Source organism: Nocardioides sp. (genome assembly GCF_029937575.1).
In the GTDB taxonomy this organism is placed as follows: Bacteria; Actinomycetota; Actinomycetes; order Propionibacteriales; family Nocardioidaceae; genus Nocardioides.
In genome coordinates this window covers 55,699-112,339 of sequence record NZ_JAPYPS010000007.1, presented here as the reverse complement: position 1 = coordinate 112,339, position 56,641 = coordinate 55,699, and the positions used below count along the sequence as shown (strand labels likewise).

Annotated in this window: 52 protein-coding genes (2 of these 52 running past the window's edge); 14 read left to right on the top strand and 38 right to left on the bottom strand. The window is 71.8% G+C overall.

What is annotated here, in order from left to right; all coding sequences use genetic code 11:
- The 4 genes in view from bioB to bioD are tightly spaced (at most 40 nt apart) and all read left to right on the top strand, a layout consistent with a single transcriptional unit that may run on beyond the window.
- On the top strand, positions 1-611 hold the 3' portion of the coding sequence (bioB, locus tag Q1K33_RS04640; protein ID WP_300401149.1) for a biotin synthase BioB. 454 nt of this gene lie to the left of the window's left edge; 611 of the gene's 1,065 nt are visible here — the last part of the coding sequence; its start codon lies beyond the left edge, outside the window; its stop codon occupies positions 609-611.
- Positions 612-651: 40 nt separating this feature from the next.
- Positions 652-1,932 (top strand): adenosylmethionine--8-amino-7-oxononanoate transaminase, encoded by a 1,281-nt coding sequence (locus Q1K33_RS04635; RefSeq protein WP_300401147.1) that lies wholly within the window; start codon positions 652-654, stop codon positions 1,930-1,932.
- Positions 1,932-3,068: an 8-amino-7-oxononanoate synthase gene (locus tag Q1K33_RS04630; protein WP_300401145.1), complete on the top strand. Its 1,137-nt coding sequence runs from the start codon at positions 1,932-1,934 to the stop codon at positions 3,066-3,068. The genes Q1K33_RS04635 and Q1K33_RS04630 overlap by 1 nt, the downstream gene beginning before the upstream one ends.
- On the top strand, positions 3,065-3,751 hold the full coding sequence (gene bioD, locus Q1K33_RS04625; protein WP_300401144.1) for a dethiobiotin synthase: 687 nt from the start codon (positions 3,065-3,067) through the stop codon (positions 3,749-3,751). The genes Q1K33_RS04630 and bioD overlap by 4 nt, the downstream gene beginning before the upstream one ends.
- A 116-nt stretch (positions 3,752-3,867) precedes the next feature.
- On the opposite strand, the gene Q1K33_RS04620 is transcribed toward bioD, so the two are convergent.
- The 11 genes from Q1K33_RS04620 to Q1K33_RS04570 all read right to left on the bottom strand — a co-directional run bounded on the left by Q1K33_RS04620 (position 3,868) and on the right by Q1K33_RS04570 (position 15,896).
- Positions 3,868-5,286, bottom strand: coding sequence for an amidase (locus Q1K33_RS04620; protein WP_300401143.1), 1,419 nt, complete (start codon positions 5,284-5,286; stop codon positions 3,868-3,870).
- Between the two features lie 13 nt (positions 5,287-5,299).
- Entirely contained in the window at positions 5,300-5,674 is a 375-nt protein-coding gene (locus Q1K33_RS04615; RefSeq protein ID WP_300401141.1) for a DUF6264 family protein, read from the bottom strand.
- 43 nt (positions 5,675-5,717) lie between these two features.
- Positions 5,718-7,310: a citramalate synthase gene (gene cimA / locus Q1K33_RS04610; RefSeq protein ID WP_300401139.1), complete on the bottom strand. Its 1,593-nt coding sequence runs from the start codon at positions 7,308-7,310 to the stop codon at positions 5,718-5,720.
- Between the two features lie 226 nt (positions 7,311-7,536).
- On the bottom strand, positions 7,537-9,270 hold the full coding sequence (locus Q1K33_RS04605; RefSeq protein ID WP_300401137.1) for a serine/threonine-protein kinase: 1,734 nt from the start codon (positions 9,268-9,270) through the stop codon (positions 7,537-7,539).
- Between the two features lie 25 nt (positions 9,271-9,295).
- Positions 9,296-10,357: an iron-siderophore ABC transporter substrate-binding protein gene (locus tag Q1K33_RS04600; protein ID WP_300401135.1), complete on the bottom strand. Its 1,062-nt coding sequence runs from the start codon at positions 10,355-10,357 to the stop codon at positions 9,296-9,298.
- Positions 10,358-10,403: 46 nt separating this feature from the next.
- Entirely contained in the window at positions 10,404-11,273 is an 870-nt protein-coding gene (locus Q1K33_RS04595; RefSeq protein WP_300401133.1) for an ABC transporter ATP-binding protein, read from the bottom strand.
- Positions 11,266-12,348, bottom strand: a complete 1,083-nt coding sequence (locus tag Q1K33_RS04590; RefSeq protein ID WP_300401131.1) for an iron chelate uptake ABC transporter family permease subunit — start codon at positions 12,346-12,348, stop codon at positions 11,266-11,268. Before Q1K33_RS04590 ends, Q1K33_RS04595 begins: the two co-directional genes overlap by 8 nt.
- The gene (locus Q1K33_RS04585) at positions 12,345-13,412 is read right to left on the bottom strand and encodes an iron ABC transporter permease (RefSeq protein WP_300401129.1); all 1,068 of its coding nucleotides are present in this window, start codon (positions 13,410-13,412) and stop codon (positions 12,345-12,347) included. The genes Q1K33_RS04590 and Q1K33_RS04585 overlap by 4 nt, the downstream gene beginning before the upstream one ends.
- 54 nt (positions 13,413-13,466) lie before the next feature.
- A complete protein-coding gene (locus tag Q1K33_RS04580; protein ID WP_300401127.1) occupies positions 13,467-14,543 on the bottom strand; it encodes a branched-chain amino acid aminotransferase in 1,077 nt (358 codons plus the stop codon).
- Positions 14,544-14,637: 94 nt separating this feature from the next.
- Complete coding sequence (locus Q1K33_RS04575) at positions 14,638-15,732, bottom strand: 3-isopropylmalate dehydrogenase (RefSeq protein ID WP_300401125.1); 1,095 nt, start codon at positions 15,730-15,732, stop codon at positions 14,638-14,640.
- A gap of 26 nt (positions 15,733-15,758) precedes the next feature.
- Positions 15,759-15,896, bottom strand: a complete 138-nt coding sequence (locus Q1K33_RS04570) for a hypothetical protein (RefSeq protein WP_300401123.1) — start codon at positions 15,894-15,896, stop codon at positions 15,759-15,761.
- A 485-nt stretch (positions 15,897-16,381) separates the two neighbouring features.
- On the opposite strand from Q1K33_RS04570, the gene Q1K33_RS04565 reads away from it, so the two are divergent.
- The gene (locus Q1K33_RS04565; RefSeq protein WP_300401121.1) at positions 16,382-16,951 is read left to right on the top strand and encodes a class I SAM-dependent methyltransferase; all 570 of its coding nucleotides are present in this window, start codon (positions 16,382-16,384) and stop codon (positions 16,949-16,951) included.
- A 264-nt stretch (positions 16,952-17,215) separates the two neighbouring features.
- Here the strand turns inward: Q1K33_RS04565 and Q1K33_RS04560 are convergent, their stop codons facing one another.
- The 11 genes from Q1K33_RS04560 to Q1K33_RS04510 all read right to left on the bottom strand — a co-directional run bounded on the left by Q1K33_RS04560 (position 17,216) and on the right by Q1K33_RS04510 (position 30,398).
- Entirely contained in the window at positions 17,216-18,007 is a 792-nt protein-coding gene (locus Q1K33_RS04560; protein WP_300401119.1) for an FHA domain-containing protein, read from the bottom strand.
- A 10-nt stretch (positions 18,008-18,017) separates the two neighbouring features.
- On the bottom strand, positions 18,018-19,295 hold the full coding sequence (locus Q1K33_RS04555; RefSeq protein WP_300401117.1) for a VWA domain-containing protein: 1,278 nt from the start codon (positions 19,293-19,295) through the stop codon (positions 18,018-18,020).
- An 11-nt stretch (positions 19,296-19,306) separates the two neighbouring features.
- Positions 19,307-20,482 carry a protein phosphatase 2C domain-containing protein gene (locus tag Q1K33_RS04550; protein ID WP_300401115.1) on the bottom strand — a complete coding sequence of 392 codons (1,176 nt, stop codon included), beginning with the start codon at positions 20,480-20,482 and terminating at the stop codon, positions 19,307-19,309.
- Positions 20,479-22,863 carry a serine/threonine-protein kinase gene (locus tag Q1K33_RS04545; protein WP_300401113.1) on the bottom strand — a complete coding sequence of 795 codons (2,385 nt, stop codon included), beginning with the start codon at positions 22,861-22,863 and terminating at the stop codon, positions 20,479-20,481. The genes Q1K33_RS04550 and Q1K33_RS04545 overlap by 4 nt, the downstream gene beginning before the upstream one ends.
- Positions 22,860-24,008, bottom strand: coding sequence for a hypothetical protein (locus Q1K33_RS04540; RefSeq protein WP_300401112.1), 1,149 nt, complete (start codon positions 24,006-24,008; stop codon positions 22,860-22,862). Before Q1K33_RS04540 ends, Q1K33_RS04545 begins: the two co-directional genes overlap by 4 nt.
- A gap of 6 nt (positions 24,009-24,014) precedes the next feature.
- The gene (locus Q1K33_RS04535) at positions 24,015-24,986 is read right to left on the bottom strand and encodes a glutamate ABC transporter substrate-binding protein (RefSeq protein WP_300401110.1); all 972 of its coding nucleotides are present in this window, start codon (positions 24,984-24,986) and stop codon (positions 24,015-24,017) included.
- Positions 24,983-26,206, bottom strand: a complete 1,224-nt coding sequence (locus tag Q1K33_RS04530; RefSeq protein ID WP_300401108.1) for a hypothetical protein — start codon at positions 26,204-26,206, stop codon at positions 24,983-24,985. Before Q1K33_RS04530 ends, Q1K33_RS04535 begins: the two co-directional genes overlap by 4 nt.
- Positions 26,203-27,786, bottom strand: coding sequence for an AAA family ATPase (locus Q1K33_RS04525; RefSeq protein WP_300401106.1), 1,584 nt, complete (start codon positions 27,784-27,786; stop codon positions 26,203-26,205). Before Q1K33_RS04525 ends, Q1K33_RS04530 begins: the two co-directional genes overlap by 4 nt.
- Before the next feature lie 28 nt (positions 27,787-27,814).
- Complete coding sequence (locus Q1K33_RS04520) at positions 27,815-28,273, bottom strand: hypothetical protein (RefSeq protein ID WP_300401104.1); 459 nt, start codon at positions 28,271-28,273, stop codon at positions 27,815-27,817.
- 100 nt (positions 28,274-28,373) lie between these two features.
- A complete protein-coding gene (locus Q1K33_RS04515) occupies positions 28,374-29,612 on the bottom strand; it encodes a toxic anion resistance protein (RefSeq protein ID WP_300401102.1) in 1,239 nt (412 codons plus the stop codon).
- Between the two features lie 114 nt (positions 29,613-29,726).
- Positions 29,727-30,398, bottom strand: a complete 672-nt coding sequence (locus tag Q1K33_RS04510) for a hypothetical protein (protein ID WP_300401100.1) — start codon at positions 30,396-30,398, stop codon at positions 29,727-29,729.
- Between the two features lie 61 nt (positions 30,399-30,459).
- On the opposite strand from Q1K33_RS04510, the gene Q1K33_RS04505 reads away from it, so the two are divergent.
- Positions 30,460-31,905: a PLP-dependent aminotransferase family protein gene (locus tag Q1K33_RS04505; RefSeq protein ID WP_300401098.1), complete on the top strand. Its 1,446-nt coding sequence runs from the start codon at positions 30,460-30,462 to the stop codon at positions 31,903-31,905.
- Between the two features lie 6 nt (positions 31,906-31,911).
- On the opposite strand, the gene Q1K33_RS04500 is transcribed toward Q1K33_RS04505, so the two are convergent.
- The 7 genes from Q1K33_RS04500 to Q1K33_RS04470 form a co-directional block, all read right to left on the bottom strand.
- Positions 31,912-33,138, bottom strand: a complete 1,227-nt coding sequence (locus tag Q1K33_RS04500; RefSeq protein WP_300401097.1) for a hypothetical protein — start codon at positions 33,136-33,138, stop codon at positions 31,912-31,914.
- Between the two features lie 180 nt (positions 33,139-33,318).
- Positions 33,319-34,275 carry a hypothetical protein gene (locus Q1K33_RS04495; RefSeq protein ID WP_300401096.1) on the bottom strand — a complete coding sequence of 319 codons (957 nt, stop codon included), beginning with the start codon at positions 34,273-34,275 and terminating at the stop codon, positions 33,319-33,321.
- A gap of 47 nt (positions 34,276-34,322) precedes the next feature.
- Entirely contained in the window at positions 34,323-35,969 is a 1,647-nt protein-coding gene (gene serA, locus Q1K33_RS04490; RefSeq protein WP_300401094.1) for a phosphoglycerate dehydrogenase, read from the bottom strand.
- A 172-nt stretch (positions 35,970-36,141) separates the two neighbouring features.
- Entirely contained in the window at positions 36,142-37,398 is a 1,257-nt protein-coding gene (gene efeB / locus Q1K33_RS04485; protein WP_300401092.1) for an iron uptake transporter deferrochelatase/peroxidase subunit, read from the bottom strand.
- 24 nt (positions 37,399-37,422) lie between these two features.
- Complete coding sequence (gene efeO / locus Q1K33_RS04480) at positions 37,423-38,592, bottom strand: iron uptake system protein EfeO (protein ID WP_300401090.1); 1,170 nt, start codon at positions 38,590-38,592, stop codon at positions 37,423-37,425.
- A gap of 32 nt (positions 38,593-38,624) precedes the next feature.
- Positions 38,625-39,497, bottom strand: a complete 873-nt coding sequence (efeU, locus tag Q1K33_RS04475; RefSeq protein WP_300401088.1) for an iron uptake transporter permease EfeU — start codon at positions 39,495-39,497, stop codon at positions 38,625-38,627.
- Between the two features lie 60 nt (positions 39,498-39,557).
- The gene (locus Q1K33_RS04470) at positions 39,558-40,259 is read right to left on the bottom strand and encodes a DsbA family oxidoreductase (RefSeq protein ID WP_300401086.1); all 702 of its coding nucleotides are present in this window, start codon (positions 40,257-40,259) and stop codon (positions 39,558-39,560) included.
- A 138-nt stretch (positions 40,260-40,397) separates the two neighbouring features.
- On the opposite strand from Q1K33_RS04470, the gene Q1K33_RS04465 reads away from it, so the two are divergent.
- Positions 40,398-41,321, top strand: a complete 924-nt coding sequence (locus tag Q1K33_RS04465) for an ATP-binding cassette domain-containing protein (RefSeq protein ID WP_300401084.1) — start codon at positions 40,398-40,400, stop codon at positions 41,319-41,321.
- Complete coding sequence (locus Q1K33_RS04460) at positions 41,318-42,127, top strand: ABC transporter permease subunit (protein WP_300401082.1); 810 nt, start codon at positions 41,318-41,320, stop codon at positions 42,125-42,127. The genes Q1K33_RS04465 and Q1K33_RS04460 overlap by 4 nt, the downstream gene beginning before the upstream one ends.
- A 68-nt stretch (positions 42,128-42,195) precedes the next feature.
- Here Q1K33_RS04460 and ilvC read toward each other — a convergent pair whose 3' ends face one another.
- From ilvC to Q1K33_RS04435, 5 genes are all read right to left on the bottom strand, one after another.
- A complete protein-coding gene (gene ilvC / locus Q1K33_RS04455; RefSeq protein ID WP_300401081.1) occupies positions 42,196-43,227 on the bottom strand; it encodes a ketol-acid reductoisomerase in 1,032 nt (343 codons plus the stop codon).
- Positions 43,228-43,318: 91 nt separating this feature from the next.
- Entirely contained in the window at positions 43,319-43,861 is a 543-nt protein-coding gene (gene ilvN, locus Q1K33_RS04450; RefSeq protein WP_300401079.1) for an acetolactate synthase small subunit, read from the bottom strand.
- On the bottom strand, positions 43,861-45,603 hold the full coding sequence (locus Q1K33_RS04445; RefSeq protein WP_300401077.1) for an acetolactate synthase large subunit: 1,743 nt from the start codon (positions 45,601-45,603) through the stop codon (positions 43,861-43,863). Before Q1K33_RS04445 ends, ilvN begins: the two co-directional genes overlap by 1 nt.
- A 214-nt stretch (positions 45,604-45,817) precedes the next feature.
- Positions 45,818-46,675: an SDR family NAD(P)-dependent oxidoreductase gene (locus Q1K33_RS04440; RefSeq protein WP_300401075.1), complete on the bottom strand. Its 858-nt coding sequence runs from the start codon at positions 46,673-46,675 to the stop codon at positions 45,818-45,820.
- Positions 46,676-46,694: 19 nt separating this feature from the next.
- Positions 46,695-47,375: a VOC family protein gene (locus Q1K33_RS04435; protein WP_300401073.1), complete on the bottom strand. Its 681-nt coding sequence runs from the start codon at positions 47,373-47,375 to the stop codon at positions 46,695-46,697.
- Between the two features lie 236 nt (positions 47,376-47,611).
- Here Q1K33_RS04435 and Q1K33_RS04430 point away from each other — a divergent pair, with 236 nt between their 5' ends.
- The 3 genes from Q1K33_RS04430 (at position 47,612) to Q1K33_RS04420 (ending at position 49,064) form a co-directional block, all read left to right on the top strand.
- Positions 47,612-47,818, top strand: a complete 207-nt coding sequence (locus Q1K33_RS04430; protein WP_300401071.1) for a hypothetical protein — start codon at positions 47,612-47,614, stop codon at positions 47,816-47,818.
- Positions 47,815-48,456, top strand: a complete 642-nt coding sequence (locus Q1K33_RS04425; protein ID WP_300401069.1) for a Pr6Pr family membrane protein — start codon at positions 47,815-47,817, stop codon at positions 48,454-48,456. Before Q1K33_RS04430 ends, Q1K33_RS04425 begins: the two co-directional genes overlap by 4 nt.
- 188 nt (positions 48,457-48,644) lie before the next feature.
- Complete coding sequence (locus Q1K33_RS04420) at positions 48,645-49,064, top strand: PPOX class F420-dependent oxidoreductase (RefSeq protein WP_300401067.1); 420 nt, start codon at positions 48,645-48,647, stop codon at positions 49,062-49,064.
- Here the strand turns inward: Q1K33_RS04420 and Q1K33_RS04415 are convergent.
- Both Q1K33_RS04415 and Q1K33_RS04410 read right to left on the bottom strand, forming a co-directional pair.
- Positions 49,030-50,283 (bottom strand): MFS transporter, encoded by a 1,254-nt coding sequence (locus Q1K33_RS04415; RefSeq protein WP_300401065.1) that lies wholly within the window; start codon positions 50,281-50,283, stop codon positions 49,030-49,032. The two genes, Q1K33_RS04420 and Q1K33_RS04415, sit on opposite strands and share 35 nt — an antisense overlap.
- The gene (locus Q1K33_RS04410; protein ID WP_300401063.1) at positions 50,276-51,484 is read right to left on the bottom strand and encodes an aminotransferase class V-fold PLP-dependent enzyme; all 1,209 of its coding nucleotides are present in this window, start codon (positions 51,482-51,484) and stop codon (positions 50,276-50,278) included. Before Q1K33_RS04410 ends, Q1K33_RS04415 begins: the two co-directional genes overlap by 8 nt.
- An 83-nt stretch (positions 51,485-51,567) precedes the next feature.
- Here Q1K33_RS04410 and Q1K33_RS04405 point away from each other — a divergent pair, with 83 nt between their 5' ends.
- The 3 genes from Q1K33_RS04405 (at position 51,568) to Q1K33_RS04395 (ending at position 54,902) form a co-directional block, all read left to right on the top strand.
- Complete coding sequence (locus tag Q1K33_RS04405) at positions 51,568-53,118, top strand: carboxyl transferase domain-containing protein (protein ID WP_300401061.1); 1,551 nt, start codon at positions 51,568-51,570, stop codon at positions 53,116-53,118.
- 32 nt (positions 53,119-53,150) lie between these two features.
- Positions 53,151-54,350: a GNAT family N-acetyltransferase gene (locus Q1K33_RS04400; RefSeq protein WP_300401059.1), complete on the top strand. Its 1,200-nt coding sequence runs from the start codon at positions 53,151-53,153 to the stop codon at positions 54,348-54,350.
- A 138-nt stretch (positions 54,351-54,488) separates the two neighbouring features.
- The gene (locus Q1K33_RS04395) at positions 54,489-54,902 is read left to right on the top strand and encodes a VOC family protein (RefSeq protein ID WP_300401057.1); all 414 of its coding nucleotides are present in this window, start codon (positions 54,489-54,491) and stop codon (positions 54,900-54,902) included.
- A gap of 152 nt (positions 54,903-55,054) precedes the next feature.
- Here the strand turns inward: Q1K33_RS04395 and Q1K33_RS04390 are convergent, their stop codons facing one another.
- Both Q1K33_RS04390 and ilvD read right to left on the bottom strand, forming a co-directional pair.
- Complete coding sequence (locus tag Q1K33_RS04390; protein WP_300401055.1) at positions 55,055-56,080, bottom strand: hypothetical protein; 1,026 nt, start codon at positions 56,078-56,080, stop codon at positions 55,055-55,057.
- Between the two features lie 36 nt (positions 56,081-56,116).
- Positions 56,117-56,641, bottom strand: the final stretch of a protein-coding gene (gene ilvD / locus Q1K33_RS04385) for a dihydroxy-acid dehydratase (protein WP_300401053.1). It continues 1,185 nt past the right edge of the window; the window shows 525 of its 1,710 coding nt (coding positions 1,186-1,710); the start codon falls outside the window, past its right edge; the stop codon is at positions 56,117-56,119.

Sequence of the window (56,641 nt, the reverse complement as noted above, 5' to 3'; positions counted from 1 at the left end):
AGGCCGAGCGCCTGCGCGACGCCGGCGTCGATGCCTACAACCACAACATCAACACCGCCGAGTCCCACCACGACAAGATCGTGCAGACCCACACCTACGCCGATCGCGTCGACACCGTCGGGAAGGCCAAGTCCGCCGGGCTGTCCCCGTGCAGCGGCCTGATCGCCGGCCTCGGGGAGAGCGACGAGCAGCTCGTCGAGGCCCTCTTCGCGCTGCGCGAGATGGAGTCCGACTCGATCCCGGTCAACTTCCTGATGCCCTTCGACGGCACGCCGTTCGAGAACACCTGGGAGCTCACCCCGGCCCGCTGCGTGAAGATCCTCGCGATGGCGCGCTTCGTCTGCCCCGACCGCGAGATCCGGATCGCCGGCGGCCGCGAGATGCACCTGCGCTCCCTGCAGGCGATGGCCCTGCACGTCGCCAACTCGATCTTCCTCGGCGACTACCTCACCTCCGAGGGGCAGGCCGCCGAGGCCGACCTCGAGCTGATCCGCGACAACGGGTTCGTGGTCCTCGGCGCCCAGCCGGACGCCGAGGAGACGGCTGCCGTCTCGCGTGACCCCGAGAAGCGCCGCCGCGGCGCCGGCACGACCGCCGTACCCAACGCCTGACCCGCGTCAGCCGCACCCCACCCGGACCGCCCCAGCCCCTGTGACAGCCACGCCCCCGACCGACGCACTGCTCGCCTTCGACCGCGAGCACGTCTGGCACCCCTACACGTCGATGACCGACCCGACGCCGGTGCGGATGGTCACCGGCGCCTCGGGAGTGCGCCTGCGCCTGGACGACGGGGCGGAGCTCGTCGACGGCATGTCGTCGTGGTGGGCTGCGATCCACGGCTACGGCCACCCCGCGATGGAGTCGGCGGTGCGCTCGGTCGACTTCGCGCACGTGATGTTCGGCGGGCTCACCAACGCCCCGGCGATCCGGCTGGCCCAACGGCTGGTGGAGATCACCCCGGCCCCGTTGGAGCGGGTCTTCCTCGCCGACTCGGGCTCGGTGTCGGTCGAGGTCGCGCTCAAGATGGCGCTGCAGTGGCAGCGCGGCGCCGGGCGGCCCGAGCGCACCCGCATGCTGACGGTGCGCGGCGGCTACCACGGCGACACCTTCGGCGCGATGAGCGTGTGCGACCCCGACGGTGGGATGCACACGATGTGGAGCGGCGTGCTGGCCCAGCAGGTCTTCGCGCCGCGCCCACCGGCACCCGACGGTGACGTGCAGGCCTGGGCGGACGACTTCGCAGCGGTCGCCGCCGAGCACGCTCACGAGATCGCGGCGATCATCGTCGAGCCCGTGCTCCAGGGCGCCGGCGGCATGTGGATCTACGACGACGACTGCCTCCGGGTGATGCGCGAGGTCGCCGACGAGCACGGCCTGCTGCTGATCTTCGACGAGATCGCGACCGGCTTCGGTCGCACCGGGACGCTCTTCGCCGGCGAGGCCGCCGACGTGGTGCCGGACATCATGTGTCTCGGCAAGGCGCTCACCGGCGGCTACCTCTCGCTGGCCGCGGTCGTGTGCACCGACCGGGTGGCGCGCGGCATCTCCGGCTCGGAGTCCGGCGTGCTGATGCACGGGCCGACCTTCATGGGCAACGCCCTGGCCTGCACCGTCGCACTGGCCAGCCTCGACCTGCTCGTCGCCAGCGACTGGCGCGCGCAGGTCGCCGGTCTGCACGCCGGCCTGGTCGGCGGGCTCGCGTCGCTTCACGAGGCTGCCGGTGTGAGCGACGTCCGCACCATCGGCGGCGTCGGTGTGGTCCAGCTCGACCACGACGTCGACGTGGTCGCCGCGACCGACGCGGCGGCGTCGCACGGCGTGTGGCTGCGACCGTTCCGCGACCTGATCTACACGATGCCGCCGTACGTCTCCACCGAGCGGGACGTGGCCCAGATCTGCGCCGCGATCGCCGCCGCGGTCGAGGTCGCCTGATGGCCGCGTCGCCCGGGTCCGACTGGTCCGCCTGGTTGGCCGAGCAGGCCGAGGCCCGCCGTACGGCCGGCTTGGAGCGCTCGCTGCGGCCACGCGCCGCCGACGACGCGACCCTCGACCTGGCCGGCAACGACTACCTCGGGCTGACCCGCGACCCGCGCGTCACGGCTGCGGCCGCCGCGGCAGCCCGGGTGTGGGGGGCCGGGTCCGGTGCCTCGCGCCTGGTCACCGGCACCCTCGACCTGCACGCGTCGTTGGAGGGAGCCCTCGCCGCCTACCTCGGCCAGCCAGCCGCACTGTGTTTCTCCACCGGCTACCACGCCAACCTCGGGCTGGTGGCAGCCCTCGCCGACCGCGACACCTTGGTGGTCTCCGACGCCCACATCCACGCCTCCCTGATCGACGCCGTCCGGCTGTCGCGGGCCTCCCTGACGGTGGTCGCGCACAACGACGTCGAGGCCGTACGTCGTGCCGTCACCGCGGGCGCCGGGCAGCGGATCCTGGTGCTCGCGGAGTCGGTCTACTCCGTGCTCGGCGACGCCGCACCCCTCCCCGAGCTCGCCGACATCTGCGAGGTGGCCAGCGCCCTACTCGTGGTCGACGAGGCGCACGGGGTGGGCGTCCACGGCCCCGGACTCGTGCACGCGGCCGGCCTGGCCTGGCAGCCGCACGTCATCGTGACCGCGACGCTGTCGAAGTCGCTCGGCAGCCAGGGCGGCGCGGTCCTGGGCGACCCGGCGATCATCGAGCACCTGGTCAACGCGGCGCGGCCGTTCATCTTCGACACCGGCCTCGCGCCGGCCGCGGCGGCCGGCGCGCTGGCCGCGCTGGAGGTCCTGGTCGCCGAGCCCGGTCTGCCCGGGATCGTGCAGGCACGCGTGGCCGACCTCGCCGCTGCCCTCGGCGTCCCGCCGAGCGTCGGCGCTGTGCTGTCGGTCCCGATGCCGTCTCCGCAGGCGGCCGTCGCCGCTCAGGCGGCCGCCGCCGAGCAGGGCGTCCGGGTCGGCTGCTTCCGCCCGCCGTCAGTGCCCGACGGGATCTCGCGGCTGCGGATCACGGTCAACGCCGGGCTCTCCGACGAGGAGTGGTCGCGCGCGGTCGAGGTGCTGGTGGCCGTGGCCAAGGAGCACCAGTGACCCGTCTCGTCGTCGTCACCGGCACCTCCACCGACGTCGGCAAGACGATCGCAACGGCTGCCCTCGCGTGCACCGCCGACGGGCGGGTGCTGGTCGTGAAGCCCGCGCAGACCGGGATCGTGGCCGACGAGTCGGGCGACAGCGGCGAGGAGGGCGACGCCGACGTGGTGGCACGGCTCACCGGGTGCGACACCCGGACCCTGGTCACCCTGCCCGAGCCCCTCGCGCCCGACACCGCCGCCCGCCGCGCCGGGCTGCCGCTGCCGACCGTGGCCGAGCACGCCGCCGCGATCCTGGACCTCGCCTCGGGCTACGACACCGTCATCGTGGAGGGCGCCGGCGGGCTGCTGGTGCGCCTGGACCACGAAGGCGGCACGATCGCCGACCTCGCCGCGCTCCTGGGCGCGATGACGCCGGTCGAGGTCGTCATCGTCTGCGCCGCCGGCCTCGGCACCCTCAACCACACCGAGCTCACCGTCGGCGCCCTGCGCTCGCGCGGCATCGAGCCGGTCTCGCTGGTCATCGGGTCCTGGCCCGACTCCCCCGGCCTCGCCGAGACCTGCAACCGGACCGACCTGCCGCGCGGGACCGGCGTACCGCTGCAGGCCGTGCTGCCCGAGGGCGCCGGCGACCTCGAGCCGAGCGCGTTCGTGGCGGCGGCTCCCGGCTGGTTCTCGGGATAGTCCCTGACGAAATGGCCCCTGATCGGACCGTCGAGGGGCCATTTCGTCAGGGACCGTCCCGACCTAGGCTGGACCACGCCCGAGGAGCTCCGCAGCACGTGGAGCGTGGACCGAGCTCACGTCCATCCCGGTGGCCTCCGGTCGTGCCACGGTGCGGCCGTCTCCACCTGGGCCGCCAGGGAGAGCAACAGCTCCTCCTCGGCGGGACGCGCGGCCAGCATCACCCCGACCGGCAGACCGCTCGGGGTCCGGTGCAGCGGCAGGTTGACCGCCGGCATGCCGGTGACGTTCCAGGCCGATGTCCACGGGGTGAAGGCCTTCTGGGCCTCGAAGTCGCGGGCCGGGTCGGCGTCGTCACGGAGCTCGCCGACGAGCAACGGCGGCGCCGCCAGGGTGGGCGTCAGCACGGCGTCGTACGGCTCCAGGGCCTCGAGAGCAGCCGCGGCGAACCGACGCATCGCGCCGATCGCGAGCCCGAACTCCGGTCCGGTCACCGCGCGTCCGCGCTCCGACAGCCAGCGGGTCAGCGGACGGAGGAGGTGCTCGCGGTCCGGTGGCGCCGCTGAGAGCGCTGTCAGCACGGCCCAGCAGGTCTCGAAGACCGGCACCGCCTCCTCCGACAGCGGCACGGGCACGTCGACGACGTCGTGGCCCAGCCTCTCCAGCAGCCGGGAGGCGTCCTCGTAGGCCTCGACGCACTCCGGGTCCACGGGCGCGTCGGAGATCACCGGCGTGATGAACCGGGCCACCCGCAACCGACCCGGAGCGCGGTCGCACGCGGCGAGGAACGGCCCCGTCGGCGGCTGGGCCCACGATGGGTCGCCCGCGCGACGACCGGCCAGTACGTCGAGCAACGCGGCCGCGTCGCGCACGGTGCGGGCCAGCGTCCCGGCCGTGGAGAGGCCGACGGGGTCGCCGTACATCGGGGCGCCGCTGATCCGCCCGCGTGAGGGCTTCAGCCCGACGAGGCCGCAGCACGACGCCGGGATCCGGATCGAACCGCCGCCGTCGGAGCCCTGCGCGACCGGCACGAGCCCGGCGGCAACCGCAGCGGCGGCGCCACCGGAGGAGCCCCCCGCCATCCGGGTGCGGTCCCAGGGTGTCACCGCGGGCGGTCGTCCCTCCGGCTCGGTGTAGCAGGGCGAGCCGAACTCCGGCGTGCTCGTCTTGCCCAGGCTCGGCATCCGCGACCACTCGATCGCCTCCGTCACGGCGTCGGAGACCTCGGGGACGAAGTCGTCGAAGGCGGCCGAGCCGAAGGTCGTGCGCACCCCGGCGGTGAGGTTGAGGTCCTTGATCGCCGTCGGTACGCCGTACAGCGGCTGCTTGGCGCCGGCCCAGTCCGATCCGCGGGGCGCGTCGGCGTCGCGAGCCTGGTCCCGGGCACGATCGGCCGTCACGGTGACGAAGGCACCGACGTCGTCGAGCCGCGCGGTGCGCTCCAGGTAGTGCTCCGTGAGCTCGAGCGACGTCAGCTCACCGGAGGCGATCAGCGCGCCCTGCTCGAGAGCGGTCAGGTCGTGGAGCGCGGCCATGGCACGAGGGTAGTCACATCACGGTGCCCAGGACCGCCACTCCGCCCGCGACGACGGCGACGTAGATGGGAAGGGCGAGGAGCGGCACCCAGAACGCGACCTTGCGGCGCGCCATCCGCACGACGGCCCATGCGGTCGTGGGCGCCCAGGCCACGACCGGGGCCAGCTCGATGAGCAGGACCGCCAGGCCGACCCGGTCGGTGCAGGCGCTGTCAGCGCAGTTGGCGCCCGCCATCAGGAAGAACAGCCCGAAGGTCAACGACAGCAGCCCGCCGAGCCCGAGCAGGACGATCAGCACGACCGTCACCGTCATGTCGGCAGGTCGGGCCGGACGCGCCGCCGTCGGCGGCGCCGGCGGCGCCGGCGGCGCCGGCGGCGGAGAGCTCATCCGCTCATCGTGGCACGAGGACGAGTCCGGGCTCGTCCGTCATTCACAGCTGCTGGCGCCGCAACCCGTAGGTCAGGCCGTCGACCAGCGCTCCCCACGAGGCCTCGATGACGTTGTGGCCGACGCCCACGGTGATCCACGACGAGGCTCCGTCGGTGGTCTCGATCAGGACGCGGGTGATGGCGTCGGTGCCGTGGCCCTGGTCGAGGATCCGCACCTTGTAGTCGATCAGCTCGAACTTCGCCACGCCCGGGTAGGCCTGCACGATCGCGGAACGCAGCGCGGAGTCGAGCGCGTTGACCGGACCGTTGCCCTCGCCGGTGACGACGTAGCGCACTCCTGCGGCGCGAAGCTTGACGGTCGCCTCGGAGACGGCCTCCTCCGACTCGGCGCGGTGGGTGAGCGTCTCGGTGATCACGCGCCAGGACTCCACGTCGAAGTACGACGGGCGGTGCCCCTCGACCTCCTCGACCAGGAGCAGCTCGAAGGAGGCGTCGGCCGCCTCGAACGTGTAGCCCCGCTGCTCCATCTCCTTCACCCGGGCGGTCACCCGGGCGACGAGCTGCTTGTCCCCGGACAGGTCGAAGCCGAGCTCGCGGCCCTTCAGCTCGATCGAGGCCCGCCCGGCCATGTCGGAGACGAGCAGGCGCATGTCGTTGCCGACGCCCACCGGGTCCATGTGCTGGTAGAGGTTGGGGTCGACCTTGATGGCGCTGGCGTGCAGGCCGGCCTTGTGCGCGAACGCCGAGGTGCCGACGTAGGGCTGGCGCGAGGCGGGCGGGACGTTGGTGACCTCGGCGACCGCGTGCGCGATCCGGGTCGACTCGCTCAGCAGCCCCTCGGGCAGGACCTGGTGGTCGAGCTTGAGCTGGAGGTTGGCCACGACCGTGACCAGGTCGGCGTTGCCGGTGCGCTCGCCGTACCCGTTGATGCAGCCCTGGACGTGCGTCGCCCCGGCGTCGACGGCGGCCAGCGTGTTGGCCACCGCGCAGCCGGTGTCGTTGTGGCAGTGGATGCCGACGCGCACCTCGGTTGTCTCGATGACGTCGTGCACCACGTCGGAGACCCACGTGGGGAGCATCCCGCCGTTGGTGTCGCACAGTGCGATCACCTCGGCACCGGCGCCGTACGCCGCGCGCAGGACCTCGAGTGCGTAGTCGCGGTTGCGGCGGTAGCCGTCGAAGAAGTGCTCGGCGTCGAGGAAGACCTGCTGCCCCTCCTCGCGCAGGTGGGAGACGGTGTCGCGGATCATCTCGAGGTTCTCCTCGAGCGTCGTGCGCAACGCGAGCTCGACGTGGCGGTCGTGCGACTTGGCGACCAGCGTCACCACGGAGGCGCCGCTGTCACGCAGGGCCGCGACCTGGGGGTCGTCGGCGGCGCGTACGCCGGCCTTGCGCGTCGAGCCGAAGGCGGCGAGCTTGGCGTGGCGCAGGTCCAGCTCGCTGCTCGCCCGGCGGAAGAACTCGGTGTCCTTCGGGTTGGCGCCCGGCCAGCCGCCCTCGATGTAGCCCACCCCGAGGCCGTCGAGCTGGCGCGCGATGGACAGCTTGTCGGCGACCGAGAGGTTGAGACCCTCCTGCTGCGCGCCGTCGCGCAGGGTGGTGTCGTAGACGTGGAAGGCGCCGTGCAGGTCCATCAGTGACTCTCACTTCGATCTGGTTCGCAGGTCTGGGGCAACAAAAAAACCTCTCGTCGGACGAGAGGTTGGCGCATCGAGCGGGTGCTCGATGCGCTAGCGAATGATGATGACGCGGTGCTGCATGCCTCCATGGTGCCATGCCTGCGCCCGGTGTGGCGCACGTCCCACGATCCGGCCGCGTGCGGATGCCGTCCGGGGCCGCGCTCGCGCGACGAGTGAGCGCTCAGCGCTCGAACGGCACGCCGGTGCCCGGCGTCCAGGACACGTCGTTGGCGGCCACCCAACCACCGGCGCCACCGGCCGCGAGCAGCAGCACCGTGACCGCGATCAGCCACCACCCGACCGTGCGGCTCGCCGGCGTGACGACTCGCCCGAGCGGGGAGCGGACGCGACGTCCACCCGGCCCCCACCACAGCGAGAGCGCGAGGACGACGCCGCTGCCGAAGAGCGACCAGGCCAGGGGGGCGTTGACGGCGTAGCAGACCAGGCCGACGGCCGCCGCGAGCCCGGCGCTCCAGAGCACGAGCAGCACGGTCCCGCCGATGGACTGCACGAGGTGCCAGGGGGTGTGCAGGAGCAGCTGGACCCCGTCGTACCACTTGCGGCCGCGGGTCTGACGGCGCGCCTCGACACCGCTGGCGGCCAGGGAACCCGAGCGCAGCAGCCAGACGGCGATCACCAGGACCGCGACGGCGAGCCAGGGTACGGCGGCGCACGCCGCACCGACCGCACTCGCGCCCGCCAGCACCATGACGAGGCGGCGCAGGCGCTCGCCCAGCGCGACCCGCTCTGCCGGCACCTCCCACGCGACCTCCCGGCCGGCGCCGTCGACACCCGGCGGCGGGTACGGCGCCGCGCCCGGCCACGGGGCGAGGGTCGGAGCGGCGGACTCAGGTGACGGGGCCGGTGACGGGGCCGGTGATGGGGCCGGTGACGGGGCCGGCCACGGCCGCGCCTCGGTCGGCATCAGCCGGGTGCCGCCGGGCGCCCGGGGCTCGACGAGGGTGGGTGCCGCCGGCGCACTGCCGGGCCCGTCGTCGTACGACGGGGCGAACAGCGCCATCGTCGCCGCGAACGGGTCCGGCTCGTCGTCCCGGGCGGACGGACCCGGTCCGGGCACGGGAGCCGGGGCGAGGACCGGCGAGGGCCGGGTGGTCTGGGGGCGGAGCCAGGCCAGGATCGACTCGAGGCTCGGGCGGCGGTGCGGCTCGGGGTCCAGCGCGGCGACGACGACCCCGTGCAGAGTCCCCGTCAACCCGGAGAGGTCGTGCTGGCCGCGGCGCACGCGATCCATGATCGCCATCGACGGACCCCGGCCGAACGGCGAGCGCCCGGTGGCCGCGAACGCGACGGTGGCCGCCCACGAGTGCACGTCGGAGGCAGCCGTGGCGTCCTCGCCGTAGAGGATCTCGGGGGCCAGGTAGCCGGGGGTGCCGAGCAACCACCCGGTGTGGGTGAGGCGCGGGTCGTCGGCGACGCGCGCCAGGCCGAAGTCGATCAGGATCGGGGTGCGGCCCTCCATCAGCACGTTGGACGGCTTGACGTCGCGGTGCAGGACGCCGACGCCGTGCACCGACGAGAGTCCCTCGGCGAGGCAGGCGGCGAACCACAGCAGGTCGCTGCCCTCGATCACGCCCTCGTGGGCGACGTGGTCGTGCAGCGACAGCCCGGGGACGTAGCGGGTGGCGACGTACGGCACCGGCGCCCAGGGGTCGGCGTCGACGATCTCGGCCACCCAGCGGCTCCGGATCCGCGACAGCGAGCTCACCTCGCGGGCCAGCCGGCTGCGCGCCTCGTCGTCGCCGACGATGTGGGGGCGCAGCACCTTCAGCGCCACCCGGTCACCGCCGGGCCGCCGCGCGAGGTGCACCACGCCCATCCCGCCCTCGCCGATCTTGGCCAGCAGCGTGTAACCGCCCACGGTGACGAGGGCGTCGCTGCTCGGCGTGGTGCTCACCCCACGAGGCTACCGACCGCGCGCCCTACTCGGCGGAGACGGCGCCGGCCAGCGCCTCCACGAAGGTGTCGAGGCTGTACGAGAGCGACAGCGCGGTCGGCGGCGAGACCGAGGAGACGATGTCCTCACCGGAGACCGTGGCCACCCGGTCGTCCTGGAACTGCTCCATCACCTGGTACGTCGGGTCCGCGGCGATCTCGTCGGCGCGGTCCTGGGTGGCGGCGTAGGAGAGCAGCACGTCAGAGGTCAGCTGGTCGACGTTCTCGGTGCTGAGCGTGTAGAAGAAGGTGCTCTCCCCGGTGTCGAGCTCGTCGACGCTGGGGGCCACGGTGAAGCCGAGGTCCTCGAGGAACTGCACCCGCGGGTCCGCGGCGCTGTAGACGTAGAAGGCACCGGGGTCGATGGCGACCGCAGCGATCGTGGTGCCGTCGAACTCGGGGTGCGCCTCGGCGGCGGCGGCCACCTCGCCGTCGATGTCGGCGAGCAGCTGATCGGCTTCCTCGCCCTGCCCCAGCACGTCACCCACGGTCGTGATGACGTCACGCCACGGGGTCGACCACGGCTCGTCGGGATACGCGACGGTCGGGGCGATCTGGGTGAGCCGGTCGTAGTCGGCCTCGGTGATGCCGGAGTAGTTGGCCAGGATGACGTCGGGAGCCGCGGCGGCGATCTCCTCGAAGGGCGGCGCCTCGCCGGGGGTGAGCGTCGTGGGCTGCTCGGCGCCCAGCTCCTCGAAGGCCTGCTCCTGCCAGGGCATGAAGCCCTCCTCGGAGGCGCCGTAGACGAGCTTCTCCATGGCCACCGGGACCACGCCGAGGGCGAGCACGGCGTCGGGCGTGCCCCAGCCCCACGTGACGACCCGCTCGGGCTGCTCGGAGATGTCGGTGCTGCCGAAGGTGTGCTCGACGCTCACCGGCTCGAACTCCGACTCAGAGCTGGTGGTGTCGTCGGTCTGGGAGTCCTCGGTGCTGTCCTCGCTGCCGCAGGCGGCCAAGGACAGGGCGAGCACACTCATCGCGAGCGGGAGAGCCAGGCTGGACAGGCGGGTCTGGCGGGACCGGGAGGTCCTTCGGCGAAGGGACGACACGTCCACTCCTCACAGTACGGACCGGTCGAGCCGATCGGTTATTAGGTCAGGCTAACCTTACCGCATGGGCTTCGCGGCGCTCGCGGACCCCCGCGGGGATGACCATCGGGGTCCCGGTCACCGGGTCGCTCAGCACCCGGGCCACCATCCCGAAAGCCTCCTGCACGCACGCGGCGTCCAGCACGTCGGCCGGCGCCCCTTCCCGCACGAGCCGGCCCGCTGCCATCACCACGAGGTGGTCGGCGTAGCGCGCGGCGAGGTTGAGGTCGTGCAGCACCATCACCACGGTGGTGCCGCGCTGCTCGTTGAGGTCGGCCAGCAGGTCGAGGACGTCGACCTGGTGGGCGATGTCGAGGTAGGTGGTGGGCTCGTCGAGCAGCAGGATGCGGGGGTCCTGCGCGAGCATCATCGCGACCCACACCCGCTGGCGCTGGCCGCCGGAGAGCTCCTCGACGCGGCGCTCGACGAGGTCGTGGGTGTCGGTCAGCGCGAGCGCGCGCGCCACGGCGTCGGCGTCGTCCCCGCTCCAGCGGTGGAAGGCACCCTGGTGCGGGTGCCGTCCACGACCGACGAGGTCGGCGACGCTGATGCCCTCGGGGGCCACGGGCTGCTGCGGCAGCAGTCCGAGCACCGACGCGACCTCACGCGGGCGCATCCGGTGCAGGTCCCTGCCGTCGAGCTCGACCCGTCCCTCGACCGGACGCAGGATCCGGCCGAGGCCGCGCAGCAGCGTCGACTTGCCGCACCCGTTCGCGCCCACGATCGCGGTGACCTGACCGGTCGGGACCGCGAGGTCGATGCCGTGCACCACCCGCCGCTTGTCGTAGGCCAGGTGCACCCCGTGCGCGACCAGCCGTCCGATGGGTGCGTCCATCGCCTGCTCCTCCTGCTTGCTCGAGCGCCCTGACTCAGCCACGGCGCGTGCCTCCGGTGGCCATCAGCCAGATCAGGTAGGGCCCGCCGATCGCTCCGGTCACGACACCGACGGGCACCGAGAGGTCTGCAGGCAGTAGGTGCTGGGCGAACAGGTCGGCGCCCACCACGAGCACCACGCCCACGAGGGCCGCCTCGGCCAGCGCCAGGGTCCCGTCGGCCAGGAGCCGGCGCGCCACCGGGGCGGCCACGAACGCCACGAACGCGACCGGCCCCGCGGCGGCGGTCGCCGCGCACGCCAGGGCCACACCCAGGGCGACGACGCCGGCGCGCACGAGCTCGGGGCGCAGCCCGAGGCTGCCGGCCTGGTCGTCGCCGAGCAGGAGCAGGTCGAGACGGCGCGCGACGAGGGCGACCAGCGGCACCAGCACGGCCAACGCGAGAGCAAGAACCTGCACCAGCGACCACTCGGCCTGAGCCAGGCTGCCTGCCATCCACCGCAGCGCGACCTGGGCCTGCTGGACCTCGCTGCGGGTCAGCAGGTAGCCCACCACCGCAGCGCACACGTAGGCCACCCCGATGCCGGAGAGCACGAAGCGGTGACCGGTCATGCCACCGCGCCAGGCCACGGCGTACAGCAGCACCCCGACCAGCGATCCGCCGGCGAGCGCGGCTCCCGAGACCGCTGCGCCACTGAGGCCACCCAGGAGCAGTGCCGCGACGGCACCGGCGCTCGCGCCCTGCGAGATGCCGATGATGTCGGGGCTGGCCAACGGGTTGCTCAGCACCGACTGGAACAGCGCCCCGGCGAGCCCGAAGGCGACACCGACGAGGATGCCCAGCAGCAGCCGCGGCAGTCGGAGCTCGACGACGATGAACCGAGCCGAGCCCTCGTCGGCACCCATGAGCGCACCGAGCACCTGGCCGGCGGTGAGCGGGAACTGGCCCATCATCAGCGCACTCACCGACAGCGCGCCGGCGAGCACGACCAGCACCGTCAGGACGCTCGCACGTCGGGCACGCCGGCGCCTGCGCGAGCGACGCAGGCCGGTCGCGGCGGCCTCGTGGCGCGCCGGGGTCAGGGTCGGGAGACCGTCGGCCAGCACCTGCGGGGTCATGCCGCCACCGCCCGCGAGCGGCGCACGATCAGCAGCAGCACCGGGGCCCCGACGACCGCGACGATCAGTCCGGCCTCGAGCTCACCGGGGCGTACGACGAGACGGCCGACGACGTCTGCGGCCAGCAGCAGCACCGGCCCGAGCAGCGCCGAGACCACCACGATCCATCGGTAGTCGAGCCCGATCAGCACGCGCGCCAGGTGCGGGACGGCGAGGCCGACGAAGGCGATGGGTCCCACCATGGAGACGGCCGATCCGCACAGCAGCACCACCGCGAGCACCACCAGCAGCCGACCGCGGGTGACGTCCTGGCCCAGCCCCCGGGCGACGTCGTCCCCGAGTGCGAGGGCGTTGAGCACCCGGCCCGCGGCCAGGGCCAGCACCAGGCCGACCACCACGAAGGGGAGCACGGTCGTGAGCACGTCGAGGGGCCGGTTGGCCAGCGACCCCACCTGCCAGAAGCGGTAGTCGTCGAGCGCCTGGGTGTCGGAGAGCAGCACGACGGTGATCAGCGACGTCGCGGTGGCGGTGAAGGCGGCGCCCACGAGGGCGAGCTTGACCGGCGTGACGCCCTCCCAGCCCAGCGCGGCGGCGCCGTACACGACGACGGCGGCGATCGCCGCGCCGGCGAAGGCGAACCACAGGTAGCCGGTGACCGAGGTGACCCCGAGCCCGGAGATGGCGACCAAGACAGCCAGCGAGGCGCCCGAGTTGATGCCGAGCAGCCCGGGATCCGCGATCGGGTTGCGGGTCACCCCCTGCATCAGCGCCCCCGCGACTCCCAGTGCCGCACCGCCCACGAGACCGACGAGGGTGCGCGGCACGCGCAGGTCACGGACCACGAGGTGGTCGTTGTCACCGGCGACGGGGTCGACCAGCGCGGCCCAGACCTGGGCGAGCGACACGTCGCGAGCGCCCCACACCAGGCTCGCCGTCAGGGCGAGCGCCAGGAGCACGAGCAACGCCAGCACCACCAGCGCCCCGCGGCTCGTCGCCCCACCGACCGGGGCCGGGCCGGACGCTCCGGTCGCGCGGGTGGCGCGGGTGCGCAGGGTCGAGGACACCAACTGAGGTTAGCCTCACCTGCGTCGTAACGCACGCCGGCGTCGTCGTGGGGGTCAGACGATGCGGTGCATCCAGTCGAACCCGTCCTCGGCGCGACCGAACTGGAGGTCGACCAGCTGGGCGCGGATCCGCTCCGCGACGTCACCGGCCGGCACGCTCGGCACCGATCCGCCGTCCCAGCGCAGCTCGCCCACGGGTGTGATGACCGCAGCCGTCCCGCAGGCGAAGATCTCGGTGATCTCGCCGCTCGCGACGCCCTCGCGCCACTCGTCGATGGAGAAGCGTCGCTCCTCGACCCGGTGGCCCATCTTCTGCGCCAGCTCGAGGATGCTGGCGCGGGTGATGCCCTCCAGGATCGTGCCGGTGCCCGGGGTGACGATGTGGCCGTCGGCATGGACGAAGAAGAGGTTCATCCCACCGAGCTCCTCGATGTAGCGGCCCTCCTGGGCGTCGAGGAAGACGACCTGGTCGCAGCCGTGCGACGTCGCCTCCTGCTGGGCGACCAGCGAGCTGGCGTAGTTGCCGCCGGTCTTCGCCGCACCCATGCCGCCGCGACCGGCACGGGTGTACTCCTCGGTGAGCCACAGGCTGACCGGCTTCACGCCGCCCTTGAAGTAGGCGCCGGCCGGGCTGGCGATCACCATGAACGTCACGTGCTGGCTGGGTCGTACGCCGAGGAACGCCTCGGTCGCGATCATGAACGGGCGCAGGTAGAGGCTCTTCTCCCCCGTGGTCGCGTCCGGCACCCAGCGTCGGTCGACCTCGACGAGCGCGTCGACGGCCTGGACGAAGTCCTCGACCGGCAGCTCCGGCAGGGCGAGGCGGTGGCTGGAGCGGAGCATCCGGGCGCCGTTCTGCTCGGGACGGAACGACCACACCGAGCCGTCGGGGTGCCGGTAGGCCTTCATCCCCTCGAAGGTCTCCTGCGCGTAGTGCAGCACCGCCGTCGCCGGATCCAGCGTGAGCGGCCCGTAGGGCTCGATGCGAGCGTCGTGCCAACCCTCGTCCGGGGTCCACTCGACCGTGAACATGTGGTCGGTGAAGTGGGTTCCGAAGCCGGGGTTGGCCAGGATCTCGGCCAGCCGCTCGTCGGAGGTGGGCGTCGTGGTGAGCGTGGTGCTGATCTGCATGAGGGTCACGTTAGTGGGACTTCCTACTAAAAGAGGCGACGGCCGGGTCACGCTGTTGCGTGGCCCGGCCGTCGTGAGTGAGGGGTGCGGGCGGTCAGCCGCCTACTCGCGCGGCGATGGCGTCGCCGATCTCCGGCGTGGAGCGGGCGATGGAGGCATCACGGTCGGCGAGGTCGGCGATGGCCGCTGCCTCGACGGCCGCGGCCGCGTCGGGGTGTCCGAGGTGGTCCAGGAGCAGGGAGACCGACAGGATCGCTGCCGTCGGGTCTGCCTTGAGCTGGCCGGCGATGTCCGGCGCCGAGCCGTGGACCGGCTCGAACATGCTCGGGGCGGTCCGGTCCGGGTTGATGTTGCCGGAGGCCGCCAGGCCGATGCCGCCGCTGATCGCGCCGGCGAGGTCGGTGATGATGTCGCCGAAGAGGTTGTCGGTGACGATCACGTCGAAGCGCGACGGGTTGACCGTCATGTGGATCATCGCCGCGTCGATGTGCATGTAGTCGACGGTGACCTCGGGGAACTCCTCCGCCACGGCCTGGGTGATCCGCCACCACACCGAGCCGGCGTTGACCAGCACGTTGGTCTTGTGGACCAGGGTGAGCTGCTGGCGCGGGCGACGCTGGGCACGGGCGAAGGCGTCGCGCACGACACGCTCCACGCCGAAGGCGGTGTTGACCGAGACCTCGGTGGCGACCTCGTGAGGGGTGCCGACCCGCAGCGCTCCACCGTTGCCCGTGTAGGGGCCTTCGGTGCCCTCACGGACGACGACGAAGTCGACCTCACCGGGGTTCGCCAAGGGTGAGGCGACGCCCGGGAAGATCCGCGAGGGGCGGAGGTTGACGTAGTGGTCGAGCTCGAACCGCAGGCGCAGCAGCAGGCCGCGCTCCAGGATCCCCGGAGGTAGGTTCGGGTCGTTGGGCTTGCCGCCGACGGCACCGAGCAGGATCGCGTCGTGGTCCCGGATCTCGGCGAGCACCGAGTCGGGCAGCACCTCGCCGGTCGCGAGGTAGCGCTCGGCACCGAGGTCGTAGCGAGTCTGCTCGAACGTCACTCCGTCGGGGGCCACGACCTCGAGCACCTTGAGGGCCTCGGCGGTCACCTCCTGACCGATTCCGTCGCCGGGGATGACGGCGAGGCGGACGGTGCTCGTCTGGTCGGACGAGTCCGTGGTGGGAGTGGTCGAAGTGCTCATGGCGGTCTGGTTCACGTGGGGAAACGTTAGTTGTCGTCGGGGCGCTGGCCGCCGTTGTCTCGCAGGTCGAGGGCCGCCTGCAGGGCGGGGTTGTTGGTGGCGCCCATCCGAGCCTCCTCGGCGCGGTGCTTCGCGGGGCCCCAGTCGGGATACAGGTCGTACATGTCGCTCTCCTTCGGTTGGTCCAGCGTGCTGGTCGGTACGGGCGTGCGCCCGACCCGGTGGGTGGTGCTCCGGCGGCCTGCTGCCGTGTCCGGAGATGACCCCGCGGTGGGACCGACCGACGCGGATCACACGTCGGGACTGGACCGTCAGGGATGCGGGTCGCGCACGTGCTGAGAGCGTGCCGCCGCGGAGACATCTACGACCACGACCTGCGCTCGATCGATCAACGATCAGCAGGCGGTGCCGAGGAGCTGAGTGTGAGAGCCGAAGAGCCCGGGTGCGCGGGACTGACACCGCGACGAGGGGGCCTCACGAGCAGATCAGGTCTGCTGGGCCTCGTCGCGGCGCTCAATAAGTACGAGTACGCTCCGCATGGTGCGCTGAGCCTACGACCGGAGGCCTCGGTCGACCACCGTCTTTCCCGAAGTGTTCGGATGGCGAGACGGGAGTCTTGCGATGAAAGACGCGGGGAAAGACTCCTCCCATGAGCGCCTCCCCCGATCTTCCCCCCGTGGTCGAGCGCGCCTTCGCCGTCTCCCGGCGTGCCGGCTACGTGTCGTTCTGTCGCAACGAGACCGGACGACTCCTCGCCATGCTCGCCGCCACCCGTGACGGGACGATGGCCGAGTTCGGGACCGGCTGCGGGGTCGGTACGGCGTGGCTGCGCTCGGGGGTTCGCGGGGAGAAGGCCCAGATCGTCACCGCCGAGCTCGACCCCAAGCTGGCGCGTGCCGCGACTGAGATCTTCGACGACGACCCGCTCGTGGAGGTCCTCGCCGCCAACTGGTCGACCCTGATGGACAAGGGCCCCTTCTCGCTGCTGTTCCTCGACTCCGGGCAGCCCGGCGAGGTGGGCGTCGACGCGGTGGCCGACCTCGTCGAGGACGGCGGCATCGTGGTCCTCGACGACTTCACCCCCTGCGAGAGCTGGCCGCCGATCGCCTACGGTCGCGTCGACGTGCTGCGCGAGCAGTGGCTGACCGACGAGCGGTTCACCACCGTCGAGGTGATGGTCGCCCCCGACGCCTCGACCCTCATCGCGACCAAGCGCTAGCTGGCGGCGACGAAGCGATAGCTGTCGGCGACGAAGGAGCCGGCAGCGTCCATCGCGCACGTTGAGCGAGCGCCCGACCGAGGAACGAGGTCGGGACCGCGAGTCGAAACGCGGTGAGCCGACCGTCTACGGCTGGGACTGCGGGAACTGGGGTCACCGCCGCCAGGCACGTCACCGGGTTTCGACACGCTCGGTCGCGGCCTCGTCCCTCGGCCGGCGCTCGCTGCTCAACCACCGATGAGGCGACCTGAGCTCGTTGCTCGCTCAGCTCACCTCACCCGGCTGCGCCTTGCGGATCACGATCCGCGTCCAGGCGCCGAGGTAGACGCGGTCGTCGCCGGCGACCTCGGTCTTCTGCCCCACCGGGATCGCCGTGGTCGGCAGGGAGCCGAGGCCCCCACCCACGTAGGTGCCGTTGGAGGAGCCGAGGTCCTCGACGAACCAGCGGGAGCCGTCGGTGGTCAGCTGGGCGTGGCGACGGCTGACCCCGGAGTCGGAGTCGAGCTCGATGCCGGGGTCGATGTTGCGGCTGCGCGAGGAGCGTCCGATCAGCACCGACGTGTGCCGCAGCGCGACGACCGCGGGCAGCCCGGGAGACGGCAGCGGGTCGGGACTCTGCTGGTCGGCGTACCAGTCGGGGTCGATCCAGATCTCCGCGACCCAGGCGTCGTCGAGGGCCGGCGACGGGTTGAGGTCGGCAGCTGCGCCGGGTACGTCGACGGCCGGCGCGCTCGTGCCGTCCGCGGTGTCGCCAAGGTCACCGGGGCCGCCGGGCCCGGCCCCGGACCCCGCGGAGAGGTCCAGCGAGGACGCGGGCTCGGGTGGGCGTGGGAGCGCCCCCGTGGTGAAGTCGTAGCCGCAGTTCTCGCAGAACAGGGCGTTGGGCGGAGCCGGGATGGAGCAGTTGGGGCAGGCGTCCCCCGAGGCAGCAGCAGGCGCGGCCGCGCTCGCCGGCGCGTCGTCGACCGGAGCCGACGGCGCCGGAGCATCCATCGCCAGGCCGCACGTGTCGCAGTAGTCGGTGGCGGTGGTCTCGTGACCGGCAGGACACTTCATGGCTGCTGCCTTACTTCTTGATCCGGGTGGTCTTGGTCGAGGCGGTGTCGAGCGCCATCTCGTCGGCCTTGTTGATGGCCGCCTTGAGGCGCACGGTGCCCTCACGCTCGTTCTGGACGTCGACCACCTTCTTGAGCTTGGACGTGGCCTCGTCGTTGCCGGTCTCGGCAGCGAGCTGCACCGCCCTGCCGAGCTTGGTGGTCGCGGTGGCCTCGTCACCCGACGCCTTGGCGGCCAAGCCCTCCTGGATCATCGCGGCGAGCTCGGTCTGCCCTGTGTAGTGGGCGACCTGCTGGTCGATCTTGGCGGTCAGCTCGGAGTTGCCGGACCAGGTCGCCTTCACCAGCGCCTGCGCGAGCACGTCGTCCCCGACCGCGAGCATGACCCGGGCGGCCAGCTGCTCCTGGCCGATCGCCTTGGCGGCCACGCGGACCGCGACGTGGTAGTCGCGCGACTCGTCGGACCAGGCACCCGTGGGGTAGCCGCCGGTCAGGGGGTTGATCACGACCCGGCGGTCGGTGAGGTCCTCGACGGTCGGCGAGACCTGACGCACGAAGAGCACCTGGGCGCCCTGGGGCGACCAGACGCGCAGCTGAGCCTCGGCGACACCCCGCGACATCGAGGTCCGCATCATCTCGCGGAACTGGGTCTCCATCTGGCCGGGCTCGGGGATGATGTCGACGGTGCCGAGCAGCGCTTGGGAGATCCGCCGGATCTCGTCGACCTGCCAGTCGGTGCCGGCGCCGCGGCAGTCGCACTGGAAGTAGCCCGTCGCCCGGGCGATGGCCGCCTCGAACGTGTCGTCGCGCTCACGGTTCTCGCCGTCGGTGAGCAGGATCGCGTGGCGCTGGGTGACCTGCGGCACCGAGCCGAACAGCTGACCGGCGAGGTCGAGCCAGGTGGAGATCGCCGTACCACCGCTGCCGACGAACCGGCTCACGGCCTGCTGCGCCTGGGAGCGGGTCTGGGCACTCATCTGGACCAGGCCGGGGCCCGAGGAGACCGCCGGATAGGCCAGCATCGCCCGGTCGGAGCCGGCGATCACGGCGAACCACGTGCCGTCGACGATCTCGTTGAGCGCCGCGGTCGCCGCCTGCTTGGCCGCCGCCATCGTCTGCGGGCCCATCGATCCGGAGGTGTCGACGATGATGATCTCGCCCGCGGCTCCCCCGCCGGTCTGGCCGGCGGTGCCGGCACCTGCGCAGGTCACCGTGACGATCGCGTTGACGTCGGTCCCCCCGTCGGGCAGGTACTCGTTCTGGAAGACGCTTGCGGTGAACTCGGCCATGGGTCTGCCTCTCAGTCGATCTCGTTCGTCGGTACAGGATTCTGCCCGGTCGCGGGCACGGGTGCGTCGATCCTCGCCAGGGTCACGGTGATGTTGTCGCGACCGCCGCAGGCGTTGGCGTACGCCGTCAGGCCCAGCGCCACGTCGAGCGGTGCCGTGGCCCCGGTGGCCTCGACCGCCCGGACCTGCTCGGTGATCGCGCTGGGCTCGGAGATGTAGTTCCACAGCCCGTCGGAGCAGTTCAGCACCCAGCCGGGACCGGTCAGGTCGAGCGCGGCCACGCGCGGTGTCAGGTCCGGGGCGTCGCGCCCCAGCCAGCGGGTGATCGCATGCCCCTGCGGTCCGTTCTCGGCGGCCTCGCGGTCCATCCCCGCCTCCATCAGCTGCTGGGCAGCCGAGTCGTCGACGGTCACCTGGAGCGCCTCGCCGACATCGGGGACCCAGTAGACGCGGGAGTCGCCGATGTTGGCGACGCTGAGCCGGTTGCCCTCCACGACCGCTACCGAGAACGTCGCCGACGCAGGGGAGTCGGAGTCCGCGGCGGTGGTCTCCACGATGGCGCCGTTGGCTGCCTCGATCGTGTGGGCGAAGGCGGCAGCCACGGCAGCGTCGCGCCCCTGGTCGGTGCCCATCCCTCGTGGGAGCGGGGTGCGCAGGGTCTCCCGCGCCGCGCGCGCGCCGGCCAAGGAGGCGACGTCGGAATCGATGGAGCTGGAGACGCCGTCGAGGACCACGAGCACGGCACGGGATCCGGCCGGTTCGTCAGCCAGCAGCGCCATCGCGTCCTCGTTGCCGGAGTGGACGATGCCCCGGTCACAGACCCCCGCCACCCACGAGGCGGGGGTCTCGCGGAAGTGATCGCGCTCGCTGGGCTGCTTGGTGCCACACGAGGTGCAGTAGCCGTCGGCGTCGACCTCGGCGCCGCACGCGAGACACGGGCGGTCGCCGGCGGCGCCCGACCCCGAGGCGCCCGAGAAACCCGGGGAGCCCGCGAGCGGCGTGATGCGTGTCGGGGCGCTGATGGGGCCGCTGCCGAGCTCCTCGAACGGTGCCGGCTCAGCAGCGACGTCCACGTCCCCAGTGCCCACGGAGCTCGGGCCGGTGACCTTCGAGCCGCAGGCCTCGCAGAAGACCGCGCCCTCGGGGAGCACCTCCCCGCAGGCGGGGCAGCTGGAGGGGGTGCTCATGTCAAACTCCAGACACGCACCGCGTTGGCCCGGTTGACGAGCTCGATCCGCTCGGGCAGTGCCTGGGCGTCGCGGGCGAGCAGCCGGTAGCCGCGCTCGAGACCGGTGCGCAGGCCGGCCTCGTCGGCGTCGTACGAACCGATCTTGGCCTTCTTCGTGCCGCCTCCGGCCTGCACGATGGCGAGCCCCTGCTCGAGGATCCGCACGGTGTAGCGCCCCTGGGTCGCCGGGTCCATGGACGCCGACTCGATGGAGCGCATCGCCTGGTCCAGGACCGCGAGGTCGGAGGAGCCCTGACCCAGCAGCACCTCGGCACGAAGCTGGCGGCTCTCGGGGTAGCCGCGGCTCGTGCGCGGCACCCAGTCGAGGGCCTCCACGGCGGCCGCGGCGTCGCGGCGCTCGGCCCGGATCCGGGCCACCCCGAAGGCGGCGGCCGCGATGTAGGCGGCGTCGGTCGAGGCGCAGGTGATGTAGAGCCGCTCGGCGACCTGCGGCAGGCCGCCTCGCTCGCACGCCACGGCCAGGGCGAGCTTGGGGGCCAGCTCGCCCGGCACCTGCTGGTAGACCGCGTTGAACGACGCCTTCGCACCCTCCCAGTCACGGTCCTGCATCGAGGCCAGTCCGTCGATCCACAGGGCCCGCCACTCCCACGGGTCCTCGGCGAGCATCTCCGCGGCGATCGCGTGGACGGTCGTGACGTCGGCCAGGTCGAGAGCGGCGTAGCCCCGGGCCAGACGCACCTCGGGCGACTGCTCGGGCGCCTCGTCGGTCAGCATCTTGAGCCGTACGGCGGGATCCTCGGCGCCCACTCCGGACAGCCACGCGTGCTGCGGGTCGGTGGTGTCGTCGCGCAGGTCGGGCAGCTGGGACCACTCGAGGACCGAGCGGGAGGTGCTCGGCGCCTCGAACAGCACCGAGGCCACCGACGTGGCCGCCGTGCCGATGGTGCGCTCGCCGATCTCCTCGCGCAGCACGCCGAGCATCTGCGTGCGCAGCTCGTCGGCCGAGGCGAAGCGGTCGGCGGGGTCGGGCTCGCAGCACTTCGCGATGAGCCAGTAGAGCGAGTCGTTCTGGGCGAAGAGCGGGGTGGACTCCACCGGCGGCAGGGAGTGCAGGTAGGTGCCCTGGTAGCCACGGAACTCCATGCACAGCACGAGCAGCGTGCGCCCGATCGTGTAGATGTCCGAGGCGATGCTCGGGCCGACCTGGGCGACCTCCGGCGCCTGGTAGCCGATCGTGCCGTAGATCGCCGACTCGAGGTCGTCGATGCGTCGCACGCCTCCGAGGTCGATCAGCTTCATCGCGTCGCCGACCTGGATCATGTTGTCGGGCTTGAAGTCGCAGTAGACCAGGCCGAGGTCGTGGAGATACTGGAAGGCCGGCAGCACCTCGATCAGGTAGGCCAGCGCCTGGTCGATCGGCAGTGGGTCGTAGGCCCCACCGTTGGCGCGCATCCGCTCCTTCAGGACCTGCTTGAGGGACTGCCCGCCGACGTACTCCATCACGATGTACCCGGCGCCCTCGTGAGTGACGAAGTTGTAGATCTCGACGATCAGCGGGTGCTCGACCTGGGCGAGGAACTGCTGCTCGGCGATCGCCGCGGCCAGCGCGTCGGGGTCGCCGGAGTTGAGCAGGCCCTTGAGCACCACCCACCGGTCCGAGACGTTGTTGTCCTTGGCGAGGTAGATCCAGCCCAGACCGCCGTGGGCCAGGCAGCCGACCATCTCGTACTGGCCGGCGACGATGTCTCCGGGCTGGAGCTTGGGGGTGAAGGAGTACTCCTGGCCACACTGGGGACAGAACCCCTCGGTGCGCCCGGGTACGCCGTCGCGACTGCGGCCGATCGCGTTGCCGCACTTGGAGCAGCTGCGCTTGGACTCGGGGACCTCGGGGTGGGGGTTGATCGCCTTCGACGGGTCGACGGGAGGCGCCGGTGGCACGCTGGTCAGACCGGCGCCGATCCGTGCCGCGCGCAGCCGTTGCGAGCCGGAGCGCGCTCGGCGTGTGGCCAGGGAACCGGCGGCGGCGCGCTCGGAGCCGAAGGCGGCGGACTGCACACGGCTGGCCGAGGTCGCCACGGACACCTCGTCGCCCACGGCGGCCACCGAGCCCTGCGGGCCGCCTGCGCCGGTCGCGGCCCCCGTCGACGGCGCGGCCGCCATGCCGCAGGTGTTGCAGTAGCCGTACTCGATGGAGCCCCCACAACCCGGCTGAGTGCAGGCGGAGCCGTCGGCTGCGGGCGGACCCCCGCTCGCCGCGGCCGCCGGAGCGGAGCCCGGCGACGAGGCGGCCGGGGCCCCGGTGGCGCCGGCCATGCCACACACGTTGCAGTAGCCGTCTTGGATCTCGCCGGTGCAACCGGGCTGGGTGCAGGTGCTCATGAAAGGTCCTTAGCAGCAGGGTCGAACTGGGTGAGCCACGTCTGGTAGGCCGTCACCAGGGCGCGGCAGACGCTCATCGGGGCGGGTCTGCGCCCCAGCACCTCTCGCGCGCGGCGCTCGCTGGTCATCAGGTCGTCGCGGTCGCCGATCCCGATGGCTCGTGCCTTGGCGGCGTAGGCGTCGAGGAGCCCGAGAAGGTCGGCGTGCTCGGTGAGGGCTTCGGAGTAGGCGGTGTCGGCGATGGCGAGTGCCTGCGCGACCCGGTTGAGCCGGTCGAGGTAGGGCCCGATCTCGTCGGGGGTGTTGGGCACCGGGCCCAGCGCCGCCAGGTCGGGTACGGCGTAGCGCGGCGCCGGGTCGACCGTGGCGATGCAGCGCCGCGACAGCTCACGCAACGCCGCGGCGCGGGTCGTGAGGTCGGCGAGCAGGGAGCGCGCCGCGGCCACCTGCTCACGGGCGCCGCGACGACGCGCGTTGCCCACGATGAGGTCACGCTCGAAGACGGCCGCCTCCTGCTCGAGGGGCCCGAGGAGGCCTCCGACGTCGGCGCCCCGACCGGCTCGGGTGGTGACGTCGTCGAGTCGTGCCATCAGGTTGGCCAAGCGGTCGACGATCGCGTCGCGACCGACCTCGGGCTCGAGCGCGACCTGGTCGCGCAGTCGCTCGCACTGGGCGCGCAGGTCCTTGATCCGGGCCGCCGACCGGCCTGCCCCGGGGCTCAGGGCCAGCTTGGTGCGCAGCTGCGCGGCGAGAGCATCGGAGAGCTTGCACGCCTCCGGCACGGTGACCGCCATGCCGCGGACGCCGGCCAGGTCTCCCCCCGCCTCGAGGCGACCCCAGATCAGGGCGGCGATCTTGTCGCGCTCGGGGCCCAGGACCCGGCCGCCGTCCCAGGTGGCGAACATCTGCTGGTAGCGGTCGGCGACCGCCTTCCACAGGGCCAGGGACAGCGCGATGTCCGCGCTGATCTCTCGCCCGCGACCCGACGTCAGTGCCGCCGAGTCGAGCTGGTCGAGCTCGTGGCGGCGTCCACGCACCCAGGCCTCGAGGGCATCGAGGTACTCGCGGATGGCGAAGGGCTGCGGCGCCTGGCCGAGCCCACCGGGCGCCCCGGGCGCCGTGATCGTCGGGGAGGTGTCGGTCACGGGCGTTCAGCGCCCGTACTGCGGCCTGGGCTGCTTGCCCGGCACCTGGAGGGAGGGCCGAAGCCAGCGGTCGTAGGAGTCCTGCCACCGGCCGTCGGCGCGCATCTCCTCGAGGACCACGTTGATGAGCTGCACCAGATCCACGTCGTCGGCGTTGACTCCGATGCCGTAGGGCTCGGCGGTGAGGAAGTCGGTGTCGAGCACGACGGCGTACGGGTCCTGCGCGGCCAGCCCTGCCAGCACGGTGTCGTCGGTGCTGACCCCGTCGGCCTCGCCGTTCTGGAAGAGGACCATGCAGGCCGAGTTGTCTCCCGCTGTGACCGGGATCGCCTCCGGCTGGATGGTCTGGATGTTCTGGATGCTGGTCGTGCCTCCTGGGGCACAGATCCGCTTGTCCGCGAGGCCGGCGATGTCCTCGATGCCGGAGTCGCGCCCGACGAGCACCTTCTGGCCGGCGTCGTAGTAGATCGCGGAGAACGCGATCTGCTGCCACCGGTCGCAGTTGACGGTCATGTTGCGCGCGACGATGTCGATCGTGCCGTCCTCGAGCAGGGGTATCCGCTCCGCCGCGGTGATCACGCGCAGCTCGAGCTTGCCCGTGGCCGGTGCGAAGATCCTGTCCGCGATGGCGGTGGCCATGTCGATGTCGAAGCCCTTGATCTGGCCGTCGCTCGGGTCGCGCGAGCCGAGCAGGAACGTGTCGGCGGCCACGCCGGCGACGAGCCTGCCGCGCTTGCGGATCCGCGCCACCGCGTCTCCGCCGAGGACGTCTCCCTCCGGCGCGTACGAGCGGACCTGGGAGCCGTCGTTCGTGCACGACGGTCCGTCGTCACCGCCGGCTTCGACGGTTGCCGGGTCCGGGCTGGGCACCGTGGTCTCGTCGTAGCCGCAGGCAGCGAGCACGAGCAGCAGCGCGACCACGGGACCCGTCCAGGTACGGCGCCGGGCGAGGCGACCGGAGGGCGAGGGGCGCTTCATGAGTACTCCCGACGTCGCTGGTTGATGCCCCAGGTGGCAGCGGCCGCGGCCACCAGCCCCCCGAGCAGGGTGAGGACGGCGAGCGCGAGCGCCACGACGCCGCCCGAGCCGAACGAGTCGGCAGCCTCGGCGGCCGCGTCGGTCACGACCTGCTCGGCGGCCGCGTCGACGGCGTCGAGGGCTGCGGTGGGGTCGCCCGCGTCGCTGCTCGTGGCCAGCGCCACGGCGTCGTCCCAGCTGCCGCGGTCGTCGAGGTCACGCACCTCCTGGTGCTCGACCACGTAGTCGCGCCACAGACGCAGCGTCGCGGGAGAGGCGTTCTCCTCGACCGTCTGGGCGGCCACCGCGAACAGCTCTTCGTACTGGGCCCCCGAGCCCCGGTTGATCAGCCCCTGGCTCTCCTGCGCCTTGGCGTCGTTGGCGGCGGTGCGTGCCGAGGCCTCCGAGACGGCGGTGTCGTAGGCCCCGTCGCGCGTGTCGGCGTTGGAGCCGGACTTGGTGCCGGCGTACACGGCGATGACCAGCGTCAGCAGGCCGATCCCGGCCGCGGCACCGACGACCCCGACGTTGATCCGCCGGTGGAAGCGACGCGAGATCTCCCGGTTGACGAGCACGAGCCCCCCGACCGCCAGGACCCCGACGAGGAGCAGCAGGATCGGGCTCTGCCCGTCCATCTCGTCGAGGGCGCGATCGGAGTTGGCATCGACGAGCGCCTGCACGATGGGCAGGGCATCCTCACGCAGCGCATCACCGGCGGAGTTGAGGTAGGCGATGCCGATGACGAGGTTCTGTCGGTTGTAGTCGCGAGCCTGGGCGACGCCCGTGGTGTAGGAGCGCACCTCCACGTTGAGGTCGGCGAGCACCCGCCGGTCGGCCGGTTGGGCGTCGGCGGCGTCGGTGATCAGTCGCAGCACGTCGTCGACCGCGGCGTCGTAGGCCGCGCGCGCCTCGGGCGGCTCGAGGCCGCCGACGAGGAAGGCCGTCGTGGCGATCGCGTCGGCCCGCAGCAGCGAGGTCTGGATCTCCTGGACCCGCACCACCTGGTCGGTGTTGTCCGCCGCGCGGCCGTTGGCCTGCCACGAGAGGACCTGGAAGAGCGCGGCCAGCACCCCGAACAGCACGCAGAGGGCCACCGCCGCCACCTGGAGGCGGTTGAGGAGCCGCGGGACGTCCTCGCCGAAGTCCGCGGCCGGCTGGGGGTGGGGCGCCTGCTGGCTCACGGGGACTCCTGCTGGTGGGGTGCGGGGTCTTCTTCCCCGATGTCGACGAGCGCAATCTCCTCGGCGTCGCCGGGCGCCACGAGCTCGCCGTCCGGGCCGAGCGCGTCGGTGCTCTCCTCCGGCGCCGGTGGCGCGGCGAGGTCCTCGACGTCGAGCAGCCGCAGCTCCTCCAGCGTGGGCTCGGCGATGTCGCGCAGCCGCCACGCGTGGTGCCCGATCGCGGCCTCGAGGATGTTGCGCACGTAGCGGGCGTTGCCGAAGGTCGGCCCCCGCTCGACCCCGGAGAGCACCTCGCGCAGCCGCTGGAGGATCGGCTCGTCCACGTCGTACTCGGCCCCGCCGGCCATCAGCGCGAAGATCTCGACGAGCTCGTCGTCGGTGTAGTCCAAGAAGTCGATGGTGGTGCGGAAACGGCTCTCCAGGCCCGGGTTCTGACCGATGAAGACCATCATCGGGACCGGGTAGCCGGCCACGATGACGACCAGGTCGTCGCGCCGGTCCTCCATCTCCTTGACCAGGGTGTCGATCGCCTCCTGGCCGTACTGGTCGCCGGAGAGCGAGTAGGCCTCGTCGATGAACAGCACCCCGCCGGCCGCGGACTCGACCACCTCGGCGGTCTTCATCGCGGTCTGACCGAGGTAGCCGGCCACGAGCTCGGAGCGGTCGACCTCGACGAGCTGGCCCTTCGAGAGCAGACCTAGCGCGCGGTAGATCCCGGCGACGAGGCGGGCGACCGTCGTCTTGCCGGTGCCGGGGTTGCCGTTGAAGATCAGGTGGCGCGTGATGGTCGGCGACTTCAGACCGGCGTCGCGACGCAGACCCTCCACGCGCAGGACCGCTGCCTGCCGGTGGATCTCGGCCTTCACGTCGTCGAGCCCGACGAGGGCGTCGAGCTCGGCGAGCAGCTCCTCCACGCTCTTGGCGGGCACGTCGGGTTCGGGCTCCTCCTCCGGCTCGGGCATGCCGTCGGGAGGTGGCTGCGTGGCCACCGGCGCCTGGTCGCGGGGCTCGCCCGAGGGGTCGACTCCCTCGGTGGGCACCGGGTGTGCCTGACCAGGCCGGCCGGGCGGACCCGTCAGCCCCGCCAGGTCCAGGCCGGCCAGCTTGCGCTGCACGACCGAGAGCTGCTGCACGAGCGAGGAGGTGACCTCGTCACCCAGGGTCGGCACCGGTGGGCGCACCACCGGCGACTCCCCCAGCTGCGCGGCAGCAGCGGTGGCGGCGTTGCCGGTCGCCCGAGGATCGGGAGTGCCGAGCGCGGCGGCGGCCAGGGCGACGTCGCCCAGTGCTGCGGCGTACGACGGGGCCGTGGCCGCTCCGACGGCGGCCAGGCCGCTCATCGAGGCGGTCGGCGCCGAGCGGTAGCGGCGACCCCGTGAGGCGGCCTCGAAGAACTCCTCGGCCGAGGCGGACCGTCCCGTCTCGGTGCACCAGTCGACGAAGGCGCCCTTCGACGGCTCGGCGACGGCGGCGGCGAGCGCCTCCCCCTCGCGACGGGCGGTCGTCGGGTGGACCCCCGCCTCGGCGGCGACCTGCTCGAGCGCGGCCAGGGCGGTGGCCAGCGTGTCGGTGGTGCTCACGTCGTACTCCTAGGTGGGCGCAGGGGGTTCACGTCGGGCTGCCCAGCTGCAGGTCGGGGCCGCCGCCGGCAGAGTGTCCGAACTTCGCCTCCAGGAACATGCCGTGCGCGAGCAGGGCCTGCGCATCGGCCCGGTTGGCCGCGTCGAGGATCTTGTCCATCGTCGAGGCGAGCAGCTCGAGCTGCTCGATGAGGACCATCAGGGACGTCTTGTAGCCGTCGATCGGCCGGGTGTCGGCCCACTCGCGCGGCAGGCGCAGGTAGCCCCCGACCGCCTCGGGCAGATAGGTCGTCGCGGTCGCGACCACCGAGTAGCCCTCCATGCTGCCGAGCCCCAGGTTGCGCAGCCGCGGCAGCGTGTCGTTGATCGCGCGGGCGATCCGCACGACCCGCGAGGTCACGATCGGCGGCGCGTTGCCCTCGGTGAGCATCGCGTTGACCCTGTTGAGGGCAGCCAGGATGTCCTGCTCGGTCGGTGGCGCGGGCACGGTCGTGGTCTCCGAGCCGGATCCGCGTCGACGGCTCCACCATTGCTTCAGCCCCACTTCACGTCCGTTCCTCGACCGGGGGTCGCCGCAGCGACGCGGATCAGTTGAGCGGCTGGCCGGACAGGTCGAGGGTGCCCTGGGCGTTGCGGGCGTCGTGCTGCTGCACGCGGTCCAGGTAGGACTTCGACTTGTCGACCTCGTGCTCGAGGACCCCGATCGTGGCCGACATGTTGTCCAGCGCCTTGAGCTTGAACTCGTCGATCGAGTCCATCGTGGCGTAGATGTTGGCGAACGCGGCCTGCAGCTGCTCGATGCCGATGGTCGAGGACGCGGCCTGCTCCTGGATCGCCGCGGAGTTGTCCTTGAGCATCTCCGAGGTGCGCTGGATCATCCCCGAGGTCGTGGTGTTGAGCGCCGAGATCTGGTCGAGGACGAGCTTCTGGTTGCCCAGCGCCTGCGCGACGATGACCGCCGTGCGCAGCGCGGAGACCGTCGTCGTCGAGGCGCGGTCGACACCCTTGATCAGCTCGATGTTGTTCTTGATGATGATGTCGATCGCCAGGTAGCTCTGGATCGACACCGCCAGCTGGGTGAGCAGGTCCTGGTGCTTCTGGCGCACGTAGAACAGGACGTCCTGGCTCAGGGTCCGGGCGGTGTCGGGGTCGCTGAGCTCGAGCTCGGCGATCTTGGCGGACAGCTTGGCGTCGAGGCGCTCGGCGACGTAGACGTACTGGTTGAGGCGACCCATGGTGGCCCAGAGGTTGGTCTTCTCCAGGTTGAGGGCGACGTTGTCCTTGGTCAGCTCGTCCTGACCGTTGCGCAGGCTGTGCAGGATGCCGTTGAGCTGGGTCTGGGCCGACTGGTACTTGCGGAAGTAGTCGGTGATCTTGTCGCCGAAGGGCAACAGGTCCAGCCAGCGCTTGGCGCCGGTGGCCTGGCTCGGGTCGAGGTCCTCGACGGTACGGCGGAGCTCGAGGAGGGTCTTGCCGACGGTCGAGCCCTCGGCGAGCCCGCCCTCCTTGAGTGCGGTGACCGGTCGGTCGAGCATCCGGTTGGAGGTCTCGGCCGCCTTGCGGATCTCGGCGTCACCCATGGTGCGGACGTTCTCCGCCTGGGCGGCGAACTCCGGGCTGCCGGCCTGGGTGGCGCCCAGAGCCGTCATGAAGCTGTCCACCTTGGCGTCGAGCTCCGGCAGCGCCTCGGCCGAGACCGGGGGCGCCATCTTGGGGGCCTGGGTATCGAGCACCACGGCCGGCGGCTCGGGGGCTGTCAGGGTGACCACGGGGTCGGGGGGTGCGAGCGGCATCGGCTCGGCAGCGGCTCCATCGGATGTGGTCATCGTTCCTCCACCGTGGGGTCGGGTGAGATGGGACACGCCGGGTAGCGCTGTGGGGAGACTACCCATCTCGACCGACAGCCGCGACGGAGGCATCGCGGGACCGGCCATCGTGGATCATCGTTCGGGCAGCTCCACCAGGAAGCGCGGCATCAGGGCCTGCGCGACCGGACCGATCGCGAGAGCGAAGAGCACGGTGCCGAGTCCGGCCACTCCCCCGAGGGCGAGGCCGATGAGCACGACGACGACCTCGAGCCCGGTCCGGACCAGGCGGATCGAGAGGCCGGTGCGCCGGTGCAGTCCGGTCATCAAGCCGTCGCGCGGTCCTCGGCCGAGCTGGGCGCCGATGTAGAGCGCCGTGGCGAAGCCGCAGAGCAGGACGCCCCCGACGGTGAGCGCGGCCTCGGCCCACAGCGCCTCGGGCCGATCCAGGACGGCGAGCGTGGCGTCGGCGGCGAGACCGACGACCAGCGCGTTGGCGATCGTCGCGATGCCCGGCACCTCCTTGAGCGGGATCCACAGCAGCAGCACCACGAAGCTCATCACGACCACGGCCTGACCGAGGGACAGCGGCACGTGCTGGATGAGGCCGGAGTGGAGCACGTCCCAGGGCGCCAGCCCCAGGTCGCCACGCACCATCATCGCCAGGGACGCGCCGTACAGCACCAGGCCGACCATCAGCTGCGCCAGGCGTCGAGGCAGTCGCCCTGCGCGCAGCTGGGCGACGGGCCCGAGGTCCAGGAGGGCAGGCGCGGCGTGGGTCGTGGCGGTGGTGGCGGTCTCGGTCACGGGTCCAGTGTCCGAGCAATTGGCATTGGACTACATAGCCAATCGTGATTGACTGGCCTGCATGAGCATGCCCACCCGCACCATCAGTGCGGCCCGAGTCGCCGCACTGGTCGGGCCGTTCGACCGGGCTCCTGCCTACGCCGGGCTGGCGGAGGCGTTGAGCCTCCTCGTCGGGGACGGCCGGATCCCCTACGACACCCGGCTGCCGAGCGAGCGCGAGCTCACCGAGGCGCTGGCAGTCTCCCGGACCACGGTGACCCGTGCCTACGCCGTGCTGCGCGAGACGGGGTACGCCGAGGCTCGTCAGGGTGCCGGCACCTTCGCCCGGGTGCCCGGCGGTCGCCAGCAGGTGCGCGACCGAGCGCTGCTCCCCCGCCCCGACGCCATCGACGCGATCGACCTCGGCTGTGCCGCTGCCTCGGCTCCTCCCGGAGTGGCCGCGGCCTACGCCGACGCGGCGGCCGAGCTGCCCGCCTACCTCGGAGGTCATGGCTACTTCCCCGTCGGGCTGCCAGCCCTGCAAGAGGCGATCGCCGCGTCGTACGAGAAGCGCGGCCTGCGCACCGATCCCGACCAGGTCATGGTCACTCCCGGAGCGCTCACGGCGGCCTCGATCGTCGCGACCGCCTTCACCGGTCCCCGTGACCGGGTGCTCGTGGAGTCGCCGGTCTACCCCAACGCGACCCAGGCGATCCGCAACTCCGGCGCCCGCCTCGTCGGCTCACCCGTCGACCCGGAGGGCTGGGACCTCGGCGCCGTCGGCACGGCGCTGCGTGAGGTGGCACCGACCCTGGCCTACCTGATCCCCGACTTCCAGAACCCGACCGGGCACCTGATGAGCGACGAGCAGCGTGCCCAGTACGCCCGCCACCTGCGTCGCTCCGGCACGGTCGCCGTCGTCGACGAGGCCCACCAGGCCCTGGCCCTCGACGGGCAGGAGATGCCCCTGCCGTTCGCGTCGCACTCCTCCTCGACGATCACGATCGGCAGCGCCAGCAAGAGCACGTGGGGCGGCCTGCGGCTCGGTTGGATCCGCGCACCACGCGAGCGGATGGAGGCTCTGACCCGGGCGCGCCTGGGCCTCGACCTGGGCGCCCCGGTGATGGAGCAGCTCGTGCTCACCCGGCTGCTGGCCGACCCTGCGCCACTCCTGACCGCTCACCGCGCTCGGCTGCGTGAGCAGCGCGACGCCCTGCTCGGCGCACTCGCGGAGCAGCTGCCCGGCTGGCGCTGGTTGCGGCCCTCGGGCGGGCTCGCCGTGTGGTGCCAGCTGCCGTCGGCGTCGGCGACGGCCCTGGTCGCCGAGGCCGACCGGGCGGGCGTCTTCATCGCCCCCGGCCCGGCGTTCGCGGCCGAGGGCGGCCTCGACCGGTTCGTGCGGATCCCCTGGACGCGTCCGGCCGACGACCTCACCGAGGCCGTACGCCGCCTCGCCGCCGCATGGGAGGTGGTCGCCGTACGCGGTGCCGCCGACGCCTCCCGCCCGCGACGCGTGATGGTCGCCTGACGTCCCCTACTTCCGCTTGATCACGACCGCGAACTTCGCCAGGAACATGTCGAGGGTGCCGGTCGCCGTGCCGTAGAGCCTCGAGCTCGTGGTCCCGGCGACCTTGAGGCCGTAGAAGTTCCAGTCCACCCCGTCGACGCCGTCGAATCGACCCCCGTCGATGGAGCGGGTCTCCTGGAGCTTGCCGTGCTTCTCGTAGCGGTAGATCCGTACCTGGCTCGCGCCCGGCTCCCCCGCTGCGTTCGCGTCGCCGCCGGGGGTGAGGGTGCCGACCACGATCGGCCCGTCGGGCGTCGCTGCGACGGTGGCGGCCGGATCCTCTCCGCTCGTGCCGGCCGCGCGCGACCACAGCGGCTTGCCGTTGCCGCGGAAGGCGCGCACGTAGAAGTCCGATCCGCTGTCCCCGTCGGTCACCGAGCCCGACACGTAGAGCCGCTTGCCGTCCACCGCGATCCCGCCGGGGACGTCGGGTCCGGGAGTGTTGATCGAGCGCGACCAGCGCCGTACGAGTGTCAGCGGGTTGATCCGGCGCACCATCATCCGGGTGTCGCCGTTGCCGGGCTTGGTGACGCTGCCGACCACCGCGAGATCGGTCCCGATCCGGGCCGCCTCGGTCCACGCACTGTCCGCACCCGCGGTGTCGACGGTGAACCCGTCGGCGGCGCCGTCCTTCAGGGAGAGTCGAGCGATCATCCGCGCGTCCCCACCGCGGCTGCTGGCTCCCTCGGCCGCCCCGACCACGACCACGGTGCGGCGGATGACCTCGATCCCCAGCCCCGAGGCCGCTCCGAGCCCCTCGAAGTCAGTCGACGGGCGCGACCACACGAGCTCGCCCTTCGGGGAGAAGCGACGTACCCAGAAGCCGGCCGCGGTGTCGGCCAGGACGACCGCCCCGAACGCGCCCGCGCTCACGCCGGCTGCCTCGTCGTCGGTCGGTGTCCGCACCAGCCGCTTCCAATCCCGCTTGCCCTTGGCGTCGTCGTACCTCGACACCACCACGCGGCCCGCGCCACTGCCTCGCTGGGTGCCCACCAGGTAGGTGGCGTCCTTGTGCACGGCCACGTCCGAGGCGGTGTCGTCCAGCGACGGACCGCCCAGTCGCGTGCCCCACGTGAAGAACATCCGGTTCTCGGCCCGCCCCTGCGCGGCCGAGCCCGCGGGCGTGCCGACGAACGGAAGTCCGGTGACGAGCAGGGCGCACAGCGCGACGGGTAGGGAGGTCCGACGGTTCATGGGCGGAGCGTAGGTGAGCGTCGTCCCGATCCGGCCGCATCGGGACGATTCGTGGATCACCGTCACCGAACGGTGGCCGAGCGGTGGGTGCCCGGAGAGTCTGCGGTCACCGAGCCGTGGACCGACGTCGCTGTCGGAGTGGCTCGGGATGGGTGACGACGCGGGCGGAGGGCGCGCTCATCAAGGTTGTCTCGCGGCACAGGCAGCCAACGCTGCCTCCACCTCCGAGGCCGGAGCCGAAGCGCCCACTTCGGCGACCTCGCCAGGCTCAGGAAGATCGATCGTGACGGATCCGAGGGGCGTCGGTGTGTAGACGAACTCGACTTCGGCACCTGGCAGCTCCGCTCCGACGAGCTCGTCGGGAATCCTGCCTCCGGCCTCGTCCGCGGCGGCGACGAGGTCCTGCATCGCGATCGTGACCCTGTAGACTTGGTCTCCCTTGAACCCGACCCGAGCAGGCACGCGGCTGTCGACGTCCAGATCGATACCGAGTCTCGCGGCCGGTCCCCGACCCAGTGACGCGACGACAGCGGCCAGGTCGACGCTCCCGACCACATCGCCGTCCGCGGCTGCCACATCGCCCTCGAGGCTGGCCACGACGGCCACGCTGCTCGCTGCTCCACCGAGACCCGCCGACCCCGATGCCTCGTTCAGCTCGGCGGCCGTCGTCTCGAGCCAGCAGCCGGAGTACCCGACGGGCCTCTCGTAGGGCCGCGACCACGTGGCGGCTCGGGTGGAGACGATCTGCAGGCGCACGACGTCGAAACCCTCCACGCGGCTCTCGACCTGCTCGCGGTAGCGCGGTGCTCTCGGTCGAGAGACGTCGTACACCGTCTGTCGGCGCACGGAGCTGGAGCCGAGTCGCACCAGGGTGAGCGACTGACCGACACCGGCCTCGAGGATCCGCCGCACCGAGACCTCGACACGCGTCCGAGGGTCGGGCTCCGCCGGGGCAGAGTCCGTGTCGGGAGCAGCACCAGTGCTGGGGATCGATGACGTCTCCGGGCGTGCGGTCGTCGCAGGCGACGCCTGGTCAGCCGCTCGATCGCTGCATCCGGCAAGAAGCAGGGCGACGCCGACGAGGAAGCCGACCGGGGTGGCGGCTCGCAGGTCGGCCCGCCGCTGGAGCGCTGTCATGTCGACGAGGAGATCATGGCTCGGTCGATGGCGGACGCATCGGTCCCTCAGACGAGGTCGACAGCACGCGCCGAGTGCGCGCTCATCGCCGACTCGATCTCGGCCAGCACCTCGGGCGAGATGACCGAGTCGACCGAGACCGCCACCAGGGCCTCGCCGCCCTTGGCGTTGCGCGAGACCTGCATCCCGGCGATGTTCACTCCGGCGCTGCCCAGGACCTGCCCGATCGTGCCGACCATGCCGGGACGGTCGTCGTAGGTGAAGAAGGCCAGGTGGTCGGTCGGCTCCAGGTCGATGTCGTAGCCGTTGACCTCGACCAGCCGCTCACGCTGGTTGATGCCGACCAGGGTGCCGCTGACCGACACCTGCGACCCGTCGGGCAGGGTGCCGCGCAGGGTGATCAGGTTGCGGTGGTCGGGGCTCTCGGTCTCCGCCACGAGCCGTACGGCGGTGCCGCGCTCGGCTGCCAGCAACGGAGCGTTGACGTAGGAGACCGCGTCCTCGATCACGTCGGTGAAGACCCCCTTGAGCGCAGCGAGCTCGAGCACCTTGACGTCGAAGGCAGTGATCTCGCCCCGGACCTCGACGTCGATCTGCTGGGCCACCTCGCCGGCGACGCCGGTGAAGATCCGGCCGAGCTTCTCGGTCAGCGGGATACCCGGGCGGACCTCCTCGGCGATCACCCCGCCCTGCACGTTGACCGCGTCCGGCACCAGCTCGCCGGACAACGCGAGCCGCACCGACTTGGCGACCGCGATGCCTGCCTTCTCCTGGGCCTCCTCGGTCGAGGCACCGAGGTGTGGCGTCGCGACGACGTTCTCGAGCGTCAGGAGCGGACTGTCGGTGCAGGGCTCGCTGGCGAAGACGTCGAGACCCGCAGCGGCGACGGTGCCCGCTACCAGGGCGTCGTACAACGCCGCCTCGTCGACGATGCCCCCGCGGGCCGCGTTGACGAGCACGAGGCCGGGCTTGACCGCGGCGAGCTGGTCGGCACCGATCAGCCCCAGCGTCTCGGGGGTCTTGGGCAGGTGCACCGACATGAAGTCGCACTCCGCGAGCAAGGTGTCGAGGTCGACGAGCCGGACGCCGGCCTGCGCAGCCTTGCCGGCCTGGACGTAGGGGTCGTAGGCGATGACGTTCATCCCGAAGGCCGCGAGCCGCTGGGCGACCAGGACCCCGATCCGGCCGAGACCGACGATGCCCACGGTCTTCTCGTACAGCTCGATGCCGGTGTAGCGCGTCCGCATCCACTGGCCCTCGCGCAGCGCCGCGTGGGCGGGTGAGAGGTGGCGGGCCGCGGCCAGCATCAGCGCCACCGCGAGCTCGGCGGCCGAGACGATGTTGGACGTCGGCGCGTTGACGACCATCACGCCGGACATCGTCGCCGTGCGGACGTCGACGTTGTCCAGGCCCACGCCGGCCCGAGCGACCACGCGCAACCGCTTCGCGACGCCCAACGCCTCGGCGTCGACCTTGGTCGCCGAGCGCACCAGGAGCGCGTCGACCTCGGCCACCGCAGCCAGGAAGGCCTCGCGATCAGCACCGTCGCAGTGCCGAATCTCGAAGTCCGGTCCGAGCGCCTCCACGGTGGCGGGGCTGAGCTCTTCGGCGATCAGGACGACGGCGCGGCGCGTGGCTGGGGGCGCGGGGTCCACCGCGATCGTGGGCGCAGCCGATCCGGGAGCAGAAGTCACAGCGGTTCCTCGGGAGTCGAAGAGGGCGCGAACGGGGCACGTACGCACGACACTGTGCGGGTCGTCACGGTATCCGAGACCGGCAACCCGGACGTCGGTGGTCCAGCGACGGGCCGACGGCCGGACTCGTCCATACGGCCTGCGGCACCGCCGCCGTCGGTCCCGAGTCGGCTCAGGCGAAGAGCGCCTGGCCGACGTACTCCCCCGGGGCGACACCCGCCGGCACCGCGAAGAGGGCCGACCCGGTGACCTTGAGGTACTCCATCAGCGCGTCGTTCTTGGCCATCGCGTTCTGGATGGGGATGAAGTGCGTGCGGGGATCGCGCACGTAGGCGATGAAGAAGAGCCCGGCGTTGAGACCGCCGAGGGCGTCGGTCCCGTCGACGAAGTTGTAGCCACGGCGCAGCATCCGGGCGCCGTCGTGGAAGTCGGGGTGGACGATGCGCACGTGCGAGTCGACGGCCATCGTCGGAGACGTGCCGGTGACGGCCTCGAAGTCGGGCTCGTCGAACTCGCCCCCGCCCGTCAAGGGAGCACCCTCGCCCTTGGTGCGACCGACGAACTGCTCCTGGTCGACGAGCGGTTGGCGGTCCCAGACCTCGATCGTCATGTTCATCCGTCGCGACACGAGGTAGGAACCGCCGGCCAGCCAAGCCGCCTGGGGGTCGTCCTCGGCCGACACCCAGACGTGCTGGTCGGCGGCGCCGTTCTCCTCCGCCTTCAGGTTGGCGGTGCCGTCCTTGAAGCCGAACAGGTTGCGCGGGGTGTCCTGGGACGTCGACGTGGACGATGTGCGGCCGAAGCCGAGCTGGGACCAGCGCACGGCGGCGCGCCCGAACCCGATCCTGGCGAGGTTGCGGATCGCGTGGACGGCGACCTGGGGATCGTCGGCGCAGGCCTGGATGCACAGGTCCCCGAAGGACTGCTCCGGCACCAGCTGGTCGGCCGGGAAGTGCGGAAGCCGCTGCAGCGCCTGAGGCTGACGATCGGCGAGGCCGAAACGGTCGTCGCCGTCGGCGTCGGTGAAGAGTCCGGGACCGAAGCCGAACGTGATGGTCAGCCCCGAGGCGGGGAGCCCGATGGCCTCCCCCGTGTCGTCGGGGGGCAGCGCCGGGTTGCCCTCGACCGGACCGACCTCGCCGGCCGACCCACCCGCGGTCATCCGCTCGGCGGCCGCGGTCCAGTCCTGCAGCAACGAGACGAGCTCGTCGCGGTCGTCGGTGGTGACGTCGAAGGCAGCGAAGTGGAGCCGGTCCTGAGCGGGCGTCAGGATCCCGGCCTGGTGCGCGCCGCGGAAGTCGTAGGACCGGTCGAGCGCCACCTGCGCGGCTGCCTCGTCGGTCAGCCGACCGACGGTGAACGCGCCCGCCGCCCCGGCGGCGGCGAGGCCGCCGCCGAGGAGTCCGCGACGCGAGACGCGAGGTGTCATGACGAGGTGCTCATCTGCCGACGATCAGGCCACGACCGCCGCGGTCAGCATCGACAGCGGCTCGGAGAGAGCGTTGACGGAGTCGGAGAACGCCTTGATCTCGTCCTGGCTCAGGTCGGTGTACAGCACGAAGCCGTCACCGTCGCGCTGGGCGTCGAGGAGGACCTGCAGCTCGTCGAACCGCTCGGTGAGCGTGTCTGCGAGGTCGGGGTCGTTCTGCTCCACGATCGGCTTCACACCCTCGAACGCTACTCGGGCACCGTCGACGTTGGCCTGGAAGTCCCAGAGGTCGGTGTGCGACCAGAACTCCTCCTCGCCGGTGACCTTGCCGACAGCGACCTCCTCGAGCAGGCCGCGCGAGCCGTTGGCGATGTCGTCGATCGTGTACTCGAGGTCCTGCACGCGGGAGTTGAGCTCCTCGGTGTTGGCCAGCAGGTCGTCGGCGAAGAAGGCACGCTCCTCGGGAGTCAGGGCCCGGTACTTCTGCGCCTCGGCGGGCCACAGGTCCTTCTCGATCTTGTGCCAGCCGGTCCACTCCTGGCCCGGCTCGAGGTCGGCCTCGCGCAGGTCCATCTCGGGGTCGAGGTCACCGAACGACTCGGCGACCGTCTCCGTGCGCTCCCAGTGCGTGCGGGCGTCGGGGTAGAGCGCGCGGGCCTCGTCGTCGGAGTCGCCGGCCTTGTAGAGCTCCACGAACTCCTGGGTCTTGGCCAGGAGCTGGGCCGTCTGGTCCTTGACGTAGCCCGCGTAGTTGGTCAGTGCCTGGTCGACCAGCTCCTGGTCGCTGGCGGTCAGCTCGGGCGCGTCGTCGGACTCGGTCACGGTGAAGCCGGAGCGCAACCCCTCCCCGACCATGCCGGGCTTGCACGCGGTGAAGTACTCGCCGGCCGGTGCGTTGACCGTCAGCTTACGGTTGACGTTGGGGCCGATGTTCTCGACCTCGCCGACGATGCGCAGCCCGTCGTCGGCCAACAGGTAGAACTCGGTGACCTGCGAGCCGGTGTTGGTGACGTCGAAGGAGAGCGTGCCGGCCGGAGCCTCACCGGCCGAGACCTCGCAGGCGTCGTCGGAGGAGTTGACCGTGAAGTCGCGGGCGGCGTCGGCCGAGCCGCCGTCCTCGGTGGTCGTGTTGCTCGTGCAGGCGGCCAGGACCGGCACCGTCAGCAGGGCTGCGGCAAGCAGGGTGGTGCGCATCAAGAAGATTCCTTTGCTGGATGGAGCCGTGGTCAGGACGACACGGGCGTGGCGGGGGTGCTGGTAGGCGCCGGCGAGGACCGGCGGCGTACCCCGAGAAGGAAGAGGGTCATGGCGGGCACGACGTAGCCCACCCACGCGATCGCCTCGAGCACGGTCGTGGCCGGCGAGAAGTTGAAGACGCCCTTGAGCAGTGCGCCGTACCAGGCGTTGACGTCGATGGTCCCGGAGACGTCGAAGGCGTAGGTGTAGAGCCCCGGCAGGAAGCCGGCCTCCTGCAGGTCGTGGATGCCGTAGGCGAGCACGCCCCCGGCGACGATGATCAGGAAGCCGCCGGTCCAGGTGAAAAAGACCGACAGGTTGAGCGAGATCGCGCCACGGTAGATGAGGTAGCCCAGCACCACGGCCGTGGCGATGCCGAGCGCGGCCCCGAGCAACGGCTCCCAGGTCGGCGGGGCGATGCCGGCCGCGTCGCGGGTGGCTGCCTGGGTCGCCGACCACAGGAACAACGCGGTCTCGAGGCCCTCGCGGCCGACGGCGAGGACCGCGACGACGACCAGGGACCAGGGGCTGCTCGCTGCTGCGTCATCGACCCGACCGCGCAGCTCGCCGCCCATCGAGCGGGCGGCGCGGGCCATCCAGAAGATCATCCAGGTCACGAAGCCGACCGCGACGATCGACAGCGACCCTCCGATGAGCTCCTGTGCCTCGAAGGTGAGGCCGCGCGGACCGTAGGTGAGTGCGGCACCGAAGCCGAGACTCACTGCGACCGCGATCGCGACACCGGTCCAGATGAAACGCAGGAAGTGGCGCCGGTCGGACTTGACCAGGTAGGCCACCAGGATGCTCACCACCAGGGCGGCCTCGAGGCCCTCTCGGAGGCCGATCAGATAGTTCGCGAGCACGAGCGGTGAGACTACCCCAGCAAGTTAGGTCTGGCTAACCAATCTTAGGCGTGGCTCGCCTCAGGAGCAGCCGTCCGGCCCGCAGACCGCGCCCTCGCCGGAGTCGGCGGCGCCCACGGTGATGAGCGGGCTCGCCGCAGCGTGGGCCTGCTCGAGGGCCTGGGTGAAGACCTCGACCGGCTGGGCGCCGCTGATGCCGAAGCGACGGTCGATGACGAAGAACGGCACTCCCCCGGCCCCGAGGTCGCGGGCCGCCTCGACGTCGGCCTCCACGTCGGCGCGGTGCTCGTCCGAGCCGAGGACACGACGTACGTCGTCCTCGGCGAGGCCGACGCTCGTGGCGATCGCGACCAGCTCGTCGTGGTCGGCGACGTTGCGGACCTCGACGAAGTAGGCGCGCAGCAGCGCCTCCTTGAGGTCGCCGCGGAGCTCGCCGGCGGCGTGGAGCACGCGGTGGGCGTCGACCGTGCTGACCCGCTTGGCCTCGGGGTAGCCGGAGAAGTCGAGGCCGACCTCCTGGGCAACACCCTGCATCTGCTCGACCATCTGGCGCCCGGCAGCCTCTCCCCCGCCATACTTGCGACCCAGGGCGGAGGCGATGCTCTCCGTGGCGACCTGGGGCGCGGTCGGGTCGAGCTCGAAGGAGCGCCACACGATCTCGACCTCGTCGCGGTGCGGGAAGGTCGCCAGCGCCTCCTCGAGTCGGCGCTTGCCGATGTAGCACCAGGGGCAGACGACGTCGGACCAGATCTCGATGCGCATACCGGGTCCAGCGCCGACGGTGCTCGTTCTGTTCCCCGACCCTGAGCCGGTCTCAGGGTCGCCGGGGGTGGTGGACCAGGGTCCGACTCAGCACTCTCCCCGATGTGGCGGCGGCCGCCGTCGGGCGAGGGTGGAGCCATGATCACCATCGACCACCTGACCAGGACCTACGGCTCCTTCACCGCCGTCGACGACGTCTCCTTCACCGCCCGGCCCGGGCGGGTCACTGGCTTCCTCGGCCCCAACGGCGCCGGCAAGTCCACGACCATGCGGATCCTCGTCGGCCTCACCGCCCCCGGCTCCGGATCGGCCACCGTGTGCGGCAAGAGCTTCTCAGAGCTGCCCAACCCCGCCCGCCAGGTCGGCGTGCTCCTCGACGCCTCCGCCCAGCACGCCGGCCGCAGCGGCCGTGAGATCCTCACGATCGCCCAGCGCACCCTCGGGCTGCCCGCCGACCGGGTGGACGCGATGCTGGCCAAGGTCAGCCTGTCGGAGGAGGAGTCCCGTCGCCGGGTGCGCAACTACTCCCTCGGCATGCGCCAGCGCCTCGGGCTCGCCGTCGCCCTGATCGGCGACCCCGAGGTCCTGATCCTCGACGAGCCCGCCAACGGCTTGGACCCCGCCGGCATCCGATGGATGCGCGACCTGCTGCGCGACTACGCCAACCGCGGCGGGACCGTCCTGCTCTCCTCCCACCTGCTCCACGAGATCGAGGTCGTCGCCGACGACCTCGTCGTGATCGGAAACGGTCGGATCGTGGCCGACGGGACCAAGGCCGACCTGCTCGCGGGCGCCGGCACCCTGGTGCGTACGGCGGACGTCCGGCCGCTGGCCCGGGCGCTCGTCGACTCAGCCATCGAGTTCACCCACGTCGACGGCGGCCTGCGCGTCGAGGCCGAGGCCGAGCTCGTCGGCCGACTCGCCCTCGACGCCGGCGTACCGCTGACCGAGCTGCGCGGAGCCGACGGAGCCGGGCTCGAGGACATGTTCCTCGAGCTCACCGCCGACACCCAGCGCGAGCAGCCCACCCCGACCCCCCTCCCGAACGGAGCAGCAGCATGAGTGCCACCCTCACCCAGCCCTCGGCCACCGCCGAGACCACCGCCCCACGCACCTACGACCCGATCCCGTTCTCGCGGCTCGTCTCGGTCGAGCTGCGCAAGATGTTCGACACCCGCTCCGGCTTCTGGCTGCTCGCCTCGGTCGGCATCCTGGCCACGTTGGCGACCGGGGCCGTGATCCTCTGGGGCGGCGACGACGCACTGACCTATGACACCTTCGCGGCTGCGATCGGCATCCCGATGACCGTGATCCTCCCGGTCATCGCGATGCTCTCGATCACCAGCGAGTGGAGTCAGCGCACCGGGCTGACCACCTTCACCTTCGTCCCGAACCGTGGTCGGGTGATCGCCGCGAAGGCGGCGTGCACGCTGGGCATCGGAGTCGTGGCCATGGTGATGGTCGCCGCCATCGGGGCGCTCGGCAACGTGGTCGGGTCCTCGATCGCCGGCGTCGACACCGTGTGGAACCTGAGCGCGCTCCAGTTCACCATGATCACCCTCGCCACCGTGCTCAACATGTTCATCGGCTTCATGCTCGGCCTGCTCGTGCGCAACTCGCCGGCCGCGATCGTGGCCTACTTCGTCTACCAGTTCGTGCTGAGCTCGCTGACGATGCTGCTGGCCAGCACCCAGGAGTGGTTCGCCGACCTGCAGCCGTGGGTCGACTTCAACTACGCCCAGGGGCAGCTCTTCGACCAGGTCCCCAGCGCCGAGCAGTGGGCCAACCTGGGGGTCTCCGGCCTCGTCTGGCTGGTGCTGCCTCTCGCGGTCGGACTGCGGCTGGTGCTGCGCTCCGAGGTCAAGTAGTCCCCACGACAGCACGCCGCCCCGTCAGACAGTCTCTGACGGGGCGGCGTGCTGGGTGCCGTTGTCGATCAGGAGCGGGCGGAGGTGCCCTCGACGTAGTCGGAGTCGTGGCTCTTGACCCAGGCCATCAGCTTGCGCAGCTCGCGACCGGTGGTCTCGATCGGGTGGGCCTCGCCCTGCTTGCGGAACTCGGTGAACTCGGGCGAGCCGTTGTCCATGTCGCCGATGAAGCGCTCGGCGAACTTGCCGTTCTTGATGTCCTCGAGGACACCCTCCATGTTCTTCTTCACCTCGGGCGTGATCACGCGCGGCCCGGAGACGTAGTCACCGAACTCGGCGGTGTCGGAGACCGACCAGCGCTGCTTGGCGATGCCGCCCTCGTACATGAGGTCGACGATCAGCTTGAGCTCGTGCAGGCACTCGAAGTAGGCGACCTCGGGCTGGTAGCCGGCCTCGGTCAGCACCTCGAAGCCGTACATGACCAGCTGCGAGGCGCCGCCGCACAGCACGGCCTGCTCGCCGAACAGGTCGGTCTCGGTCTCCTCGGTGAAGGTCGTCTTGATGCCACCGGCGCGCAGTCCGCCGATGCCCTTGGCGTACGAGAGCGCGAGCTGCCAGGCGGTGCCGGATGCGTCCTTCTCGACCGCGACGAGCACGGGGACGCCGCGCCCGTCGACGTACTCGCGGCGCACGAGGTGACCGGGGCCCTTGGGGGCGACCATGAAGACGTCGACGCCCTCGGGCGGGGTGATGAAGCCGAAGCGGATGTTGAACCCGTGACCGAAGACGAGGGTGTCGCCCTCCGCCAGCGCCGGAGCGATCTCCTCGGCGTAGACCTTCCGCTGGTGCTGGTCGGGGGCGAGGATGACGATGACGTCGGCCTCCTCGGCGGCCTCGGCCGGCGTGAGGACGCGCAGGCCCTCGGCCTCGGCCTTGGCGCGGCTCTTCGAGCCGGGCTGCAGGCCGATGCGGACGTCGACGCCCGAGTCGCGCAGCGACAGGGCATGCGCGTGACCCTGGCTGCCGTAGCCGATGACGGCCACGTTCTTGCCCTGGATCAGCGAAAGATCGGCGTCGTCGTCGTAGAACATCTCAGCCACTGGTGGCGCTCCTTGTGTGTTGGTGGTGGTGCAGGTTGGTGGTGGTCCGACCGAGACGGTCTCGGGGCTCGGCGTTGGCGCGCCTGGCACCTCAACCGACGTTGGCAGGCGGGACCGGGACGGTGACCGGGCGCAGGCTGCGCTCGGAGATGGAGCGGGAGCCGCGGCCGATGGCGACCTGGCCCGACTGGACGAGCTCGCGGATCCCGAAGGGCGCGAGCACGGCCAGGAAGTCGGCGATCTTGCCGGAGTTGCCGGTGATCTGGATGGTGACCGCGTCCGGGGCGACGTCGATGACCTTCGCCCGGAAGAGCTGGACGGCGTCCAGCACCTGGCTGCGGGTCTCCACGGTGGCCGCGACCTTGACCATGACCAGCTCGCGGTTGACCGACATCGTCGGGTCGAGCTCCACGATCTTGATCACCTCGACGAGCTTGTTGAGCTGCTTGGTGACCTGTTCCAGCGGGGTGCCCTCGACGTCGACCACGATGGTCATCCGGGACACGTCGGGGTGCTCGGTCGGCCCGACGGCCAGGGACTCGATGTTGAAGGCGCGACGGCTGAACAGCGCCGCGATCCGGGCCAGGACGCCGGGCTTGTCCTCCACCAGGACCGAGAGAGTGTGCTTGGACATCAGAGGTCATCCTCGTCGAACTGGGGCGCGAGGTCGCGCGCGTACTTGATCTCGTCGTTGCTCGTGCCGGCGGCGACCATCGGCCACACCATCGCGTCGCGGTGGACCCGGAAGTCCACGACGACGGGGACGTCGTTGATGCCCATCGCCTTCTCGATCGTGGCATCGACGTCCTCGGGCCTCTCGCAGGCCAGACCCACGCAGCCGTAGGCCTCTGCGAGCTTGACGAAGTCGGGGATCCGCTTGCTGTGCAGGTCGGTGTTGGAGTAGCGCTCGTTGTAGAAGAGCGTCTGCCACTGGCGCACCATGCCGAGCGACTCGTTGTTGATCACCGCGACCTTGATCGGGATGTCGTTGATCGCGCAGGTGGCCAGCTCCTGGTTGGTCATCTGGAAGCAGCCGTCGCCGTCGATCGCCCACACCGTCTGGTCGGGGCAGCCGACCTTGGCGCCCATCGCGCCGGGCACGGCGAAGCCCATCGTGCCGAGGCCGCCGGAGTTGATCCACGTGCGCGGCTTCTCGTAGCCGACGTAGTGGGCCGCCCACATCTGGTGCTGCCCGACCCCGGCGGTGTAGATCGTGTCGGGCCCGGAGATCGAGCCGAGACGCTCGATGACGTACTGCGGCGACAGCGCGCCGTCGGCGGGCTTGTCGTAGCCGAGGGGGTACGTCGCCTTCACGCCGGACAAGAACTCGACCCAGGCCTCGAAGTCACCGGTGTGCCCGGCGTCCGACTCCGTCTGCAGCGTCTTCACCAGGTCGACGAGCACCTCGCGGACATCGCCCACGATCGGCACGTCGGCGTGGCGGTTCTTGCCGATCTCGGCCGGGTCGATGTCGGCGTGGATCACCTTGGCGCCGGGCGCGAAGGAGTCCAGGTTGCCGGTCACACGGTCGTCGAAGCGGGCGCCGAGGCTGATGATCAGGTCGCTGCGCTGCAGGCCCGCCACGGCGGCGACCGTGCCGTGCATGCCGGGCATGCCGAGGTGCTGCGGATGGCTGTCGGGGAACGCCCCGCGCGCCATGAGGGTGGTGACCACCGGCATGCCGGTCAGCGCGGCCAGGGCGGCCAGCTCCTTGGACGCCGCCGCGCGGATGACACCGCCGCCGACGTACAGCACGGGGCGGCGCGACTCGAGGATCAGCCGGGTGGCCTCGCGGATCTGCTTGGCGTGCGGGCGGGTCACGGGGCGGTAGCCGGGCAGGTGGAGCTCGGTCGGCCAGTCGAAGGTCGTGTCGGCCTGCAGCGCCGACTTGGCGACGTCCACGAGCACCGGACCCGGGCGGCCGGTCGAGGCGATGTGGAACGCCTCGGCCACGGTTCGCGGAATGTCGGCGGGGTCGGTGACGAGGAAGTTGTGCTTGGTGATCGGCATCGTGATGCCGCGGATGTCGGCCTCCTGGAAGGCGTCGGTGCCGATCATCGAGGCACCCACCTGCCCGGTCACGGCCACCATCGGCACCGAGTCCATGTGCGCGTCGGCGATCGGCGTCACCAGGTTGGTCGCGCCCGGACCCGAGGTCGCCATGCAGACGCCGACGCGGCCGGTCGCCGAGGCGTAGCCCTGAGCCGCGTGGCCGGCGCCCTGCTCGTGGCGTACGAGGATGTGCCGGATCGAGGAGTCCATGAGGGGGTCGTAGGCCGGAAGGATAGCGCCGCCGGGGATCCCGAAGATGGTCTCCGTCCCGGCTGCTTCCAGCGACTTGATCAGGCTCTGGGCGCCTGTCATCTCTTCGCTCATGTCGTACTTCCTTCGTGTGCGGTGCTGGTGCGACTCGGGCAACAAAAAACCCCCCGGCCGTGAGGCAACGAGGGGTGACGCGCTGGCTGACTGGTCAGCTGGCGCGTCGCGTGCGTACAACAAGGTCCTGGAACACGTCAGTCAGCGTAGCCCTTGACTCCCCGGAGCCACAGCCGAGTGTGGCACGATCCCACATCGTGGGATCCGAGTCCCGTCATGTGGTCAGCTCGACGAGTGCCGCCGAGCGCTCCCACAACCCGTCGATGATCTGCTGGTCACGTGCCTGCCTGTGCTCGAGACCTCTCGGGTTGAAGCGGCTGAAGTAGCGACCGTCGAGGTCGGGGTCCTGCCCGCGCTCGGCCAGCATGACCAGCGGCGCGGCTCCGTCGGGGACGCTGATGGTGGCCAACCGCTTCAGCGGCGAGCGGTAGAGCAGGCCGACCAGCCAGGAGTCCCGGCCGAAGGAGCTGCCGACCGGGCCGGGGTGCACGGCGACCGAGACGATGCCGTCGTCGGACCACCGCTGGGAGATGCCGCGGGTGAAGACGATGTTCATCAGCTTGCCGGTCCCGTAGGCCGGGAACTCGAGCGCGCGACGGCGCTCGTAGTCGAGGTCGTCGAGCACGACCTTGCCCATCAGGTTGGCGATGCTGGAAGTGTTGACGACCAGCGACGAGCCGGCCGCCGCGAGCTGGGGGCGCAGCAGGTTGGTCAGCAGGAAGGGCGCGAGGTGGTTGACCTGGAAGTTGGGCTCGTGCCCGTCGTGCGTGACGTGCTTCGGCGAGAAGGTCCCCCCGGCGTTGTTGAGCAGCACGTCCAGGCGCTCGACCCGCTCCCCTACCTGCTCGGCGAGCCGTCGTACGTCGTCGAGGCGCGAGAAGTCGGCGACGAGCGGCTCGGTCCCGACCGCCTCGGCCACAGGCCGGAGCTTGTCCGCCGACCGACCGGTGACGTGCACCGTCGCGCCCCGGCTCGCCAGCGTCCGCGCGGCCTCGGCCCCGATCCCGTCGCTCGCGCCGGTCACCAGGACCGTGCGGCCCGTCATCGTCTCGTTGCTCGTCGCCTCGCTCACGTGTCGAGCCTACGGACGACTACGCATGCGTGCGGCCCTGCCACGTCGTGAGGCAGACCTGGTTGCCCTGGGCGTCGGCGAGGACCCAGAAGCGCGGCGCCTCCGCGGCGCTGACGAGCGAACCGCCGGCCTCGATCGCCGCCGCGATCCGCTCCTCGACCACCTCCGGCGGGACGCGGAGGTCGAGGTGCCAGCGCTGGTGCGGGACCGGGTGCTCCTCGCAGCGCTGGAACCAGATCGTCGGGCCGCTCCCGAACGGGTCGACCAGGTCGGTCCCATGGTCGGGCTCGACGAGGTCGTAGCCGAGCACCGCGGCCCAGAAGGGCGCGATCTCGGCCGGGTCGTGGGTGTCGAGGGCGAGCTCGAGGGCCGACGTCCCGCCCGGCGCCGACGTCGCTCCCAGGCGGCCGGCCATCTCGCTGATCGCGCGCGCCAGCACGACGTCGCGCCGGGTGACGCCGCCGACGTCGTGACTCGAGAGGCGTACGTCCACGCGGGGATAGGTGAGGTCGACGTCGGGGTGGTGGTTCATCTCGTCGGCCGCGGCGCCGATCGCCTGGACCAGGGTGACTCCCGCGTTGAAGTCCCCGGTCTCGAAGCGGCCGTGCAGGACCCCGAGCAGCACCCGCCAGTCGGTCAGTCCCTCGGCCTCGATCGCGGGTCCGTCGAGGATCACCTTGTCGTCGTCGCTGATGGTCATGGCAACACCTTCCGTCCGATCGGTCCTGGATCGGTGACGATCTCCGAGCCGTTGGTCCATCACGTCGACACTGCCACAGGTCACCGACAGGCACGACCTCTCACCGCGCCGCCACACCCCTATCCTCGGGCCATGACACGTAGCGTGCGCACGTCCCGCCGGATCTGCGAGGTGCCCTGCGCTCTCGTGGTCGACTGGAGACCGACCCGCACACCGCGGACGAGCGGGTCGCCAAGATGAGCCCGCACGCGCAGTGGACAGCACCCGTCGTCGTGGTGACGCACGGCCGGGGCCGTGCGACGACGGGCCCGCGGCGGGCTCGAGCGTTGGCCGGCGCCACCATCGACGCGGTCATCCCCGGTGGTCCTGCGCACATGAACCCGGTCTCCGGTCAGGCGATCACGCTCGCCCACGAGGTCGACGTACGACCGGTCGGCCGATGACGGCCAGACGGTTCCATGCGCTGACCGCGACGGTCGCGATCGTCGCCGTGGTCCTCCAGCTCGTGCTGGTGATCCGCGGTGGCCAGGTGCTCGACGAGGTCGAGCCGCCGGCGCTGGGCCTGCGGCTCGCCCGCTTCGTCGCCTACTTCACCGTGCAGAGCAACGTCCTGGTCGCGATCGCGTCCGTCACGCTCGCCCTCGATCCCACCCGCGACACCCGCACCTGGCGGGTGCTGCGACTCGCCGGCGTCGTCGGCATCACGGTCACGGGGCTGGTCCACTTCCTCCTGCTGCGCCCGTTGCTCGACCTCGACGGGGCCGACTGGGCCGCCGACAAGCTCCTCCACATCGTGGTGCCGGTCCTGGCGCTGGCCGGCTGGGTCGCCTTCGGACCACGACCCCGCATCACCCATCGCGAGGTGGGCTGGGCACTGGCGTGGCCCGTCGCGTGGCTCGGCGTGACCCTGTCGGTCGGCGCGCTCTCCGGCTGGTACCCCTACCCCTTCCTCGACCACCGCGAGGACGGCGCCGCGGCTGTCGTCGTGGCGAGCGTCGGGGTGACGCTGCTCTTCCTGGTGCTCTTCGCTGTCGCGGCCGGGCTCGACCGCAGACTCGCTCCCCGCCCCGGGGCAGACTGACCTCCGTCGCGACCGAGAGGGGTCGCCGTGGCGCGCCGTGAGGGGTCGCCGTGAGGGGTCGCCGTGGCGCGCCGTTCACCGGCTGGCCGACAAACGGTGCACCTGGACGATGTCCGGACATCGTCCCAGTGCGGCGTTCACCGGCCAGCCGGTGAACGGCGCGACCGTCGGAGTGGCAGAGTCGGGTCATGGACCTCTCCGACGCCACCGCGTGGGCAGCCGGCCGCAAGCACGCGGTCATCATCACGATCCGCAAGGACGGACGCCCGCAGTCCTCGGACGTGGTCTACGCCCTCGACGGCGACACCTTCGAGATCTCGCTGACCGACGACCGGGCCAAGACCGCCAACATGCGACGCGACCCCCGCATCGTGCTCCACCTCACCGAGCCCTCGTCGTGGTCCTACGTGTCGCTGGACGGCACCGTCGAGCTGTCTCCCATCACGACCGAGCCGGGCGACGCCACCAGCGACGCCCTGTGCGAGCTGTACGAGAAGGTCGCCGGCCGGCCGCACGACGACTGGGACGAGTACCGCGCAGCGATGGTCGAGGAGAAGCGACTGGTCGCGCGGTTCACTCCGACGTCGGCAGTGGGTCAGGTGCACTAGCCGCGCCAGGCGCCTCCCGCTGGAGCGTCTCCTGGGCCACCAACCACGGGAGTACGGCGAGCAGGCTGACGAGGCCGGTGACGGCGAAGGCCCACCCGAAGCCGACCTGGTCGGCGACGACGCCGACCAGCACCGGCCCGAGGATCGCCCCCGCGTCCTGCGCCATCTGGAAGGTGCTCAGCACGGTGCCGCCCGAGCGCTCGGCGCCGATGACGTCGGCCACCGTGGCCTGGTTGCCTGGGTTGACCAGGCCGGCGCCCAGACCGGACAGCGCCGAGAGGAGCAGCAGCACCACGAGGTTGCCGCTGAGGCCGATCAGCCCCAACGTGAGCCCCGTGGCGAGCAGCCCCACGATCACCAGGGGCCGGCGTCCGAGGGTGTCGGCGAGTCGACCCGCGACCTGCAGGGTGGCCGCCGTACCGAGGGCTGCGAGAGCGAGCGCGACACCGGCGACCCACGTGTCGTCGCGGACCACGAGCGCGAACTGCGGGATCACGGCGACCCGGACGCCGAAGTTGCACCACCCGTTGGCGAAGGCCGAGCCGAGTGCGGCGCGGTAGGCGGGGATCGCCAGGGCCTCGCGCAGCAGCATCGGCGGTGCCGGCGGCCCGGACCCCGTGGGACGCAACCGCGCCCCGGACAGCCGGATCCCGACCACCGCGGCGGCCGCCATCAGCGCGACGGCGTAGGCGACGAACGGCACCCGCAGGCCGAAGCCCGCCAGGGCGCCCCCCACGAGCGGCCCGACCATCCCGCCGATGAGGAAGGAGGACGCGTACGCCGAGGAGACGCGTCCGCGGATCGTGGGCGGCGCGAGCCGCACGAGCAGCGCCATCGCCGAGATCGTGAACATCGTCGAGCCGATCCCGCCGAGCCCCCGGAAGATCAGCAGCTGGTAGTAGGACTGCGCGAAGGCCGTGGCCAACGACGATGCGGCCACGAGCGTGAGGCCGGTCAGGTAGACCGGTCGCTCCCCCAGCCGCTTGACCAGCGCGCCGCCGACCGGTGCGAAGGCGAGGCGGAACATCGCGAAGATCGAGACCACGAACGACGCCGCGGCGACGCCGACGTCGAAGCTGCGCGCATAGGCCGGCAGGACCGGCGAGACCAGGCCGAAGCCGATCGCGATCACGAAGGCGGAGGCGACGAGGACCTTGATCTCGGCCGGGATCGGAACCCTGGCGACCTCGGCCGATCGGGCGCGGGACTTCTCAGCCAAGGGAGTCGAGCACCTCTCGCACCGCCTGCAGCCCCCGCTCGACCTCGTCGTACGACGTGGACAGCGGCGAGAGCCCGAGGCGCAGGCCGTGGGGGTCGCGGTAGTCGGGGATCACGTCGCGCTCCCACAGCGCCGCGGTGACCTCGCCCATCAACGGGTGCGTGAACGTGACGTGCCCGCCGCGCAGCGAGGCCTCGGCGGGTGAGGCCAGCGCCACCTCGGGCAGCAGCTCGGCCGCCCGGTCCACGGCGTAGCTCGTCAGGCCGATCGACTTCTCCCGCACCGCGACCATGCCGACCCGCGAGAGGAGCTGGAGCATGTCCTGCAGCGCGAGCATCCCGACCACGGGCGGGGTGCCCGACAGGATGCGCCGGATGCCGTCGGCCGGGTGGTACGTCGGTCCCATCAGGAACGGGTCCGCCGCCCCGAGCCACCCCTGGATCGGCTGAACGACGTCGTCGAGCAGTCGCTCCGCGACGAAGGCGAACGCCGGCGAGCCGGGACCGCCGTTGAGGTACTTGTAGGTGCAGCCGACCGCGAGGTCGACGTCCCAGTCGTCCAGCGCCATCGGCACCGAGCCGGCCGAGTGGGACAGGTCCCACAGGACCAGGGCCCCGGCGTCGTGGGCGATCCGGGTCAGCGCGCCCGCGTCGGCGATCCACGCCGATCGGTAGGCGACGTGGCTCAGCGAGACGAGCGCGGTCTGCTCCCCCACGACCGCGGCGAGCTGCTCGGCAGTGACCCCCGCGGCGGTGTCGACGTCGATCCAGCGCAGGGTCAGCCCGCACTCGCGGGCGACGCCGTCGGCGACGTACCGGTCCGTGGGGAAGTTGTCGCGGTCCATCACGATCTCGGTGCGACCCGGGCGCAGCGCCACCGCGGCTCGCATCAGCTTGTAGAGCAGCACGGTCGTGGAGTCGCCCACGATCGTCTGACCCGTGGAGGCACCGAGGATCTGGGCTCCGATCGCATCGCCGAGCACCTCGGGCAGGTCCATCCAGCGCTCGTCCCAGCCGCGGATCAGCCGACCGGCCCACTCCTCCTCGACGAAGGCGCGCAGGCGCTCGGGCGTGGTGCGCAGCGGCCGACCCAGGGAGTTGCCGTCGAGGTAGACCAGCGGGGTCTCGGTGCCGACGAAGAGGTCACGGTGCGCCGCCAGCGGGTCGGCGAGGTCGAGATCAGCAGCGGTGCAGACAGTCACCAGCCGAGCCTACGGGCGAGCCTGCACGCAGAACGCGACCAGGTGAGGGACCGCGCCCGGATCCTCCTCCTACACTCGCGCCCATGCCATCGGATATCAGGCCAGCGCTGCTCGAGGTCCTCGCCCGGAAGGCGCTCACCGAGGACGCCGCGCGACCCGAGGCGGTCGAGAAGCTGCACGCGCGGGGCGGCCGCACTGCGCGTGAGCAGATCGGGGCGTTGGTCGACGCGGGCAGCTTCGTGGAGTACGGCCGGTTCGTCACCGCCGCCCAGTCCGACAAGCGCTCGGACGACGACCTGCTGGACCGCACCGTCGCCGACGGCATCGTCGGCGGCCTGGCCACCATCGACGGGCACCAGGTCGCGGTGCTGTCCTACGACTACCTCGTGATGGCCGGCACCCAGGGCATGCGCGGGCACCGCAAGACCGACCGGCTCCTCGACGTCATCGGGCGGCTGGCCCTGCCCACCGTGTTCTTCGCCGCCGGCGGCGGCGGGCGACCTGGGGACACCGACATCCCGCTCGTCTCCGCGCTCGACGTCACGACGTTCGCCGCGTGGGCCCGGCTGTCGGGGAAGGTGCCGCGGATCGCGGTCGTCGAGGACAACTGCTTCGCCGGCAACGCCGTCATCGCCGGGTGCTCGGACCTGATCGTGGCGACGCCCCAGGCGTCGCTGGGCATGGGCGGGCCGGCGATGATCGCGGGCGGCGGGCTAGGTGAGGTGGCCGCGGCCGACGTCGGTCCGCTCGACGTGATGACGGCCAACGGGGTCGTCGACCTGGCCGTCGAGGACGGCGAGGCCGTGGACGCCGCCCGCGCACTCGTCGGCTACTTCCTGGGGCGCGAGGAGGACTGGTCGGCGCCGAGCGAGGCCGAGCAGGTCGGCCTGCGCGACGCGGTGCCCGACGGCGAGCGCACGTCGTACGCCGTGGAGCCGATCCTCGAGGCCATCGCTGACGTCGACTCGGTGACGGTGCTCCGCGCCGCGTTCGCCCCCGAGGTGTACACCGCCCTGGGACGCATCGAGGGGCGCAGCGTCGGCTTCCTCGCCAACGACACCCGCCACATGGCCGGCGCCATCACGGCTGACGCCGGCGACAAGGCGGCGCGGTTCCTCCAGCTCTGCGACGCGTGGGGCTTCCCCGTCGTCTCCCTGGTCGACACCCCGGGGATGATGGTCGGCGCCGAGGCCGAGCGCACCGGCCTGGTCCGCCACACCTCCCGGCTGCTGGTCGCCGCGGCGGCGATGGAGGTGCCGCTCATCGGTGTGGTGCTGCGTCGTGGGTACGGACTGGGCGCGCAGGCGATGCTCGGCGGCAGCACCCACGAGCCGCTGATGACCCTCGCCTGGCCGGGCGCCCACCTGGGGGCGATGGGCCTGGAGGGTGCCGTACGACTCTCGATGCGACGCGAGCTCGAGGCGATCGCGGACCCCGAGGAGCGTGAGGCGCAGGTGCGCGAGCTCACGGCGTACGCCCAGCAGCACTCGACGGCGCTCAACGTCGCGCGGCACTTCGAGATCGACGACGTGATCGACCCGGCTCAGACGCGCGGGGTCCTGGTGCGCCTGCTGGACGCCGCCGCTCGTCATGGACGGCTTCGCGGCAGCGGGCGCACCGTCGACACCTGGTAGCCGACGGCTCGCCGCGGCCCTACGGTTGCGGCGTGGACATCCGCACCCTGACCCTCGACGACCATGCGGCGCAGTTCCGGCTGGGCGCCGAGGCGTTCGGTACGCCGCCGTACCCGGCCACCCCGCCCGAGGCCCCGACCTCGCTGCCTCAGGGTCGGGACGTGTGGGGTGCCGTCGACGACGGCGAACTCGTCGCCCGGGTCGTGGGGCACACCTACGAGTCCTGGTGGCACGGGCGCCGGGTGCCCACGTGTGGGATCGCCGGGGTCACCGTCGCCCCCGAGCGTCGGGGGGCGGGGCTGCTGCAGCCGCTCTTCGAGGCCGCGCTCGGCGCCGCGGCCGAACGGGGCGAGGTGCTCTCGACGCTGTACCCGACCGCCAACGGCATCTATCGCTCGCTCGGCTACGAGGTCGTGACCAGCCTCGACACCGTCGAGGTCGCCACCGCCGAGCTGAGCGGGGTGCGACCACCGACGGCGACGCGCACCCGACGGGCCCGCGTCGAGGACGTCCCCGCCGTCCGGGCGCTCTACGACCGGTGGGCAGCGGCGCAGAACGGCCCGCTCACCCGCACCGGCCCCCGGTTCGCCACCACGGACGCCGAGCTCCTCGACGAAGCCACGGCAGTCAGCCTGGCCGTGGACGCCGACGACCAGGTGGTCGGCTACGCCACGTGGGACCGCGGCGCCGACTACGACCCGGCCACCTCCGTGCTGGAGGTGCACGACCTGCTCGCGGCCTCGCTGGACGGCTACCGCGCCCTGTGGCGGATGTTCGGGTCGTTCTCCTCGGTCGCCGGGCGGTCCCGGCTCTCGTCGTCGGGTCACGACCCCGCGCGGCTGGTCCTCCCCTCCGCCACCTGGCGCGTCGTGGCGCGTCACCCCTACATGCTGCGCGTCAGCGACCTCGCCGGCGCCCTCACGGTGGCGGCACCGACGCTGCCCGGGCTGGGCGACATCGAGATCGACCTCGCCGTCGCGGGCGACCGGCTCGGACGCGCCGACGGCGGTTTCCGCATCACTGTCAGCAACGGCACCGCGACGTGCGGACGGGTGGCCGTGGCCGGCGACGTCCCGACGTTCACCACGCAGGGGCTCGCCCTCGTCTTCGCCGGCGCGCAGTCATGCGCCAACCTGCGGATGCTCGACCACCTCGCCGGCCCCGACACCCACGACCGGGTGCTCGACGCGCTCCTGGGCGGTCGTCCGCTGCACGTGCGCGACTACTTCTGATCACGCCCGAGCTCGCGAGGGCGTGATCGTCGGTGGTTGAGCAGCGAGCACGGGCGAGGAACGAGCCCGTGACCGAGCGTGTCGAAACCCGGTGACCCGAACAACCACCTCGACCACGGACCGACGAAAGGTGACCCGATGCCCGACCACCCCAGGCTGCTGCACACCGCGATCGATGCGCGCGACTGTCGGAGGCTCGCGGAGTTCTACCGCGTGCTCCTCGGCCTGCACTACCGCGACGGCGAGGAGCCGCCGGGCGACGGCGCCCCCGACGACGCGGACTGGCTCGTCCTGCTCGACGACGACGGCCGCCGGGTGCTGGCGGTGCAGGAGAAGCGCGACACCACGGCGCCGACCTGGCCGGCCGAGGACGTGCCCCTGCAGATGCACCTGGACTTCACGGTCAGCAGTGTCGAGGAGCTCGAGCGGCACCGCCGACGGGCCGAGGAGCTGGGTGCCCGACTGCTCCACGACCGCGCGCAGGACCACGACGAGCCGCTCTACGTGCTCGCCGACCCCGCAGGCCACCCCTTCTGCCTGCTGGTGCAGTGACCGGGTGGTCCGCGCAGGGCACCCTCCCGGGTCGGGTCGTGTGCCTGGGAGCGACTCATGGACCGTTCTCAGGCACACGACCCGTTGCCCCCGACCGAGCCGAGGCGCGCGGCCTGACGCGATCCGCGTGGACTGCGGCGACGATGAGGCCGCTACTGATAGCTGACGAACCGCACCCGGGGGCGGACCTTCAGCACTCGCGCGGGCGCCATCAGCCCGACGTCCTCGTCGTAGAACAGCTTGAAGCCGGGGTGGAACTTCTGTGGCCGCAGGACGGCGTCGTACGTCGCCATCTTCTGCTGCTGGGTGCCGAAGCCGTCGACGTGCTGCACGGTGGCCAGCCGGCGGCGTACGGCGACCCGGTCGATCCGCTCGATCATGCTGGTGCGGAACTGGTGCAGCACGAAGAGCTTCTGCGGCAACCGCTCGCGGCGCACCAGCTTGGCCAGCCACAGCGATGTCTTGTTGACCTCGGAGGCGTCGACCGAGCCGATCACCCGACCCGGGACGTCGCCGCGCGCCATCCGCCACTCCGGGTCGAGGGCGAGGCCGACACGGGGGTCTTCGAGCGCCCACGCCCACCGCTTGGCGACCTCGGGGAACGAGGCCCGGCCGGGCTGGATGTCGAGCAGCAGCATGGCGTCGTGTCGGCGAGCCGCCTTGAGGTAGCGCTCGACGTCACGCCGGGGCACGTCGTGGCTGTAGTCGCCGTCCGGCCCCGGGGTGGCGTCCGCGATCGTCACGATCAGCTCGTAGACGATCTGCACCGGCCGGTCGGGGCGCTCGAAGGCAGCGGCAGCCCGCTCGAGCCGACCGATCTCCTGGTCCGGCGGCCCCTCCCCCAGCACGCCGAGGGCGCCGGTCCCGGCGGCGCCGTAGTAGGCGACCAGGGTGCGGTTGCGCCCGAAGATGCCCTCGCCGGGGGCCGGTGGCGGGTTGGGGGTACGCCGGGTCCGCGGCTCTGCGGGTCCAGGAGGCTCGACGGGCTCGCCGGGCTCGCCGGGCTCGCCCGTGGGCGCCGTCCCGGGTGAGCTGGTCCCCGTCGGGCCCGCCGAAGGATCTGCGGGCGCGGAGGAGTCCTCGAAGAACCCGACCCCGGCGGCCAGGACGAGCAGCGCGACCACCCCCACCAGCGCGAGAGCGGCACCGCGGGAGCGAGCGAACGGTGCCGTCGTCACCCGGTGCTCACCGTGCTCACCGTGCTCACCGGGCGCTCAGCCGGTCACCGCACCGTGCGCGGCGGACGTCACGGTGCGGGCGTACTTGCCGAGCACGCCCTTGGTGTACTTCGGGGGCCGCGGCTCCCAGCCGACCTTGCGCGCCTCCCAGTCCTGGGAGCCTTCGGCCGGCTCGACCTCGAGGGAGCGGTTGAGGACGTCGAGGGTGATCTGGTCGCCGTCGCGCACGAACGCGACGGGTCCCCCGTCGGCCGCCTCGGGGGCGATGTGGCCGACGCACAGGCCCGTCGTACCGCCGGAGAAGCGACCGTCGGTCAGCAGCAGGACGTCCTTGCCGAGGCCGGCGCCCTTGATGGCACCCGTGATCGCGAGCATCTCGCGCATGCCGGGCCCACCCTTGGGGCCCTCGTAGCGGATGACGACGACGTCGCCGGCGCCGATCTTTCCCTCGGTGAGGGCATCCATCGCGGCGCGCTCGCCGTCGAAGACGCGGGCCGTGCCGGTGAAGACCGACTCGTCGAACCCGGCCGACTTCACCACCGCACCCTCGGGCGCCAACGA

Excerpts from the sequence above, each read along its gene's own strand:
- Q1K33_RS04555 (WP_300401117.1), bottom strand. The coding sequence starts at position 19,295 with ATGGCCGAGTTCACCGCAAGCGTCTTCCAGAACGAGTACCTGCCCGAC.
- Q1K33_RS04560 (WP_300401119.1), bottom strand. The coding sequence starts at position 18,007 with ATGAAGTGTCCTGCCGGTCACGAGACCACCGCCACCGACTACTGCGAC.
- Q1K33_RS04435 (WP_300401073.1), bottom strand. The coding sequence starts at position 47,375 with ATGACCATCAGCGACGACGACAAGGTGATCCTCGACGGACCCGCGATC.
- cimA (WP_300401139.1), bottom strand. The coding sequence starts at position 7,310 with ATGGACCTGCACGGCGCCTTCCACGTCTACGACACCACCCTGCGCGAC.
- Q1K33_RS04620 (WP_300401143.1), bottom strand. The coding sequence starts at position 5,286 with ATGGCCGCGCTCCACGACCTGACCGCTCTCGAGCAGGGCGCGCTGATC.
- Q1K33_RS04500 (WP_300401097.1), bottom strand. The coding sequence starts at position 33,138 with ATGAACCGTCGGACCTCCCTACCCGTCGCGCTGTGCGCCCTGCTCGTC.
- Q1K33_RS04580 (WP_300401127.1), bottom strand. The coding sequence starts at position 14,543 with ATGCAGATCAGCACCACGCTCACCACGACGCCCACCTCCGACGAGCGG.
- Q1K33_RS04575 (WP_300401125.1), bottom strand. The coding sequence starts at position 15,732 with ATGAGCACTTCGACCACTCCCACCACGGACTCGTCCGACCAGACGAGC.
- Q1K33_RS04630 (WP_300401145.1), top strand. The coding sequence starts at position 1,932 with ATGGCCGCGTCGCCCGGGTCCGACTGGTCCGCCTGGTTGGCCGAGCAG.
- Q1K33_RS04515 (WP_300401102.1), bottom strand. The coding sequence starts at position 29,612 with ATGACCACATCCGATGGAGCCGCTGCCGAGCCGATGCCGCTCGCACCC.
- Q1K33_RS04425 (WP_300401069.1), top strand. The coding sequence starts at position 47,815 with ATGACGGCCAGACGGTTCCATGCGCTGACCGCGACGGTCGCGATCGTC.
- Q1K33_RS04505 (WP_300401098.1), top strand. The coding sequence starts at position 30,460 with ATGAGCATGCCCACCCGCACCATCAGTGCGGCCCGAGTCGCCGCACTG.
- Q1K33_RS04590 (WP_300401131.1), bottom strand. The coding sequence starts at position 12,348 with ATGACCCCGCAGGTGCTGGCCGACGGTCTCCCGACCCTGACCCCGGCG.
- Q1K33_RS04495 (WP_300401096.1), bottom strand. The coding sequence starts at position 34,275 with ATGACAGCGCTCCAGCGGCGGGCCGACCTGCGAGCCGCCACCCCGGTC.
- Q1K33_RS04545 (WP_300401113.1), bottom strand. The coding sequence starts at position 22,863 with ATGAGCACCTGCACCCAGCCCGGTTGCACCGGCGAGATCCAAGACGGC.
- Q1K33_RS04445 (WP_300401077.1), bottom strand. The coding sequence starts at position 45,603 with ATGAGCGAAGAGATGACAGGCGCCCAGAGCCTGATCAAGTCGCTGGAA.
- Q1K33_RS04405 (WP_300401061.1), top strand. The coding sequence starts at position 51,568 with ATGCCATCGGATATCAGGCCAGCGCTGCTCGAGGTCCTCGCCCGGAAG.
- Q1K33_RS04420 (WP_300401067.1), top strand. The coding sequence starts at position 48,645 with ATGGACCTCTCCGACGCCACCGCGTGGGCAGCCGGCCGCAAGCACGCG.
- ilvN (WP_300401079.1), bottom strand. The coding sequence starts at position 43,861 with ATGTCCAAGCACACTCTCTCGGTCCTGGTGGAGGACAAGCCCGGCGTC.
- efeB (WP_300401092.1), bottom strand. The coding sequence starts at position 37,398 with ATGACACCTCGCGTCTCGCGTCGCGGACTCCTCGGCGGCGGCCTCGCC.
- Q1K33_RS04615 (WP_300401141.1), bottom strand. The coding sequence starts at position 5,674 with ATGAGCTCTCCGCCGCCGGCGCCGCCGGCGCCGCCGGCGCCGCCGACG.
- Q1K33_RS04470 (WP_300401086.1), bottom strand. The coding sequence starts at position 40,259 with ATGCGCATCGAGATCTGGTCCGACGTCGTCTGCCCCTGGTGCTACATC.
- Q1K33_RS04550 (WP_300401115.1), bottom strand. The coding sequence starts at position 20,482 with ATGAGCACCCCCTCCAGCTGCCCCGCCTGCGGGGAGGTGCTCCCCGAG.
- Q1K33_RS04460 (WP_300401082.1), top strand. The coding sequence starts at position 41,318 with ATGAGTGCCACCCTCACCCAGCCCTCGGCCACCGCCGAGACCACCGCC.
- Q1K33_RS04565 (WP_300401121.1), top strand. The coding sequence starts at position 16,382 with ATGAGCGCCTCCCCCGATCTTCCCCCCGTGGTCGAGCGCGCCTTCGCC.
- Q1K33_RS04570 (WP_300401123.1), bottom strand. The coding sequence starts at position 15,896 with ATGTACGACCTGTATCCCGACTGGGGCCCCGCGAAGCACCGCGCCGAG.
- Q1K33_RS04465 (WP_300401084.1), top strand. The coding sequence starts at position 40,398 with ATGATCACCATCGACCACCTGACCAGGACCTACGGCTCCTTCACCGCC.
- efeO (WP_300401090.1), bottom strand. The coding sequence starts at position 38,592 with ATGCGCACCACCCTGCTTGCCGCAGCCCTGCTGACGGTGCCGGTCCTG.
- Q1K33_RS04395 (WP_300401057.1), top strand. The coding sequence starts at position 54,489 with ATGCCCGACCACCCCAGGCTGCTGCACACCGCGATCGATGCGCGCGAC.
- Q1K33_RS04430 (WP_300401071.1), top strand. The coding sequence starts at position 47,612 with ATGAGCCCGCACGCGCAGTGGACAGCACCCGTCGTCGTGGTGACGCAC.
- Q1K33_RS04535 (WP_300401110.1), bottom strand. The coding sequence starts at position 24,986 with ATGAAGCGCCCCTCGCCCTCCGGTCGCCTCGCCCGGCGCCGTACCTGG.